The 55173-nt window shown below is 69.7% G+C and carries 53 protein-coding genes (2 of these 53 only partly in view); 24 read left to right on the forward strand and 29 right to left on the reverse strand.

Features of this window, described 5'->3' with window-relative positions; genetic code table 11:
* From AC0IYU_RS00830 to AC0IYU_RS00840, 3 genes are all read left to right on the forward strand, one after another.
* Positions 1–113, forward strand: the end of a protein-coding gene (locus AC0IYU_RS00830; protein WP_472111858.1) for a cation diffusion facilitator family transporter. 835 nt of this gene lie to the left of the window's left edge; only the last 113 of its 948 coding nucleotides appear in the window; the start codon falls outside the window, past its left edge; the stop codon is at positions 111–113.
* 212 nt (positions 114–325) lie between these two features.
* Positions 326–1567, forward strand: a complete 1242-nt coding sequence (locus AC0IYU_RS00835; protein WP_472111861.1) for a class I SAM-dependent methyltransferase — start codon at positions 326–328, stop codon at positions 1565–1567.
* Positions 1568–1646: 79 nt separating this feature from the next.
* On the forward strand, positions 1647–3143 hold the full coding sequence (locus tag AC0IYU_RS00840; protein WP_472111865.1) for an MFS transporter: 1497 nt from the start codon (positions 1647–1649) through the stop codon (positions 3141–3143).
* A 15-nt stretch (positions 3144–3158) separates the two neighbouring features.
* Here the strand turns inward: AC0IYU_RS00840 and AC0IYU_RS00845 are convergent, their stop codons facing one another.
* Positions 3159–3584 carry a GNAT family N-acetyltransferase gene (locus AC0IYU_RS00845; RefSeq protein ID WP_472111868.1) on the reverse strand — a complete coding sequence of 142 codons (426 nt, stop codon included), beginning with the start codon at positions 3582–3584 and terminating at the stop codon, positions 3159–3161.
* Positions 3585–3758: 174 nt separating this feature from the next.
* On the opposite strand from AC0IYU_RS00845, the gene AC0IYU_RS00850 reads away from it, so the two are divergent.
* The 6 genes from AC0IYU_RS00850 to AC0IYU_RS00875 all read left to right on the forward strand — a co-directional run bounded on the left by AC0IYU_RS00850 (position 3759) and on the right by AC0IYU_RS00875 (position 8788).
* Positions 3759–5372 (forward strand): FAD-dependent oxidoreductase, encoded by a 1614-nt coding sequence (locus AC0IYU_RS00850; protein ID WP_472111871.1) that lies wholly within the window; start codon positions 3759–3761, stop codon positions 5370–5372.
* A complete protein-coding gene (locus AC0IYU_RS00855; RefSeq protein WP_472111873.1) occupies positions 5369–5698 on the forward strand; it encodes a 4Fe-4S binding protein in 330 nt (109 codons plus the stop codon). The genes AC0IYU_RS00850 and AC0IYU_RS00855 overlap by 4 nt, the downstream gene beginning before the upstream one ends.
* Positions 5699–5729: 31 nt before the next feature.
* Positions 5730–6701, forward strand: a complete 972-nt coding sequence (locus AC0IYU_RS00860) for an ABC transporter substrate-binding protein (protein ID WP_472111875.1) — start codon at positions 5730–5732, stop codon at positions 6699–6701.
* 153 nt (positions 6702–6854) lie between these two features.
* Entirely contained in the window at positions 6855–7895 is a 1041-nt protein-coding gene (gene mgrA, locus AC0IYU_RS00865) for an L-glyceraldehyde 3-phosphate reductase (protein ID WP_472111878.1), read from the forward strand.
* Positions 7896–7996: 101 nt separating this feature from the next.
* Positions 7997–8194: a hypothetical protein gene (locus tag AC0IYU_RS00870; RefSeq protein WP_472111881.1), complete on the forward strand. Its 198-nt coding sequence runs from the start codon at positions 7997–7999 to the stop codon at positions 8192–8194.
* A 45-nt stretch (positions 8195–8239) separates the two neighbouring features.
* Positions 8240–8788, forward strand: a complete 549-nt coding sequence (locus tag AC0IYU_RS00875; protein WP_472111884.1) for a P-loop nucleotide/nucleoside kinase family protein — start codon at positions 8240–8242, stop codon at positions 8786–8788.
* On the opposite strand, the gene AC0IYU_RS00880 is transcribed toward AC0IYU_RS00875, so the two are convergent.
* Positions 8785–9213 (reverse strand): DUF1801 domain-containing protein, encoded by a 429-nt coding sequence (locus AC0IYU_RS00880; protein WP_472112709.1) that lies wholly within the window; start codon positions 9211–9213, stop codon positions 8785–8787. The genes AC0IYU_RS00875 and AC0IYU_RS00880 overlap by 4 nt on opposite strands.
* An 83-nt stretch (positions 9214–9296) precedes the next feature.
* On the reverse strand, positions 9297–10178 hold the full coding sequence (locus AC0IYU_RS00885) for an alpha/beta hydrolase (protein WP_472111887.1): 882 nt from the start codon (positions 10176–10178) through the stop codon (positions 9297–9299).
* 328 nt (positions 10179–10506) lie between these two features.
* On the opposite strand from AC0IYU_RS00885, the gene AC0IYU_RS00890 reads away from it, so the two are divergent.
* Both AC0IYU_RS00890 and AC0IYU_RS00895 read left to right on the forward strand, forming a co-directional pair.
* Positions 10507–12036, forward strand: coding sequence for an O-linked N-acetylglucosamine transferase, SPINDLY family protein (locus AC0IYU_RS00890; RefSeq protein ID WP_472111889.1), 1530 nt, complete (start codon positions 10507–10509; stop codon positions 12034–12036).
* Complete coding sequence (locus AC0IYU_RS00895) at positions 11985–12599, forward strand: O-linked N-acetylglucosamine transferase family protein (protein ID WP_472111892.1); 615 nt, start codon at positions 11985–11987, stop codon at positions 12597–12599. The genes AC0IYU_RS00890 and AC0IYU_RS00895 overlap by 52 nt, the downstream gene beginning before the upstream one ends.
* A gap of 44 nt (positions 12600–12643) precedes the next feature.
* On the opposite strand, the gene AC0IYU_RS00900 is transcribed toward AC0IYU_RS00895, so the two are convergent.
* The 6 genes from AC0IYU_RS00900 to AC0IYU_RS00925 form a co-directional block, all read right to left on the reverse strand.
* Positions 12644–13153, reverse strand: a complete 510-nt coding sequence (locus tag AC0IYU_RS00900) for a GNAT family N-acetyltransferase (RefSeq protein WP_472112712.1) — start codon at positions 13151–13153, stop codon at positions 12644–12646.
* A gap of 63 nt (positions 13154–13216) precedes the next feature.
* A complete protein-coding gene (locus tag AC0IYU_RS00905) occupies positions 13217–13627 on the reverse strand; it encodes a hypothetical protein (RefSeq protein WP_472111895.1) in 411 nt (136 codons plus the stop codon).
* Positions 13628–13954: 327 nt separating this feature from the next.
* Entirely contained in the window at positions 13955–15610 is a 1656-nt protein-coding gene (locus tag AC0IYU_RS00910; protein ID WP_472111898.1) for an ankyrin repeat domain-containing protein, read from the reverse strand.
* Between the two features lie 162 nt (positions 15611–15772).
* A complete protein-coding gene (locus AC0IYU_RS00915; protein ID WP_472111901.1) occupies positions 15773–17755 on the reverse strand; it encodes an esterase/lipase family protein in 1983 nt (660 codons plus the stop codon).
* Positions 17752–18783, reverse strand: a complete 1032-nt coding sequence (locus AC0IYU_RS00920; RefSeq protein WP_472111903.1) for an Lnb N-terminal periplasmic domain-containing protein — start codon at positions 18781–18783, stop codon at positions 17752–17754. Before AC0IYU_RS00920 ends, AC0IYU_RS00915 begins: the two co-directional genes overlap by 4 nt.
* 76 nt (positions 18784–18859) lie before the next feature.
* On the reverse strand, positions 18860–21580 hold the full coding sequence (locus tag AC0IYU_RS00925) for a bifunctional acetate--CoA ligase family protein/GNAT family N-acetyltransferase (RefSeq protein ID WP_472111905.1): 2721 nt from the start codon (positions 21578–21580) through the stop codon (positions 18860–18862).
* Positions 21581–21689: 109 nt separating this feature from the next.
* Between AC0IYU_RS00925 and AC0IYU_RS00930 the strand changes: the two genes are divergently transcribed.
* Entirely contained in the window at positions 21690–22184 is a 495-nt protein-coding gene (locus AC0IYU_RS00930) for an arsenate-mycothiol transferase ArsC (protein WP_435486871.1), read from the forward strand.
* 28 nt (positions 22185–22212) lie between these two features.
* Here AC0IYU_RS00930 and AC0IYU_RS00935 read toward each other — a convergent pair whose 3' ends face one another.
* Genes AC0IYU_RS00935 through AC0IYU_RS00950 form a run of 4 tightly spaced genes read right to left on the reverse strand, consistent with a single transcriptional unit; the run spans position 22213 to position 26083 of the window.
* On the reverse strand, positions 22213–23328 hold the full coding sequence (locus AC0IYU_RS00935) for an alginate O-acetyltransferase AlgX-related protein (protein ID WP_472111908.1): 1116 nt from the start codon (positions 23326–23328) through the stop codon (positions 22213–22215).
* A gap of 2 nt (positions 23329–23330) precedes the next feature.
* Positions 23331–24725, reverse strand: a complete 1395-nt coding sequence (locus AC0IYU_RS00940) for an MBOAT family O-acyltransferase (protein WP_472111910.1) — start codon at positions 24723–24725, stop codon at positions 23331–23333.
* 6 nt (positions 24726–24731) lie between these two features.
* The gene (locus tag AC0IYU_RS00945; RefSeq protein WP_472111912.1) at positions 24732–25412 is read right to left on the reverse strand and encodes a cell division protein FtsQ; all 681 of its coding nucleotides are present in this window, start codon (positions 25410–25412) and stop codon (positions 24732–24734) included.
* Positions 25409–26083 (reverse strand): SGNH/GDSL hydrolase family protein, encoded by a 675-nt coding sequence (locus tag AC0IYU_RS00950; RefSeq protein ID WP_472111914.1) that lies wholly within the window; start codon positions 26081–26083, stop codon positions 25409–25411. Before AC0IYU_RS00950 ends, AC0IYU_RS00945 begins: the two co-directional genes overlap by 4 nt.
* A 201-nt stretch (positions 26084–26284) precedes the next feature.
* On the opposite strand from AC0IYU_RS00950, the gene AC0IYU_RS00955 reads away from it, so the two are divergent.
* The 6 genes from AC0IYU_RS00955 (at position 26285) to AC0IYU_RS00980 (ending at position 32973) form a co-directional block, all read left to right on the forward strand.
* The gene (locus tag AC0IYU_RS00955) at positions 26285–27364 is read left to right on the forward strand and encodes a putative FMN-dependent luciferase-like monooxygenase (protein ID WP_472111916.1); all 1080 of its coding nucleotides are present in this window, start codon (positions 26285–26287) and stop codon (positions 27362–27364) included.
* Complete coding sequence (locus tag AC0IYU_RS00960; protein ID WP_472111919.1) at positions 27361–27996, forward strand: CMD domain protein; 636 nt, start codon at positions 27361–27363, stop codon at positions 27994–27996. The genes AC0IYU_RS00955 and AC0IYU_RS00960 overlap by 4 nt, the downstream gene beginning before the upstream one ends.
* Positions 27997–28001: 5 nt before the next feature.
* Positions 28002–28634, forward strand: coding sequence for an alkylhydroperoxidase domain protein (locus AC0IYU_RS00965; protein ID WP_472111922.1), 633 nt, complete (start codon positions 28002–28004; stop codon positions 28632–28634).
* Between the two features lie 265 nt (positions 28635–28899).
* Positions 28900–30057, forward strand: coding sequence for an ABC transporter ATP-binding protein (locus tag AC0IYU_RS00970; RefSeq protein ID WP_472111924.1), 1158 nt, complete (start codon positions 28900–28902; stop codon positions 30055–30057).
* Positions 30054–31826: an ABC transporter permease subunit gene (locus AC0IYU_RS00975; protein WP_472111926.1), complete on the forward strand. Its 1773-nt coding sequence runs from the start codon at positions 30054–30056 to the stop codon at positions 31824–31826. Before AC0IYU_RS00970 ends, AC0IYU_RS00975 begins: the two co-directional genes overlap by 4 nt.
* A gap of 52 nt (positions 31827–31878) precedes the next feature.
* Positions 31879–32973, forward strand: coding sequence for an ABC transporter substrate-binding protein (locus AC0IYU_RS00980; protein ID WP_472111929.1), 1095 nt, complete (start codon positions 31879–31881; stop codon positions 32971–32973).
* A gap of 56 nt (positions 32974–33029) precedes the next feature.
* On the opposite strand, the gene AC0IYU_RS00985 is transcribed toward AC0IYU_RS00980, so the two are convergent.
* The 6 genes from AC0IYU_RS00985 to AC0IYU_RS01010 all read right to left on the reverse strand — a co-directional run bounded on the left by AC0IYU_RS00985 (position 33030) and on the right by AC0IYU_RS01010 (position 38459).
* Positions 33030–33236: a dodecin gene (locus AC0IYU_RS00985; protein ID WP_339090707.1), complete on the reverse strand. Its 207-nt coding sequence runs from the start codon at positions 33234–33236 to the stop codon at positions 33030–33032.
* Between the two features lie 75 nt (positions 33237–33311).
* The gene (locus tag AC0IYU_RS00990) at positions 33312–34490 is read right to left on the reverse strand and encodes a c-type cytochrome (protein ID WP_472111932.1); all 1179 of its coding nucleotides are present in this window, start codon (positions 34488–34490) and stop codon (positions 33312–33314) included.
* Between the two features lies 1 nt (position 34491).
* Positions 34492–35307, reverse strand: a complete 816-nt coding sequence (locus AC0IYU_RS00995; protein ID WP_472111934.1) for an ABC transporter ATP-binding protein — start codon at positions 35305–35307, stop codon at positions 34492–34494.
* Complete coding sequence (locus AC0IYU_RS01000) at positions 35301–36398, reverse strand: ABC transporter permease (protein ID WP_472111937.1); 1098 nt, start codon at positions 36396–36398, stop codon at positions 35301–35303. Before AC0IYU_RS01000 ends, AC0IYU_RS00995 begins: the two co-directional genes overlap by 7 nt.
* On the reverse strand, positions 36395–37411 hold the full coding sequence (locus tag AC0IYU_RS01005; RefSeq protein ID WP_472111940.1) for an ABC transporter substrate-binding protein: 1017 nt from the start codon (positions 37409–37411) through the stop codon (positions 36395–36397). The genes AC0IYU_RS01000 and AC0IYU_RS01005 overlap by 4 nt, the downstream gene beginning before the upstream one ends.
* A 94-nt stretch (positions 37412–37505) precedes the next feature.
* Complete coding sequence (locus AC0IYU_RS01010; protein WP_472111943.1) at positions 37506–38459, reverse strand: LysR family transcriptional regulator; 954 nt, start codon at positions 38457–38459, stop codon at positions 37506–37508.
* Between the two features lie 72 nt (positions 38460–38531).
* On the opposite strand from AC0IYU_RS01010, the gene AC0IYU_RS01015 reads away from it, so the two are divergent.
* The 3 genes from AC0IYU_RS01015 to AC0IYU_RS01025 are packed head-to-tail and all read left to right on the forward strand — an operon-like array spanning position 38532 to position 41352.
* Positions 38532–39212, forward strand: a complete 681-nt coding sequence (locus tag AC0IYU_RS01015; RefSeq protein WP_435486887.1) for an HAD family hydrolase — start codon at positions 38532–38534, stop codon at positions 39210–39212.
* Positions 39182–40198, forward strand: coding sequence for a tripartite tricarboxylate transporter substrate-binding protein (locus AC0IYU_RS01020; RefSeq protein ID WP_472111946.1), 1017 nt, complete (start codon positions 39182–39184; stop codon positions 40196–40198). Before AC0IYU_RS01015 ends, AC0IYU_RS01020 begins: the two co-directional genes overlap by 31 nt.
* 11 nt (positions 40199–40209) lie before the next feature.
* A complete protein-coding gene (locus tag AC0IYU_RS01025) occupies positions 40210–41352 on the forward strand; it encodes a DSD1 family PLP-dependent enzyme (RefSeq protein ID WP_472111949.1) in 1143 nt (380 codons plus the stop codon).
* A gap of 24 nt (positions 41353–41376) precedes the next feature.
* On the opposite strand, the gene AC0IYU_RS01030 is transcribed toward AC0IYU_RS01025, so the two are convergent.
* Entirely contained in the window at positions 41377–42615 is a 1239-nt protein-coding gene (locus AC0IYU_RS01030; RefSeq protein WP_472111952.1) for an MFS transporter, read from the reverse strand.
* A gap of 96 nt (positions 42616–42711) precedes the next feature.
* Here AC0IYU_RS01030 and AC0IYU_RS01035 point away from each other — a divergent pair, with 96 nt between their 5' ends.
* The 3 genes from AC0IYU_RS01035 (at position 42712) to AC0IYU_RS01045 (ending at position 45533) form a co-directional block, all read left to right on the forward strand.
* Positions 42712–43623 carry a LysR family transcriptional regulator gene (locus tag AC0IYU_RS01035; RefSeq protein WP_472111955.1) on the forward strand — a complete coding sequence of 304 codons (912 nt, stop codon included), beginning with the start codon at positions 42712–42714 and terminating at the stop codon, positions 43621–43623.
* Positions 43624–43755: 132 nt separating this feature from the next.
* Positions 43756–44136: a helix-turn-helix domain-containing protein gene (locus AC0IYU_RS01040; protein WP_472111958.1), complete on the forward strand. Its 381-nt coding sequence runs from the start codon at positions 43756–43758 to the stop codon at positions 44134–44136.
* Complete coding sequence (locus AC0IYU_RS01045; protein WP_472111961.1) at positions 44133–45533, forward strand: type II toxin-antitoxin system HipA family toxin; 1401 nt, start codon at positions 44133–44135, stop codon at positions 45531–45533. Before AC0IYU_RS01040 ends, AC0IYU_RS01045 begins: the two co-directional genes overlap by 4 nt.
* A 23-nt stretch (positions 45534–45556) precedes the next feature.
* On the opposite strand, the gene AC0IYU_RS01050 is transcribed toward AC0IYU_RS01045, so the two are convergent.
* The 9 genes in view from AC0IYU_RS01050 to AC0IYU_RS01090 are tightly spaced (at most 55 nt apart) and all read right to left on the reverse strand, a layout consistent with a single transcriptional unit that may run on beyond the window.
* A complete protein-coding gene (locus tag AC0IYU_RS01050) occupies positions 45557–47083 on the reverse strand; it encodes a mannose-1-phosphate guanylyltransferase/mannose-6-phosphate isomerase (protein ID WP_472111964.1) in 1527 nt (508 codons plus the stop codon).
* A 48-nt stretch (positions 47084–47131) separates the two neighbouring features.
* Positions 47132–47908: a LuxR C-terminal-related transcriptional regulator gene (locus tag AC0IYU_RS01055; RefSeq protein ID WP_472111966.1), complete on the reverse strand. Its 777-nt coding sequence runs from the start codon at positions 47906–47908 to the stop codon at positions 47132–47134.
* Entirely contained in the window at positions 47901–49037 is a 1137-nt protein-coding gene (gene galE / locus AC0IYU_RS01060; protein ID WP_472111969.1) for a UDP-glucose 4-epimerase GalE, read from the reverse strand. The genes AC0IYU_RS01055 and galE overlap by 8 nt, the downstream gene beginning before the upstream one ends.
* 26 nt (positions 49038–49063) lie before the next feature.
* On the reverse strand, positions 49064–50299 hold the full coding sequence (locus tag AC0IYU_RS01065; RefSeq protein WP_472111972.1) for a WcaI family glycosyltransferase: 1236 nt from the start codon (positions 50297–50299) through the stop codon (positions 49064–49066).
* A complete protein-coding gene (locus tag AC0IYU_RS01070; protein ID WP_472111974.1) occupies positions 50296–51573 on the reverse strand; it encodes a polysaccharide biosynthesis protein in 1278 nt (425 codons plus the stop codon). Before AC0IYU_RS01070 ends, AC0IYU_RS01065 begins: the two co-directional genes overlap by 4 nt.
* A 17-nt stretch (positions 51574–51590) precedes the next feature.
* Positions 51591–52523: a hypothetical protein gene (locus AC0IYU_RS01075; protein WP_472111977.1), complete on the reverse strand. Its 933-nt coding sequence runs from the start codon at positions 52521–52523 to the stop codon at positions 51591–51593.
* 55 nt (positions 52524–52578) lie between these two features.
* Positions 52579–53598, reverse strand: a complete 1020-nt coding sequence (locus AC0IYU_RS01080; RefSeq protein WP_472111979.1) for a hypothetical protein — start codon at positions 53596–53598, stop codon at positions 52579–52581.
* Complete coding sequence (locus AC0IYU_RS01085; RefSeq protein ID WP_472111982.1) at positions 53595–54671, reverse strand: glycosyltransferase; 1077 nt, start codon at positions 54669–54671, stop codon at positions 53595–53597. Before AC0IYU_RS01085 ends, AC0IYU_RS01080 begins: the two co-directional genes overlap by 4 nt.
* 10 nt (positions 54672–54681) lie before the next feature.
* Positions 54682–55173, reverse strand: partial view of a hypothetical protein gene (locus AC0IYU_RS01090; protein ID WP_472111984.1) — the 3' end only. It continues 834 nt past the right edge of the window; 492 of the gene's 1326 nt are visible here — the last part of the coding sequence; its start codon lies off the right edge, out of view; the stop codon is at positions 54682–54684.

The raw sequence follows: 55173 nt of genomic DNA on the forward strand, positions 1-55173 counted from the left end.
AAAAGCAGGTGCGCGCGCGTTTCCCGATGATCAAGCGCCTGTTCATCGAGGCCAGCGACGCGCCCGCCGTCGAAGCGGCGGCGCACGGCGCGACGCAAGGCGCTACGACATGAGCGACATGAGTGGCACGAGTGACGCGAGTGACGCGAGGGACGCGAGGGACGCGAGGGACATCGGCACGCGCGCGCACTAGCACTTCCGGCGATTTCTTGCGTCGACTCGACCATGCAGGTTTTACAGAATTTCGCTATTGTTTCTTCCGCTGCAGCACGCCCGCCTCACGAGAGGCGGAACCCGAAAAACACGGAAAACATACGGAGTAAGCATGCTTTGGGAAAACAAGCTGGCGCAATGGAGTGCCGGGGTGCGCGCTCGTGCGAACCTGCCGGCGCGGCTCACCTTGTGGGATGGCAAGTCCTATGACTTCGGCGAATTCAGCGGCCCTTCTGCCCCCGCGGTCACGCTGCACGTGAAGACGCCCGCGGCGCTGTCGCTGATGCTGCAGCCCACGCTCGACAACCTCGGCGAGGCCTACGTCAAGAGCAAGATCGACATCGAAGGCAAGCTCAGCGACGTGATCGACATCGCCTACGGGCTGGCCAGGACCTCGATCGACAAGCCCGGCGGCGCGCTGCAGAACATGGCGCGCTACTTCGCGCACACCAAGGCGTCGGACAGGAAGTCCATCGAGTACCACTACGACGTGTCCAACGAGTTCTACCAACTGTGGCTCGACACGAACATGGTGTATTCGTGCGCCTACTTCGAGAACGGCGACGAAGACCTGGCCACCGCGCAGCTGAAGAAGATCGACCACATCCTCACCAAGATCGAACTCAGGCCGGGCCAGACCCTGCTGGACATCGGCTGCGGCTGGGGCGCGCTGGTGATCCGCGCGGCGCAGAAGTTCGGCGCGCGCTGCGTGGGCGTGACGCTGTCGCAGAACCAGTTCGACCTGGCGACCGAGCGCGTGCGCGCCGCCGGCCTGCAGGACCGCATCGAGATCCGGCTGCAGGACTACCGCGACGTGACGGGCCAGTTCGACCGCATCACCAGCGTCGGCATGTTCGAGCACGTGGGGCGCAAGAACCTGCCCGAGTACTTCAGGCGCGTGCAGCAGCTGCTGGCCGACGACGGCGTGGTGATGAACCACGGCATCACCTCGTCCGACCCCGAGGGCGGCGGCGTGTCGTACGGCGGCGGCGACTTCATCGACCGCTACGTGTTCCCCAACGGCGAGCTGCCGCACATCAGCCTGGCGCTGCAGGCCATGCAGCAGGGTGGCCTGGAGGCCTTCGACGTGGAGAACCTGCGCCGCCACTACGCGCAGACACTGCGCTGCTGGAGCGATGCCTACGAAGCCAACGCGCAGAAGCTGCACGCGCTGGTCGACGAGGAGAAGTTCCGCATCTGGCGCGTGTACCTGGCCGGCTGCGCCTACGCCTTCGAGAACGACGACGTGGCGATCTACCAGATCGTCGGGCGCAAGGCGGGCAGGGCGGCGAAGACGCTGCCGTGGTCGCGCCGGTACATCTACGAAGGCACCTCGGCGCTGAGCGCGTCTTGAGCGCGGCCCGGTGGCGGCGAGAGCTCCGAGAGCTTGAGCGGCAGACAAGGACTCGCGCCTTGGATAGCATGGCCCGCTCATGAGCTCCACAACCAAAACAACAAGACGCCCCCTGGTCATCGCCGCGATCATGGCTTCCATGGCCATGGTGGCCATCGAGGCGACCATCGTCTCCACCGTGATGCCGCAGATCGCCTCCGAGCTGGGCGGGCTGCACCTGTACAGCTGGGTTTTCGCGTCCTTCCTGCTCGCGCAGACCGCCATGACGGTGGTGTTCGGCAAGCTCTGCGACCTGTACGGGCGCAAGCCCATCATGTTCGTGGGCATCGCGATCTTTCTCATCGGCTCGGTGCTGGCGGGCTTCGCGTGGTCGATGCCGGCCATGATCTGCTTCCGGCTGATCCAGGGCATCGGCGCGGGCGCCATCCAGCCGGTATCGCTCACCATCGTGGGCGACCTGTACCCGGCGCGCGAACGCGGCAAGGTGCAGGGCTACCTGGCCAGCGTGTGGGCCGTCTCGGCGGTGGTGGGGCCGATGATCGGCGCGCTCATCGTGCAGAAGCTGGCGTGGGGCTGGATCTTCTGGATGAACGTGCCCATCGGCCTGGCCGCGGCGGCGCTGTTCTGGCGCTACCTGCACGAGGCGCCGACCGTGCGCCGCTCGTCCATCGACATCGCGGGCGCGGTGCTGTTCACGGTCGGCATCGCGGCGCTGATGATCGCGCTCACCGACTTCGGCATCGGCGACCTGGGCAGTGCGGGCCTGTGGACGGCGGTGTTCGCCGTCACGCTGGTGCTGTTCGTGCTGCAGGAGCGCCGCGCCGCCGACCCGATGGTGTCGCTCAAGCTCTGGGGTGCGCCCATCATCGCCACCGTGAACGGCGCGGCCATGCTGGGCGGCATGGTGCTGATCGGCATCACCACCTTCCTGCCGATGTACGTGCAGGTGGTGCTGCAGCGCTCGTCGGTCACGGCAGGCCTCACGCTCACCATGGTGATGCTGGGCTGGCCCATCGGCGCGACGCTGACGTCGCGCACCTGGCACCGCATCGGCCTGTGGCGCATGGTGGTGGTCGGCGCGGCGCTGATTCCGGTGGGCACGGCGGCGTTCGCGCTGCTGTCGTCCGACAGCACGCCGGCGCTGGCGGCGGTCGGCTCCTTCATCATGGGCCTGGGCATGGGCGTGATGAGCCTGGCCTCGCTCATCCTCATCCAGGAAGCGGTCGACGTGGCGCAGCGCGGCGTGGCCACTGCGTCGAACGTGTTCTCGCGCAACCTCGGCAGCGCGCTGGGCGCGACCTTCTTCGGCGCGGTCTTCAACTTCGGGCTGACGCGCGGCGACGGCGCCATGGCCTTCACCGACGACCAGCTGCGCCTGCTGCTGCAGGGCTCGCACTCCTCGGCGGCCACCGACGCGGGCATTCGCCTGGCGCTGGGCGGCTCGCTGCATCTCACCTTCGTGACGATGCTGGTCGTGAGCCTGGGGGTGGTGGTGCTGGCGCTGCTGCTGCCCAAGGAAGGGCTGGAGAGCCACGCGGTCGGGGCCGCGAACGCGGGGACGGCGGCGCCGAAGTAAGCCTTTGGCGCAGCTTCAGCCTGCCAGCGATTTCTTCATGTACGCCAGGTAGAAGCCGGGCGCGTAGTCGTCGATGCGGGCGTACTCCTCGTAGCCGTGCTTCACGTAGAAGCCGCGCGCCTGCCATTCGAAGGTGTCGAGCCTGGCGTGCTTCGCGCCCAGCGCGATGGCCTGGCGCTCGGCCTCGGCGAGCAGGCGGCTGCCCAGGCGCGCGCCGCGCACGTCTTCCTCGACGAACAGCACTTCCACGTTCAGCCAGTACAGAAACACGAAGCCGCGGATGCCGCCCAGCAGGCGGCCGTTCTCGTCGCGGGCATCGACGCGGATGTATTGCTGCTCCGGGTACTCGCCGACCGCGCCGTAGTTGAAGTGGCGCAGCTTGCGGCCGAGTTCGCCGGAGCGCAGCTGTTCGGGCGTCGGGGTCGAGAAGGTGAGGTTCATGACAGTCGGGGCCAGGCGTGTTCAGAGGCGGCATTCTGCCCATGCCCATGCCCATGCCCATGCCCATGCCCATGCCCATGCCCACGCGCCGCATAACGTTGCGCACTTTCCTTCTTTGTGCCCCGCGCCCTCCATTGATACGGTCGCTCTCTTTGCATCACGAGGCAACCGACCATGGGCGCGAGAGATTTCGAGGGGCAGCTTCTGTCGGGGGCCGACGGCACCGTCCGGCACCAGGCCGATGTGCTGGTGATCGGCGGCGGTCCGGCGGGGGCCTGGGCCGCGGTGAGCGCGGCGGCGCAGGGCGCGCGCGTGGTGCTCGCCGACAAGGGCTTCTGCGGCACCTCGGGCGCGACCGCGCCTTCGGGCACCGGCTTGTGGCATGTGTCGCCCGATGGCAACGCACGTGAAGAGGCCAAGGCCAGCCGCTACGCCATGGGCGGCCAGCTGGCCGAGCACGCGTGGATGGACCGGGTGCTCGCGCAGACCTGGGACAACGTCGAGCGGCTGAAGGACTGGGGCTACCCCTTTCCGGCCGACGACCAGGGCGCACTGCGCTGCACCTCGCTGCAGGGCCCCGAATACATGCGGCTGATGCGCAAGCGGGTGAAGGAATCGGGCGCGCGCATCCTCGACCACAGCCCCGCGCTGGAGCTGCTGGTGGACGAACACGGCACCGTCTGCGGGGCCACCGGCGTGAACCGCCAGCGCGGCGACACCTGGGTGGTGCGCGCCGGCGCGGTGGTCATCGCCACGGGCGGCTGCGCCTTCCTGAGCCGCGCGCTCGGCTGCAACGTGCTTACCGGCGACGGCCAGCTGATGGCGGCCGAGGCGGGCGCGGCGCTCTCGGGCATGGAGTTTTCCAATGCCTACGGGCTGGGGCCGGCGTTCTCTTCGGTCACCAAGTCGCTGTTCTACAACTGGGCCACGTTCTACACGGCCGAGGGCGTGGCGATCGAGGGCGCGGGCTCGTCGAAGGGGCGCGGCGTGATTGCGCAGACCCTGCAGTCGCAGCCCGTGTTCGCCTGCCTGGACCGCGCCGACGCGCAGATCCGCGCCTGGATGCGCACGGCGCAGCCCAACTTCTTCGTCTCGTTCGACCGGCAGGGCATCGACCCGTTCACCCAGCATTTCCCGGTGACGCTTCGGCTCGAAGGCACGGTGCGCGGCACCGGCGGGCTGCACCTGGTCGACGACACCTGCGCAAGCTCGGTGCCCGGCCTGTACGCGGCGGGCGACGCGGCCACGCGCGAGCTGATTTGCGGCGGCTTCACCGGCGGCGGCAGCCACAACGCGGCGTGGGCGCTGTCGTCCGGTTTCTGGGCCGGCGCGGGTGCGGCGGCGTTCGGGCGCGATGCACGCGCCAGCAGCAACCGCACGGCATTGCGCGCAGGCGGCGTGGCGCTGTCCACGCGCGGAGCGACACCGTTCGACGCGCAGGAGGTGATCCGCGCCGTGCAGGCGGAGGTCTTCCCCTGCGAGCGCAACTGGTTCCGCGAAGGCGACGTGTTGCGCGATTCGCTCGGGCGGCTCGATGCGCTGTGGGCGCGCCTGCGCACCAGCGCGCCCGCCGCCACGCCCACCGAGGCCGTGCGCGCACGCGAGGCCGCGGCCATGCTCGCCACCTCGCGCTGGATGTACCGCAGCGCCTTGCAGCGCACCGAAACCCGCGGCATGCACCGCCGCCGCGAACACGTCGTGCTCGACCCCGCGCAACGCCACCGCCTGCTCAGCGGCGGGCTGGACGAGGTGTGGGTGCGGCAGCAGGCCGTGAAGGAGCTCGCATGATCGAAGTCATCAGCGCCGAACGCTGCACCGCCTGCAACATCTGCGTGAACGCCTGCCCGACCAATGTGTTCGAGGCGGTGGCCGGCGGCCCGCCGCGCATCGCCCGCCAGGACGACTGCCAGACCTGCTTCATGTGCGAGCTGTATTGCCCCGAAGACGCGCTCTATGTCGCGCCCATCGCCGACCGCAGCGCCACCGCCGAAGAGCGTGACGCCGCCGCGCAGGCGCTGATGGGCAGCTACCGCAGCGCCATCGGCTGGGGCAAGGGGCGGCAGTCGACGGCGTCCGCCGATGCGAGCTTCGAATTGCTGCGCCGCGCGCACTGACTCTTTTCTTTTTCTTCCTGTGAGTTCATCAATGTCCGATCTTTCCGGTCGCCGCCGGTTGCTACGTGGCGCAATGGCCGCGGCCGCCGCCAGCGCATTGCCCGCTTTCTCCATCGCCCAGGGCGCCGGCCAGGTGCTGCGCCTGGGCTACATCGGCCCGGGCAAGAAGCCCGCGAACGCCACCGGCTGGGCCTTGCGCCAGGGCCACCTGCAGCGCGAGCTGGCGGCGCTCGGCTTCAAGGACGTGACCACGCGCAATTTTCCGAACGGGCCCGACCTGAACGAAGCCTTCGTGGCGGGCGCGCTGGACGTGGGCATCTACGGCGACACGCCGGCCATCGTCGCGCGTTCGCGCGGCCTGGAAACCCAGCTCGTCGGCTTCGACGCCGTGGGCATGAACGTGTGGCTGCTCACGCCGCGCAACGGCGTGCGCAGCGTGAAGGCGCTGGAGGGCCAGACCATCGGCGTGGCGCGCGGCTCGTACATGCACCGCTACGTGCTGGGCCTGCTGAAGGAGCACGGCCTGCAGAAGTCGGTCAAGGTCATCCACATGTTCCCGCGCGACGGTGAAGCGGCGCTCGACCAAGGCTCCATCGCCGCCTTCGCCGCGCAGATCGACGTCGGTCCGCTGCTGGCCTCGCGCGGCTACCCGGTGATCGACGAGGCCGACAGGCATCCGACGCTGCGCGGCACCTCGGTGATCGTGGCGTCGAACAAGCTGCTTGCGGCGGCGCCCGGGCTTCCCGCCGCATGGACGCGCGCGCGCCGCACCGCGCTGCAGGAGATCCGCCGCGACAGCGATGCGTACTACGCCTTCCATGCGGAGGTCAGCGGATTTCCGCTGGACGTGGTGAAGGTGTCGCACCCGCTGTCGCAGTTGCCCGAGGCGGCGTACCCGGCCGAAGGGCTGGCGCTGCTCGACGAGGTCAAGAAGTTCCTGCTGGCCGAGAACCTCGTGAGCCGCGACTTCGCGCTCGCGCAATGGCGCGCACCCGAAGCCTGAACATCGGCCAGCCTGCATCCCGGCGCCGCCAAGCACGCGCTCGCGGCGTGGGCATGCTTGCAGCCCCGCGCAGGCGCGGGCATCCTCGAATGTCCCGTGCCGCCCAGGCATGCGGCCTTTCTCATTCACCCATCGTCAAGACAAGACACACCCATGACCTACCACGCCGACTCCAAGCGCTACGACGCCATTCCCTACCGCCGCGTCGGGCGCAGCGGGCTCGTGCTGCCTGCGATTTCGCTCGGGCTCTGGCACAACTTCGGTGACACCACCTCCATCGCCACGCAGCGCCAGCTGCTGCGCACGGCCTTCGACCTGGGCATCAACCACTTCGACCTGGCCAACAACTACGGCCCGCCCTACGGCAGCGCCGAGACCAACTTCGGCCGCCTGCTGCGCGAAGATTTCAAGGCCTACCGCGACGAGCTCATCATCTCTAGCAAGGCCGGCTGGGACATGTGGCCCGGCCCCTACGGCAAGGGCGGCGGCTCGCGCAAATACGTGCTCGCCAGCCTCGACCAGAGCCTGCAGCGCCTGGGCCTGGACTATGTCGACATCTTCTATTCGCACCGCTTCGACCCCGACACCCCGCTGGAGGAAACCGCCTCCGCGCTGGCCCAGGCCGTGCAGCAGGGCAAGGCGCTGTACATCGGCATCTCGTCGTACTCGGCCGGCAAGACGCGCGAAATCGCCGCGTTGCTGCGCGAGTGGAAGGTGCCGCTCTTGATTCACCAGCCGGCCTACAACCTGTTCAACCGCTGGATCGAGAAAGACCTGCTGGCCGCCACCGACGACCTGGGCGCGGGCGTGATCGCCTTCACGCCGCTGGCGCAAGGCCTGCTGACGGACAAGTACCTGAACGGCATTCCCGACGATGCACGCATCAACCGGCCCGGCGGCGGCTCGCTCAAGCAGGAGCACCTGTCCGAGGCCAACGTGGAGCGTGCCCGCGCGCTCAACAAGATCGCGCAACGCCGCGGCCAGACGCTGGCGCAGCTCGCGCTGACGTGGACGCTGCGCGACCCGCGCGTGAGCTCCGCGCTGATCGGTGCCAGCCGGCCCGAGCAGATCGTCGACAACGTGGCGGCGCTGTCGCACGCGCCCTTGAGCGCCGAGGAACTGGCCGAGATCGACATGTACGCGGTGGAAGGCGGCGTCAACCTGTGGGAGAAGCCGTCCACCGATTTCGCGTGAAGCGGTCAGCGCATTGAGCGCATCAGGAAACTTGGAATCCGTCTTTGGCAAAGAGGGCGGTGCTGCGCAGAATCGGCAGAAGCGTTCATTCGATCACTGCCATGTTATTTCGCACCCTTCAAGTTTCCCCGGCCGCGCAGGCGCGCCAAGTTCTCGCGCTGACGGCCAAGGCCTGGCGCATTCCGCAAAGCTCGCCGCGCGCGGTGGCCCGCCGTGCGCCGCACGGCTACGTGCCGGCGCGCGCGATGCGCAGGCTGCACGCGGCTGCCGTGCTGGCCTTGTTGCCGCATTCATGGTGAACTCGTCTCCAGGTGGTTGAACACCGAACCTGGAGATACCAACTGATGCTGATTGTTCTTGGCGGCTTGCCCGGCACCGGCAAGACCACCATCGCGCGCGAAATCGTCGCGCTGCTGCCTGCCACTTTCCTGCGCATCGACACCATCGAGCAGTCGCTGCGCTCGGCCGGCGTGTTGGCCGGTGAGGTGGGGCCTGCGGGCTATGTGGTGGCGTATGCACTGGCTCGCTCGAACCTCGCGTTGGGGCACCACGTGGTGGCCGACTGCGTCAATCCGTTGCCGGTAACGCGGCAGGCCTGGCGGGCCGTGGCGGTGGAGGCTGCTTCGCAGATCCTGGAGATCGAAGTCGTGTGCTCGGATGCCGATGCGCATCGGCGTCGCGTCGAGCAGAGAGTTGTCGATGTACCGGGCCTTGTACCGCCGACCTGGGCGTGCGTGCAGCAGCATGACTACTTGCCGTGGACCACGCAGCGCCTTGTGATCGACACGGCTGCGGTCAGCGCGCGCGAGGCGGCGCACGCCATCGTCGTCCGGGTGCGGAACGACACGTCCGCAACCACGGCGTCGTGCCCGTTCAGCGGCGATGCCGCTTAGGACGAGGCCTTCTTCGACGGCTTGGACGGCTTCGACTTGCCGGATCTGTTGAGCGCAATCGCCTCGCGGACCAGCGCCTTGAACGCGGCCGCATTCACTGCTTCCCCTTCATGGATGTCGATCGCGCGGCGGGTGTTTCCGTCGAGACTCGAATTGAAGAGGCCGGCCGGGTCCTTCAGGGAAGCGCCCTTGGCGAAGGTGAGCTTCACGACCTTCTTGTAAGTCTCGCCCGTGCAGAGGATGCCGTCGCGCGACCAAACCGGCGTGCCCATCCACTTCCACTCCTCGACAACGTCCGGGTCCGCCTCGTGCACGAGCTCGCGCATTCGGGCAAGCGTGTCGCCGCGCCAGTCGCCGAGGTCGGCGATTTTTTTCGAGATGAGTTCCGATGCGGGCGGGTCCTGGATCGCTTGCGACTTTGTCATGGTCTTGGTGATGGTCATGATCATGGTCGTGATCGTGGTCCTGGAAGCCAGGCAGGGATTCGGCGCCGTTCGATGGCGCGCGCCTACTTGAAGATCAACGCCATCGCGTCTTCGAAAGCCGGGATGTCCGTGGCCACGTGACCGGTCGAATAGGTGTTCTCCACGAGCGTGAACCCCGGGTATGCGCGCTGCAGGAGCTTCTGATAGATGTGGTCTACCTGCGCGTAGTTGCAAGTCGCGGTGACGTCGCACCGCGCGAGGATCAGGGTCGCAGGCAATGTCTTGTTCTTCCGGGCGTCGTACATCTTCTGTTCGAGGTCGTCGATCTGCGCTTCCTGAAAGCCGTACGACCCCTCGAACGACAGGAAGTACGAAAAGGTGAGCGAATTGCTTCCACCTTCGAGGAACAGCGCAATCCCCGTCATGCTTCCACTGAGCGAATGCCCGGTGAGCATGCGCCTGGACACGTCGGCGCGGTACTTGGTTTCGATGTAAGGCACCAGCTCGGTCGTCAGGAAGTCGTGGTACGCAAGGGCGCCGGGGAAGGTGTAGTCGGTGTTCCTGCGTGCCGTGTTGCCGATGCCCACCAGGATCGCCTCCACGCCGCGCCGCTCGAGGATGGCTTTCAAGTTCGCGAACCGTCCGTTGGGTGCATTCGCAGCGTCACCGTCCATCGCATAGATGATCGGGAACTGCGCAGAGGAGCCGTCGTAAGAGGGGGGCACGTAGATGTTGAGCGGGTACGTCGCGCCGGTGCGCGCCGACTGGATGCTGTCGGCTGCCGTGCGGCCTGCCGGGGCCTGCGTTGGCGCAGCGGGCGTCGTGGTGACGGGTGCGGCGGGAGGAATGAAAACGCCGCCACCACCGCCACCGCCGCCTCCACCACCCCCACCTCCGCACGCTGCCAATGCGCCGAGGAGCGCACAACTGACAACCAAGATGAGTAGCCGCTGTGTGAGTCGCATGAAGATGTCCTGTTCCGAAAAAAAGTAGGCGTTGCAGTGGATCGCGGACGCAGCGTAGCGCGGCGCACCACGCGGTCAATGCAAATGCAGCGTGCGCAACAAACTTTCGACGCCGGCAAGGCGTGCGCCTGGGGTGTTCATAAGCCAAAGCAATTAATTACACGAAAACTAGATACCAAAGTCCGCATGCGTTTGCATCGCTGTGCCACCTGCGCATTGACGAGCTCGCGCGCCTCGGGTTTCGAAGCAGAGGATCCGTCGCTTTTCGGACTTTCCTGACGAGCCAAGTCAGGTTCTAATGCGCCCCGTCTTCGACTTTCACTCCGCCATGACATCGATGCCGTCGGCGTGTGCGCAACTGTCGCTCGCACAGCAGTTTTTCCGGGCGGGCCAGCACCACCAGGCGGAGGCGTTGTTGCGTCAACTGGCCGCCGTCGACCAGCACAACCCGACGGTCCACGAACTGCTGGGCTACGTGTGCGGCAACCAACGCCGTATCGAGGAATGCGAGGCGCATCTGCTCGACGCCTCACGCTCGCCGATCTGCTCGGCGGAGGCGCTTTACTACCTCGGCAAGGTCCAGATCGAGCGGGGTCGGTGCCGCGCCGCCATCAGCTCGCTGCAACGGGCGCTGCACAAGGCGGGGGAGTTCTTCGAAGGGCTGCACGAGCTGGGCGTGGCACACAGCGCCATCGGCGACCACGAGCGCGCGCGCGACTTCTTCACCCGCGCCGATCGCAAGAGGCCGGGCTCGCACGAGCTGCACACCAACTTGGCGAGCACCTTGCGCGAGCTGAACCGCAACGCCGAGGCGCTCGGCTACTACGACCGCGCAACCTCGCTGTATGCCGGGTCGTTCAGGGCATGGGCCGGTCGGGCGCAGGTGCTCTGCACCCTGGGACGCCACGCCGAAGCGGTGGACAGCTACGACCGCGCACTGAAGCTGTTTCCCGGTGACGTCGCCGCGCTGATGAACCGCGCGAAATCGCTGATCGCCCTGGGCCGAAACGACGATGCGCTCGCGAGCTACCGGCGCATGGCGGCGCTGCCACCTTCCGACGACTACGCCCGGGGCCACCTGCTGCTGGCCGCCTTGCATGCGTGCCGCTGGGACGGCTGGCGCGAACTCGTTGCAGACACCGTCAGGCGGGTCGATGCCGGTGAGAAAGCTGCGCCACCTTATGTTCTTCTGGCTGTGCCGGCCGGTCCGGCCACGCAGTTGCGCGGCGCACGCGCCTGTGCGCGCGCGCTGTACCCGCCCAAGGCTCCGGCGGCGCCCGCTGTGGCGCGCGAGCCGGGACGCAAGCTTCGCGTGGGCTATTTCTCGAGCGACTTCTACGACCACGCGACCGCGCAGTTGATCGTCGGAATGCTCGAGCATGCAGACCGAGAGCAATTCGAGTGGTACGGGTTCGCCATCGGGCCGGCGGTGGCCGACGCGATGACTCGGCGCATTGCCGGCGCCTTCGACCGCTTCATGACGGTGGAAGGCGAGAGCGACCTGCGAATCGCCCGAATGGCGCAAGACCTCGGGCTCGACATCGCGGTGGACCTGAACGGGTTCAGCGAGGGCGCCAGGCCCAACATCTTTGCCGCGCGTGCCGCCCCGGTGCAGGTCAACTACCTGGGCTACCCCGGGACCATGGGCTGCGACTACATCGACTACATCGTCGCGGACGCGCACCTGATCGGGCCGGAGGACTGCCCGCACTACACGGAGAAGGTCGTGCTGATGCCCGGCTGCTACCAGCCGAACGACGACCGCAAGCAGATTGCGGCGGTCGACGCGGACCGCAAGCATTCGGCTTGCCGAGAGATGGCTTCGTCTTCGCCTGCTTCAACAGCCTCTTCAAGGTGACGCCGGACGCCTTCGACGTCTGGATGCGGATACTCGGCAACACGCCCGGCAGCGTTCTGTGGCTGCTGCAGGGCAGCGAGAGCGCGTCGGCCGCGCTGCGGGCAGAGGCCGCCAGCCGCGGTGTCGGTCCCGATCGAATCGTCTTCGCCAGGCGCGCGCCATTGGCCGAGCATCTTGGCCGGCATGTGCACGCCGACCTCTTCCTGGACACCTTCCACTACAACGCCCACACCACGTGCAGCGACGCGCTGTGGGCGGGCCTGCCGGTGCTGACTTTGCGGGGTCAGACGTTCGCGTCGCGCGTGGCGTCCAGCCTGCTGCGCACCATCGGGCTGGAGGAGCTGGTGACCGACAGCGTGCAGGCTTACGAAGCGGCCGCGCTGGCGCTTTCAGCCGACCCGCAACGCTTGCGCGGGTTGCGTGAGCGACTCGGCCGCAACCGGAGCGCTTCGCCGCTGTTCAAGCCTAAGGCGTACGCCCGGCACATGGAGGCGGCGCTTGCAGCCATGTGGGAGCGGCATCGGAGCAACCTGCCGCCCGAGCACATCACGATAAGAGATTGAAACCAAACAGCAGGTTGGTGGAGGCGCGAACGACGTCGCGAAATTCAGCCTGTCGATGCGCCAGGACCCAAGGCCAGGCTCATCGGCTGCACCATGAGACCCGAGTCTTCACGCAGCGGCTCCAGCACACCGACGGGGCGGAAGCCGCAAGCCACGTACAAGCGCATCGCCGGCGTTTCCGCAGCAGTGACACCCAGACGAACACGGTTCGCTCCGACGCGTTCGGCCCAGGCAATGGCCTCTTCGAGCAAGGCACGGCCGGCGCCCGCGCCGCGCGACACAGGATCGACCCACATCTGAAACAGGTCGGCCACGGCCGGCTCATCGGACGACAGCTTGCACCACACCAGGCCGCAGGCGTCCTGGCGATCGAACGCAAGAAGCACGCGGTCCTTGCCGGAGGAGGTTGCCGCGGCAATCCGGTCGGCCCACATCGCATCGGTTCTTTGCGCTTCCGCCGCATAGGTGCTGCCAAAGGCATCGGGAGTGTCACGCAGCGCCCGCAGGCGCAGGTCGCGATAGGTCATCCATTGGTCGGGTTGCGCTGGCTGCACTGAAATCAAGGAACCGTCCTCTGTCGGAAAAATCAAGGGTTTGAACTGGCGGTCCAGGCAACGCTATGGCGCATGAACGCGGAACGCCAGATAGAAGACCAAGGCCAGCACCGCGCCGATGACGGCCAGCGCCGTCTTCCACGACATGTCCATGTCACTGGAGGCGCGATGCGGTGCGGCACCGATGCGGTCCAGCCTCGATCGCCGCTCTGCGGGGGTGGCGAGGAGGAGACTGAAGATCCCTGCCACGCCGAGCAGCACGAGGGCTGCCCCGATGATCATGAACCCCCAGACCTCTGTGGCGAACGTGAGGGGGAATTCCCCATCGACGGTTGCGACAAAAGGCTGGGCTCCCTTTCGCCGGACGGTCACTTGTCCGGCGCGCCATGCCGTCAAGCCATGCAGGAAGGTGAAAGCACCCAGGGCGAACATCGCCACGATCACGAAGAACAGCTTGAGGATTCGCAAGAACATGCTTTGGTACTCGCCTCAGGAAATGGAACTGCAGGTGCGGGGCGCGGCTGCCGTGCGCCGAATGTAGCGCGCCGAAGCGCGCCCCGAGCCGACCCGCAATCCCCAACTATCGATAGAGGAATTCAGCGCAACCGCTGCGCGCGATGCCCAAGAGAATTCGCAGCAATTCTTCTCTGGGGCGTTTTCGGGCGCTTTGAACCGAGGAGCAAGAGAAAAGAACGAGGGGGAAAAGAGCAGGTTGAGTTCGAGGTGGGTCGGTATCGCGCGGCGTTCGCGCCGCGCGATGGGCGATCTTTGGCGGGCCCGCTGGGGCCCGTTTTTTTTGGATCAGCCCTGCACCGGGGACACGCCGAGCAGGAAGTCCGTGACCTCTTCGGAGAACCAGTAGCGCTGGCTGCCGACGAGCACGCTGTCGGGCGCCTGCGGGTCCGGCCGCGCCCCCGGCATGCCATGCGCCACGAGCGCCTGCGCGCAGCCGAGCCAGTCGCCCCCGGGCTCGGGCTCGTTCAGCGACGCCCACGACAGCGTGCCGCGGGCGTCGTCGCCAAAGCCGTGCAGCGTGCGCCAGTCCGCGCCGTGCTCGAGCAGGAAGCGCGCGAGCGCCACGTCGCCGCGAAACACGGCCTGGTTCAGCGCCGAGCCGTCGATGTCGCCGCCGCGCACTTCGAGCGGCCAGCCGAGCGCAACCATCGTCTTCACCGCGTCGCCGCAGCCCTGGGCCGCCAGCTCGGGCAGCAGCTTCAGGCGGGCGTCGCCGAGCGTGGCGATAAGGCCGGGGTGTTGGGCCTGGATTTGCCGCGCCGCCGCTTCGTCAGCGCGCGCGCAGGCGGCGACGAAGGCCTCGTCCGGCGGCAGCGGCGTGCTGTCGCCGACCGCGGCCTCCAGCAGCCGCGCCACTTCGGTCAGGCCGAAGCGCAGGGCCACCAGGCGGGCGGGCGTGCCGTCTGGCAGGGTGGCGGCCGGATCGGCGCCCGCGGCCAGCAAGGCCTCGATGTGGGCCGGCGAGCGGCGGCGGCGAATCGCCCACAACAGCGGCGTGCCCCAATCCGAAGACGGTGGACCCGGCGCCGGCTCGTTCGCGTCGCCGCCGTGCGCGAGCAGCAGCCGCAACGTGGCTGCATCGTCGAAGTCGAGTTCGCGGTACAGCGCGTTGGAGCCGGTGACACGCGCGCCGGCCTGCAGCAGCAACAGCGTGCATGCAGGCTGCGCCAGCGAGTGATAGAGCGACTCGCCGTCGTTCGGGTCGGCGCCCGCGCCGAGCAGCTGCTGCGTGAGCACGGGGTCGTGGTTCTGGCCGGCCGCACCGTACAACGCGCTGAGGCGTTCGGTGTCGGAGGGCGCAGCCAGCGAGGCCGGCGGCCAGCGGCTGCCGGCCGACTGGTTGGCATCGGCGCCGGCCTCGAGCAGGTAACTGGCACACGCACGCAGGCGATCGCGAAAGGCCGGCAGGCGCAGCAGGCCCGAGTGCGTCACGGCCACGAGCGGCGACAGGTTCAGCGGTCCGCCCGCGCGGTGTATCCAGCCGGGGTCCTGCGCGGTGGCCCGGCGCAGCGCGGCCTCGTCGCCGATTGCGCAGGCCAGCCAGGGATCGCTGCCGGGCAGGGCCGGGTCGTCTTCGAGCATGCGCGCCGCCACTGCAGGCCGCGCGCGGTAGTTGCCGCCGGCGATGTCGCCCGCATACACGAGGCGCAGCCAGTGCAGCACCGCGCGGGCCGGGTCGTCTGCCTGCGCCCTGCGCGCGAGCACGAAGCCCTGCAGGTCGGCCCACGACGCGAAGCCGTGTTCGCGCGCCACGCAGGACTGTGCGTCGTGCAGGCGAAGGCCGAGGGCTGCGATGGTGATGGGGTTCTTGGCCGCCGCTGCCGGCAGGGCATCGCGAAAGCGGGCGAGGGCCGCGGGGTCGTGGCTGCGGTAGAGCGCCAGCAGTTCCTTGGCTTGTTTCTTCAGGTGGCCGATGTCGGGCCGGGCGGGAATGCGCTTCATGAAAACCTCCGTGCATCAGACGCCGATGACCCGCAAATCCGGCTGCACAAAAGGCGGTGGATCGTCACAAGGAAGCCAAGTGGGTTCAACCCTTCCCGCGGGCCCGGACGCGGCTTGGACCGCGGGCAGGATGTTAGTCGATGTCGTCTGGCGCGTTCGCGCTCAGCGCACCGGCGCGGCCTGCGAGCCCAGCTGCTCGCGCAGGATGCGGCGGATCTCCAGGATCGCCAGCGGGTTCTCCTGCACGCTGTGCGGCGACGCGATCACCAGCTCCGACGCGGCGCCGTCCAGGTGCGCGCTTTCGTAGGGAACGATGCCGTCGCTCGAGAGCGCCTGCGCCAGGCCCGGCGTGTCGTTGCCGATGATCGAATGAAAGCGCACGCGCGGGTTCATCGGCAGCCCCGACGACAGCCGCACGAAGGGGTCGCGGTCGCTCAGGTTGTCGATGCTGTTGGGAATGCGCAGCGGCCCCGTTTCCTGCTTGCCGGGCGCGATGCGGATCAGCTCGCGCGAGATGTCGCCCAGCTGGCCCAGCATGGTGACGGGCAGCGTGATGAGGTTGGCCACCCAGCGCGCGATGCGGTTGTTGGCGAACGGCGTGCCGCGGTGCGGCGCGGCGATGAAGATGGCGTCGCTCACCTGCGGCAAGGGCTCGAAGCGCAGGTAGGGCGACAGCCGCGTCTCCACGCGCTCCTGCTGCGCCGCCTTCATGGGGTAGCGGTCGAGCAGGGCGTCCCACAGCTTGTCCTCCGACGAGGACACCATGAGCCGCGACAGCACGCCGCCCATGCTGTGGCCGATCAGCGTGATGCGGTTCGAGGCCACGGCCTTGCCCGTGGGGTCGAAGTGCGCGAGCGTCTGCTCCAGCGCCTGGCGGATCGCCAGGTTGTTCAGCGGCAGCGGCGCGTTGGTCGGGTAGTACACCTGCCAGACCTGGTAGTGGCGGCGCAGCGTCTCGTCGCCCAGCACCTCGTTGGCCACGTTGATCCACGCCTCGGGGCTGCTGGCCAGGCCGTGCAGCATGACGATGGTGCGGCGGTCGGGGTCGTAGGGCTGCATCAGGTAGATGCGCGGCTGCGTGAGCCCGTCGGGGCTGCCCAACAGGCTGCGCAGCGCCTGCAGCGCGAAGTCGGAGCGGGCCAGCCACAGCCCGTAGCCCGAGGTGAAGTTGGCCGCCAGCGGCACCTCCTGCCCGGCCAGCTGCAGGGTGGCGGTGCGGTACGGGTCGTAGGCCGCGATGCGCAGCGTTCGCGTGTGCAGGATCTCGTCCAGGGTGTTGCCGTCGAACAGCAGCAGCGCGGTAACGGCGGGGAACGGGGTTTCGCGGTAGGGCGGCGGGGGCGGGCGCCTGTCGTTCGCGTCGGCCGGCGCCTTCGGCTCTTCGTACGTCCGCTTGCTGGCGGCCGCCACCAGCTCGGCCCCGAAACCGTCGCGCCGGTAGGTGTTGCGCAGGCCCGAGAAGGTCAGCGATGCGGCGGGGATCAGCTCGTCGGGCAGGGCCGCGTCGGCGGGCAGGCGCATGGCCGTCATGTCGGTGCCGATGCGCCAGCTGCCGACCTGCGGCACCTGCGGCTGCGTGGGGTCGTTGGAGCCCGGAGAGCCCGCAGGGCCGGGAGCGCCGGCACGCTGGTAGCTGCGGTACAGCCCGGTGATCGCCTGCTGCACCGCGTAGTTGTAGTAGTCGCGCACCTGCGTCTGGCGGTCTTCGAAGGCACGGTCGCGCGGCTTGCGGGCCGTGAAGAACAGGTAGGCGTAGGCGTGGCGGGCGGTTTCGAGCCAGGCCTCGATGGCGGCGTCGGCCGATGCGGGCGCGGCCGCGGTGCCGCCCTTGTCCGCGGCCAGCGCCACCTGCAGCCACACTTCCGACAGGGCCGACAGCCGTTGCTCGTCGCTCAGGCCGGGCGAGCCGGCCAGCGCGTTGCGGCAGGCGGGGCCGTCCTTGCGGCAGAGGTCGGCGTCGGTGCCGATCACGCGCAGCACCTCCTGCGCCGAGGTGCTGAGCGTGCCGGTGGTGAGCACGTCGCCGCGGCGCTGCGCGAGGTACTCGGCCGGCGAGATGGAGCCCACCTTCACGCCCGCGCAGCCGGCCAGCAGCACGGCGGCGCACAGCAGCGCTGGCAGCGAGAAGGCGCGCACGGGGTTCATTGCGCGGCCTTGGCGTCGGCGGCCGCGCCGGGCAACCCCTGGCGGATCGCCTGCGAGAAGCTCGCGGCCGGTGCCCTGTCGGCGGCGATGGCACGGTCGGTGATGCGGCCGGCCGCGCGCAGCGCTTCCAGGCTCTGGCCCGGCGTGAGGCCGCCCACGTCGTAGAGGTAGTCGGGCAGGTAGCCCGACGCCAGCAGGCGGTAGTCCATCGGCAGGCCGGGCACGATGCGCTTGGCCAGGGCGTACACGATGGTGGTGCAGTTGGCGGTGAGCGTGTTGTAGAAGCTGGGCGCGCGCACCAGCGACGCGCCTTCGTCCAGGTAGGCCAGGAACAGCGAGCGCATTTCCGCCTGCGGCAGGCGCACGCGGTACATGTAGACGTCTTCGCCGCGTACGTTGGTGCGCACGCGAACGATGTCGTGCTCGTCGGCCGCCACCAGGCTGGTCTCGAACTGCTTGAAGAAGCCGCCGATGGACGAGAAGCTCTCGCCGCGCTCCTTGCGGATCTCGATGGAAAAGGTCAGGAACCGGCCGTCGTCGAAGCCGAAGGACACCAGCGTGTGGGCGATGGCGGGGCCGGTCCAGTAGGACAGCGCCACGTCCACCGAGCGCAGGCGATCGAGGTCGTAGCGGCGCGTTTCCCAGCGTGCGGTGTAGTCGGTGTCGCTGCGCCAGTCGAAGTTGCGCACGTTGTCCAGGGTGACCACGCTGCCGTCGACGCGCGAACTCACCTGCCGCGCCACGTCGTCGGCCCACACGCGGTTCTGCGACGGCAGGATGGTGCCCCACCAGCCCAGCAGCAGCGCAAAGCCGACGGCGTAGGAGAGCAGGGCGCGCGGGGCCCGGCCGCGCCACAGCAGCGCGATGGCGGCCAGGCCGAAGGCAGCCCACAGCACGCCTGCGCCGACCTTCACGGCGGCGGGGCCGGGCAATTGGTACCAGAGCGCAAGGCAGGCCCACAGCGAGGTCAGCAGGACGGCGAGCGAGACCGCAAGGCGGCCGGTGACACGCAGGAGCGTTCGGATCATGGAAGGTGCAGAGGGTCTGCGAAGCGGGAGACCCGTGAGCTTACGTCGCCGTCGCGATGCCCTTGCCGCCCCGGGGTCAGAGCATGTAGGTCACGAGCTTGAAGTCCGGGTCTTCCGCAAAGGACTTCACGGTGAACCCCAGCCTGCGCACCAGCTTCAGCATGTCGGGGTTGGTGGCCAGCACCAGGCCGTCCATCTCGGCCAGGCCCTTGTCGCGCGCCACGTCGATGATGCTTTCCATCAGCCGCGAGCCGATGCCCTTGCCGCTGAACTCGTCGGCCACCACCAGCGAGAACTCGCAGCTGGTCTGGTCGGGGTTGGTGATGTAGCGCGACACGCCCACGATGCGTTCGCTTTCCAGCACCGTGCCCTCGGGCGAGACGCTGCGCTCCAGCACCACGGCCACCAGCGCCATCTCGCGGTCGTAGTCGATCAGCGTGAAGCGCGACAGCATCGACGGCGGCAGCTCGTGGAAGCGCGAGACGAAGCGAAACCACCGGCTCTCGGGCGACAGGCCCTGCACCAGCGCCTGCAGCATCTGCGCGTCGTTCGGATGCACCGGCCGCACGATGTAGGTGCCGCCGCCCGACATCGGCCACTCGCGCCGGTAGCGCGCCGGGTACGGCATGATGGCCAGGTGCTGGTAACCGTGGGCCGAGCTCCCGGAGCCGCCCGCATAGCCCGTATTGCCCGCCACCGCCTGCGTGCTGCTGGCCACCACGATGCGCGCATCGACCGACACGGCGCCGTTCTCGTCCACGATGATGGGGTTGATGTCCATCTCGCGCAGCTCGGGCAGCTCGCACACCATTTCCGACACGCGCAGCAGCACGTCCTCGAGCGCCTCCATGTCCACTGCGTTGGCGCCGCGCCATTCGCCCAGCGTCTGCGCCACGCGCGAACGCTCGATGAGCCGGCGCGCCAGGAACTGGTTGAGCGGCGGCAGCTCCATGGCGCGGTCGTTCAGCAGCTCGATCATGGTGCCGCCCGCGCCGAACACGATGACCGGGCCGAAGGGTTCGTCGGTCACCATGCCCACGTAGATTTCGCGGCCGCGCCGGGCGCGCACCATCTTCTGCACGGTCACGCCATTGATGCGGGCATCGGGCGCGAGCCGTGCCACGCGCTCCATCATCTCGATGAAGGTGTCGCGCGCACCGGTGCCGTTCAGCACGTTGAGCGCCACGCCTTCCACGTCGGACTTGTGCGCGATGTCGGGCGAATCGATCTTCAGCGCCACCGGAAAGCCCAGCTGCGTGGCGATCATCATGGCCTCGTTGGCGCTGCGCGCGAGCAGCGTGCGCGTGATGGGAATGTGGAACGACGACAGCAGCGTCTTCGACTCCATCTCCGTGAGCACATTGCGCCGTTCGGCCAGCACGCTTTCGATCAGCAGGCGCGCGCCTTCGATGTCGGGCTTGGCCAGCGCCGACAGCGGCGGGGGCGTCTGCTGCAGCAACTGCTGGTTCTGGTAGAAGGCCGCGATGTTGCCGAAGGCGCCCACCGCGGCCTCCGGCGTGCGAAAGCTCGGGATGGTCGCGTCGGCCAGCACCGCGCGCGCCTGGCCCACCGACGAGTCGCCCATCCAGCAGGCCAGCAGCGGCTTGTTCATGGGCCGCGGAATGTCGGCCAGCGCCTTGGCCACCGCGCCGGCATCGGCGCCGGGCTTGGGCGAGAAGATGGCGAGCACGCCGTCGACCTGGCTGTCGGCCGAAGCCGCGTCGATGGCGGCGCGGTAGTGCGCGGGCAGGGCGTCTTCCGACAGGTCGATCAGGTCGGCCAGCGACGCCAGCGGCGGCAGGGTGGGCAGCAGCAGCTTCTGCGCGGGCGCGGAGAGCTTGCCCAGGTCGAGCCCGATCTCGTTGATCCAGTCGGCCGCCAGCACGCCCGGCCCGCCACCGTTGGTGACCACGGCCAGCCGCTTGCCCACCGGCCGGTAGCGCGAGGCCAGGCACTTGGCGGCGGAGAACAGCTCGACGAAGGAGCGCACCCGTACCGCGCCCGCGCGGCGCAGGGCCGAGTCGAACACGTCGTCGCTGCCCACGATGGCGGCGCTGTGCGTCTGCGCGGCCTCGTTGCCCGCGGGCTTGCGCCCGGCCTTGAGCACCACCACCGGCTTGGCATGCGAGGCCGAGCGCAGTGCGCTCATGAAGCGGCGCGCGTCGTCGATGCCTTCCAGGTACAGGATGATGCTGTGCGTGTCCCGGTCGTTGGCCAGGAAGTCGAGCACCTGCGCAATGTCGACCGAGGTGTGCGGCCCCAGCGACACCACGCTCGAGAAGCCCACGCCGTTCTGGCGTGCCCAGTCGAGCATCGATGCGGTGAGCGCGCCCGATTGCGACACCAGCGCCAGCGGGCCGGACCTGGCCAGCGGTCCGGCCACGCTGGCGTTCAGGTGCAGCAGAGGACGCTGAAACCCCAGCGAGTTGGGCCCCAGAAGATGAACGCCTTCGCGCCGCGCGATCTTGCGCCACTGTGCCGCCTGGTCGGCGCCGATGCCGCTGGAGATGACCACCGCTGCCGTGCAGCCGATGCGGCCTGCAATTTCCAGCGCGGCCGCCACGTCGCGCGGTGCCAGCGCGATCAGCGCCAGGTCGGCATGGGTCTGCGAGAGTTCTTCGAGCGTGCCCTTGGTGCGCACGTCCAGGAAGCGAAGGGTGCCGTCGAAACGGTCGGCGCGAAAGGCCTCGCGCAGGGTGCGGCCCGCGGGCGTCTGGCCGGCCGGATCGTCGGCATGGCCGACGAAGGCCACCACGGAAGCGGGCGCGAAAAGCGGATTCAGAAAATGCTTGTCCATCCCCCAAGTCTGCACCGTTCGGCCGGCGCTGTGCAGGCTGGCGCGTCCCCTGGCGAGCGGTGGCGGCTGTCATGACGAACTCACCGGGCTTGGCTATAGTGAAGCTTCCATGCAAAAACGTATAGGCGTGATCTTCGTCTCCCGGCGAAATTCATTGCGCAGCATCCTTGCCGAAGCGTGCCTCTCGCACCTCGACCCGAAGCGGTTCTCGGCATCTTCCTGCGGGCAGCCCGGCCATGTGAGGCAGGAGTTTCATCCGGCAGCCCTCGGCGCCTTGCACAGCGCGGGCATTCCGGTTCCCGTTCATGCACCCCGCAGCTGGGATGAGCTGGCGCGTTCGAGCAGCCCCAAGGCGGACTTCATCATCACGCTGGACGCGGCCACCGAGGCGCGCCAGCCCCCGTGGCCCGGCCAGCCCGACGCCGCGCTGTGGGCCTACCCGGACGTGGCCGCCGGCGACGATCCCGGCAAGCTCGCGCACGACGCGGTCCAGCTGCTGTATTCGCTGCGGCGCCGGCTCGAACTGCTGGTGAGCCTGCCGCTGCACGGCGGCGACCGGGCAGCGGTGCGCTCCGACGTGCGGGACCTGGGCTACCTGCGGTAGCCGGCTTCAGCGCGGCTTTTGCACGGCATCACCGCGGTGTGAAAGGCCGGCGCAGCCAGCGCGCTTCGGTGTCGCCGACGGGCGCTTCGATGGCGCGCTCGGGTACTTCCCAGACGACGGTGCGCGGCGGGTTGTTCACGAAGGCCTCACTCGCGAAGTAGCGCTGCGCGGCGCCCGCGAAGTCGCCGCCGTCCACCGCAAAGTCGGCCACCAGCGCGCGGCTGGCCAGCTGCAGGAACGGCAGAAAGTTGCCTCGCCGCGAGAACGACGTGCCGATCAGCACTGTGGAAGGCACGGCCGCCGCGCCGAACAGGTCGGTGCTGTCGTTGCGTGTTTCCACCACCGACTGCGTGTCGGTGTCGGGCGCGGGCCGCAGCGACGCGGGCAGGCCGTCGATGCCGGCCAGGTGCACCAGGTCGCCCCACACCGCATGGCGCTGGCGCGACACGACGACCGAGGGAACGGGGTCGCCTTCGAGGGCATGCATGCCTTGCAGGCGCTGTGCCACGGCATGCGCGGCGAGCCAGCTGCCGTGCTCGCTCCAGTGCGTGTCGGTGTGCAGGAAAGGCGAGGGCGACGCACCCGCCAGCACGGGCGACAGGTCGAGCGCTTCGACGCCCGAGGCCTGCAGCTTCGCGGTCCAGCCGCGCACCCGGGCGTCCAGCTCGCTCGGGCGGCGCAGCGCGCCGAGGTGCGCGCTTTCGATGCGGCTCTTGTCCGGCACAACGACCACGAGCAGCGCGATGTGCCTGTGGTCGAGGGCGCGGGCGATGTCCGACACCGCCTTGGCACGCACCGCCGCGTGGGCCGCGCGATCGCGGTGAACCCGCAGTTCCTCGTCGAGGAACAGCCAGTTGTCGTCGCCCCGTTTCACCTCCGGCCCCAGGTCGCGCAGCACCAGCCAGTTGGCCTGGCGCTGCCAGCGTGCGAGGGCGTCGGTGAGCGGCGTGGTCACGAGCGTGCGGGTCAGTTCGCGGCGGGCGGCGGCGTCGTCGAGCAGCGAGGCGTTCACGCGGTGCAGCACGCCGCCCATGTTCGGCGAGGTTGCGACGAAGGCCGCGCCCAGGGCCGCGAGCAGCACCGCTGCGCTGGTCCAGCGCAGGAAGGCTCGCAGCCGTCTGGAGGGTCGGGAAGGACGCGCCATCGTCAGAACTGGAAATAAAGGAAGGGCACCGTGCCGCGGCTCGCCACCAGCGCCAGCGACAACAGGAACCCGGCGACGGGCAAGAAAGTGGCCGCCACGGCGCGCACCCCGCCCGCAGGGCAGCGACGCGTGACGAGTGCCGGGGCCACGACCCACGCCATGCCCAGCACATAGGCCAGCACCACCGGTGCGCGCAGCATGTTCGACAGCGCCGCGCCCAGCGCCATGCCGTGCAGCCCGAACTGCCCGCCCAGCATGGCGCCCGCCGTCGCGAGGTCGGGCGAGCGGAACAGCGTCCAGCCGAGCATCACGAACAGCAGCGTGGCGGCATGCGCCAGCGGCGCGGGCAGGCGTGGCCCGCGGCCGCGCCACAGGTGCACCACGCTCAGCGCCGCGCCATGGGCCAGCCCCCAGTACAGGAAGTTCCAGCTGTCCGCGCCGTGCCAGAGCCCGCCGATGCCCATGGTGAGCATCAGGTTCGCCACCGTGCGGCCGTTGCCGCGCCGGCTGCCGCCCAGCGGCACATAGAGGTAGTCGCGCAACCACGACGACAGCGAGATGTGCCAGCGGCGCCAGAAGTCGGCGACGTTGCGCGCGAGGTACGGCGCGTGGAAGTTCTCCGGAAAGCGAAACCCCAGCATCGCCCCGATGCCGATCGCCATGGCGCTGTAGCCCGCAAAGTCGAAGAACAGTTGCAGCGTGTAGGCCAGGCAGCCCAGCCATGCATCGACGAAGCTGGGGTCGGCCGACGCGAACACCTGCTCCACCACCGGCGCGAGCGTGTCCGCCACCAGCACCTTCATCGCCATGCCGATCATGAAGCGGCGCGCGCCCTTGGCAAAGCCCGACCACCGCATGGACCGGTGCGCGAGCCGCTGGCGGATCCAGTCGTAGCGAATGATCGGCCCTGCGACCAGGTGGCCGAACATCGCCAGGTAGGTCGCGAAATCGATGGGGCGGCGCTCGGCCGGAAACTTGCCGCGGTAGATGTCGACGAAGTACGAAATCGCCTGCAGCACGGTGAACGACAGCCCGATGGGCAGGGCGATGCGCTGCCATTCGATGGGCATGGCGCCTGTGTGCACGAGGCCCGCGCTGAAGGTCTCGACCACGATGTTGGCGTACTTGAACCACGCGAGCACGCCCAGGTTGAGGGCAATCAGCCCGGCCGTCACCGCCTTGCGATGCGGCCCGGCCCGCTCCACGAGCAGCCCGCCCGCCCAGGCCAGCGCCGTCAGGCCGATGAAGAGCAGCAGGAACAGCGGGCTCCACCAGCCGTAGAACAGCCAGCTGGCCAGCAGCAGCAGCGTGTTCTTCGCGCGCGCCGGCGTCAGCGCATACAGCAGCAGGAACGCCGGAAAGAAGACCGAGAGGAACTCGAGCGACGCAAAGACCACGGCCGGTCAGCGCGCCACGCGGTCCTGCAGGCCCATCAGCCGGCTGCCCTTGCCGGCGGGAACAAGAAAGACGCTGTAGCGCTGGCCGGCCTGCAGCGAGCCCAGGTCCACCGTGCCGTCCACCGCGCGGCCGTTGCAGGTGGCCTGCACCACCAGCTTTACCGGGTTGACGGCGCGGCGCGCGCTGGCGAGCGCGGCCTGGTTCTCGAAGATGGCCGCGCCCGCCTGGCTCGCGGCCAGCAGGCCCGCGGTGCAGCGCGCGTCGGCGTTGTAGAAGGCCAGGGAGGCGCGCAGCGGGTCGAACTGCGGGGGCGCCTCCGTGAAGCTGGCACCGGCCAGGGTGCCGTCGGCCTCGGGCCATGCCACCGCCGATGCAGAACCACCGGCAGTCACGCGCAGCGAGATGGCAAGTTTCTTGCCGCCGAGCTGCCATTGGCCGGTGACGGGCGCGTCGGAGCGCGCGGGCAGGTAGTCGGTGACGGGGGCCGTGGGCGGCACCGCGAGGCTGGCCTTGCCGGCGCCGCCGCTCTGCACCGTGAGCGGCTGCGTGCCCGCGTTGACGAAGCGCACCAGCGCAAGGTCTTGCGAGGGGCCTGTGTCGTACAGCCGGGGCGCTGCCGCGCCGGACGCGAAGGGCAGCAAGGCGCACAAGGCCGCCAGCAGCGGCAGGCCGGGTCCGCGGCTCATGGGCGCGCAGCGCCGGCCGCGTTGGCGCTCGGCAGCGGCAGCCGCATCACCGCCTTGGCGATGCCGTTGCCCCAGGCGCGGTAGCCGTTCGAGCTGAAGTGCTGCCCGTCGACGGTCGGCCACTGGCCGCGCGTGGACATCTCCAGCGAATCGATGTAGGTGCAGGGGCCCACGTTGGTTGCCAGGAAGCGGCTCATGAGCTCGGCGCGCGCATAGGTCTTGCCATACTTGCCGCCTTCCTGTCCCCAGGCCGGCCCGACCCACGCGCAGCGGGTGCCCGTTGCGGCGATGGCGCCGGTGAGCGTGCTCACCTGCTGCCACACCCAGTTCATCGGAAAGTCCGGCTGCTTGTAGGCGGCCATGGTGTCGCCCAGCACGACCAGCACCAGGTCGGGGTGCTCCGCCTTCACGAGCTGCGCCACCGCCGTGGTACGGCCGGTGCTGCTGGTGGTGGGCGCGCGGTTGCCGATGCGCTCGGCGCCGCCGCAGGTGCCGGGCTTGGACACGGTCCAGTCGTAGGGCAGCACGCCGCACACGCCGATCGAATGCACCTGCGCACCCTGGCGCTGCAGTTCGTCATGCAGCGACGACATCAGGTAGCTGGGTTGTGCGAGGTGGCTGTCCCCGATGACGAGGATGGAAAGACCGGCCAAGGCCGCTGCGAGTGACACCGATATCCCTTTGGTTTCTGAGGCCGGGGAAATGTACCAGTACCCGCAAACGCCAGGCGGCCGGGTCGCCACGCACCGGCCGGCGTACCGGCACCCCGAGGCCGGGGCAACGAAAAACGGATAAGCAAACGCGAAATCCGGCGTTCCGCATGCGCGGCGTTGCGCGCCCAATCGGCGCTTTCCTTCGCTTTGCGCCGCACCTTGTCCGCCATCCAACGACCTCCCTTGCGCCTCGGCTTCTTCAGCCGCCTGCTCGACGACACCAGCGCGGCCGAGCGCTACCGCCTCGTGGCCGCGCAGATCGCCCATGCCGAGGCCTTCGGCTTCGATTCCGCCTGGGTCGCGCAGCATCATTTCCATGAACACGAAGGCGGCCTGCCGTCGCCGTTCGTGTTTCTTTCGTACGTGGCCTCGCGCACGCGGCGCATCCGCCTGGGCACCGGCATCGTCACGCTGCCGCTGGAGAACGCGCTGCGCGTGGCCGAGGACGCCGTCGTGCTCGACCTGCTCTCGGGCGGCCGGCTCGACGTGGGCGTGGGCACGGGCGGCACGCCCGAGTCGTTCGCGGCCTTCGGGCTCGACGGCAACGACCGCCCGGCGCTCTTCGCGCGGCAACTCGACGCGGTGCGCGCCGCCTGGGCCGGCCAGCCGCTCGCCGGCGGCGACACGCTGTACCCCGCGGGCGCGCAGCTGCTCGACCGCATCTGGCAAGCCACCTTCTCGGTGAGCGGCGGCACGCGAGCGGGGCAGGCGGGCGACGGGCTGATGCTGTCGCGCACCCAACCGCGCCCGGTCGATGCGCTCGACGCCACGCTCGCCGACATCCAGAACCCGATCGTCGATGCCTACCTGGCCGCGCTGCCGGCCGGCAGGGCGCCGCGCATCGTGGGCTCGCGCAGCGTGTTCGTGGCCGACACCCGCCAGGAGGCGCTGCGCCTGGCCGACATCGGCCTGCGCCGCTCGGCCGCGCGCTTCGCCGCGTCCGGACAGGCCGGCCTCGCGGACCGCGCCGGACCCGACGCCACGCTCGAGCAACTGATTGCCGCATACGACGTGCACGTCGGCTCCCCCGACGACGTGATCGCCTCGCTGCGCGCCGACAGCACGCTCGCGCGCGTGACCGACCTGGCGTGCCAGGTGCACTCGGTCGATCCGCCGCACGCCGCGATCCTGCGCTCCATCGAACTGACCGCCACCGTGGTCGCGCCGGCCCTGGGCTGGGCGCCCGAGGCTGCAAAGGCGCCAGACCCCCAACCCGTTTCACTCCTCGAGGCCGCATGACCGCCGTTGCATCTTCCCCCGCTCCCGACGTGATCGACCAGCTGGTCGGCATCGCGCCCGGCGATTCCATCGACCGGCTTCGCGTGCAGCGCGAGCAGGCGCGCATCAACGCCCAGCAGAGCTACCTGTCGCTGTTCGCGCCCACGCCGCCGGTGTTCGGTCATTTCGACATTGCGGACCGGTTCGCGGTGGCTGCCTTCGTGACCGGCCTGCATGGCCAGGCCGACGTGGCGCGTTTCTATGCCGATCAACTGGACGGGCAGGGCGCACGCGCCGGCGTGGCCGATGCCATTGCGGCCGAGGTGAAGCTCGGTGCCACGCAAGGCCCGTACGGCCGCTACCCGGCCGGCCGACTCAGCGCCGAAGACACGACCGGGCCTTTGTACGCAGTGAGCGATGCGCACCGTGAAGTGCTCGGCGCCCGGCTCTCGGCGGCCTTGGTGCATGCGCACCTGCTGGTCTTTCATCCGCGCGATGCGAGCCCTGCCGCGTTGCAGACCCTGCTCGATGCCGGCTGGCGCAGCACCGAGATCGTGACCCTGTCGCAGCTCGTCGCCTTCCTCGCGTTCCAGATCCGTGTCGTCACCGGTTTGAAGGCGCTGTCACAACGTCCCGCAGTCCACATCGATTGAACCCCATGACGACCGAATCGACCCTGACCCACGCCGGCAATACGCACCCCACGGCCTTCACGCAGGCGCAGCTCGAATGGCTGCCCTGGCTGGCGCCGCTGCCCGAGGCCGAGCTGACAGAACGCCACTTCGCGGGCCTGGTGGACGCCGCGCGTGCCAAGTCGCCGTACTTCCGCCTGCTGGCGCGCGACCCCGACATCCTGGGCGCGCGCACGCGCACCGACAAGGACATCTTCTACAACCCCGAGGCCGGCCTGCCGCGCGCCGAGCGCGAGCTGTCGGCCGCCGCGGCCTCGCGCTACAACGGGTGCATCTACTGCGCGTCGGTGCATGCGCGCTTCGCCTCGCATTTCTCGCACCGCACCGACGACGTGCAGCGGCTGCTCGATGAAGGCGTGAATGGCGTGAACGGCGAGCTGGCCGGGCTGGGCGAGCGCTGGAACGCGATCGTCGCCGCGTCGGTCGCGCTGTCGTCCACGCCTTCGACCTTCGACGGCACGCACATCGACAGCCTGCGCGCGCAGGGCCTGGACGACCTGGCGATTGCCGACGTGATCCATGGCGCGGCGTTCTTCAACTGGGCCAACCGCTTGATGCTGTCGCTGGGCGAGCCGCAGGAAAACGTGCCCGCGACCTGAGCGCATCCCAAGCCGGGCGGCCGGGCGCGCCCGGCCGCAACGAAGGTCGCATTTGTTCATGCGGTTTTCTTCGTTCCGGGTGAGCACTTCCGTTTCTAGACTTCGTGGCTTCATCGTCGAGCGGCTTCCTCGCTCGCTCTCCGGATCGCCGCATGACCTCCTCGAATTCCCTCGACCGCCGCCAGGTCGGCCTCGGTCTGGCCGCGCTCGCCCTGGACGGCGGCCGCGTGGTGCGCGGCCAGTCCCTTGCAGAACCTGTTCTTCCATGAGTTCCATCGGCACCGACATTCCCCTGGGCGCGCACGCCCTGCGCGCCCCAGCCGGCGTGCGCAGCGCCCCGGCGTCTTCATCCATCGGCAGCCGCATCGCCATTCGCGGCCTGAGCCGCCGCTTCGGCCGCTTCACCGCGGTGGACAACGTCGACCTGCAGATCGAGCCCGGCGAATTCGTCACGCTGCTCGGCCCAAGCGGCAGCGGCAAGACCACGCTGCTGGGCGCCATCGCGGGCTTTGCGGCGGTGGACGAGGGCGACATCCTGGTGGACGGCCGCTCGGTGCGCGGCGTGCCGCCGTACAAGCGCGGCTTCGGCATGGTGTTCCAGCACTACGCGCTGTTTCCGCACATGACGGTGGCGCAGAACGTCGGCTTTCCGCTGCGCATGGCGGGCCTGGACCGCGACCAGAGCGCGCGCCGCGTCGGCGAAACATTGGAGCTGCTGCACCTGGGCGAGTACGCCGGGCGGTTGCCCGCGCAGCTCAGCGGCGGACAGCAGCAGCGCGTGGCCATTGCGCGCGCCATCGTGCGCCGCCCGCGCGTGGTGCTGATGGACGAGCCGCTGAGCGCGCTCGACCGGCGGCTGCGCGAGGCCATCCAGATCGAGATTCGCGCGCTGCACCGCACGCTGGGCACCACCATCGTCTTCGTCACGCACGACCAGGGCGAGGCGCTGGCGCTGAGCGATCGCATCGCCGTGCTGGACAAGGGGCGCATCGTGCAGGTCGGCACGCCGGGTGCGCTGTACCGCGAGCCCGGCAACGAGTTCGTGGCGCGCTTCGTGGGCGAGTCGAACGTGCTCGATGCACGGGTGCTGCGAGTGGAAGGCGGTGCGGCTGTGCTGCAGGCCGGCGAAGCCCCCAGCTTCGAGGCAAGGCATGGCGGCACGCCTTTGGCCGCGGGTCAGCAGGTGAAGGTGCTGGTGCGGCCCGAGCGCGTGTCGCTGGTGGCCCCGGGCACTGCGGGCGCATTGGCGGCCACGGTGGAATCGACCGTGTTCCTCGGCGAGATCCTGCGCATCGACGCCGCCTTGCCCGGTGGCGGCAAGGTGCAGGTGCGTTGCCTCGACCCGCGCAACGCCCGCCCGCCCGCCATCGGAGAAACCGTGCACCTGGCCTGGCAGGCCGGCGATGCATGGGTGCTGGCGTGAGCACTGCAGCCGTGAGCGCGGGCCCGCGCGGGGCGGCCCGCGTCAACCTGCGCAACCCCGCGTGGCTGCTCGCGCCCGCGCTGCTGTTCTTCGCCTTCTTCTACGTGCTGCCGCTGGCCGACCTGCTGCACCTGAGCGTGGCGGGCGAGGCCGGACTCTCGTACTACGCCCGGGTGTTCGAGGTGCCGCTGTACCGGGAGTCGCTGGTGCGCAGCTTCGGCATCGCGGCGGCGGTGGCGGCGCTGTGCGCGCTGTTCGGCTACCCGACCGCGCTGCTCATCCACCGCGCGCGCGGCACCTGGAAGCTGGTGCTGACGGCCGCCGTGGTGCTGCCGTATTTCATCTCGGTGCTGATCCGCACCTACTCGTGGATGGTGCTGCTCGGGCGCAACGGCCCCCTCAACAAGCTGCTGGTCGGGCTCGGCATCGTCGATGCGCCGCTGCCGCTCATCTTCAACCGCGCGTCGGTGCTCATCTCCATCGGCGCGGTGCTGCTGCCGCTGATGGTGCTCACCGTGGGCGGCAGCCTGGCGCGCATCGACCCGCTGGTGCAGCGCGCGGCCACGGCCAGCGGGGCAGGGCCGCTGGCGGTGTTCTGGCGCGTGCTGTTCCCGCAGACGCTGCCGGGGCTGCTGGCGGGCGTGCTGCTGGTGTTCATCTCGGCGCTGGGCTTCTTCATCACGCCGTCGCTGCTGGGCGGTCCGGCCGACCAGATGTTCGCGATGCACATCACGCAGCAGGCGGACTTTCTGGCGAGCGGCGGTTTTTTGCAATCGCTGGCCGCCGTGCTGCTGGCGGTGACCTTGCTGGTGGTCGCGGTGGCGGCGCGCTTTCTGGGGCTGGAGTTCATCTGGGGCGGGCAGCGGGCGAGCAGGCCCAGCCGTGGAGCAACGCAAGGCGCCGTCGCTTCATGGCGGCGCGCCGTGCTCGACCGCGCCGCCGACCTGTTCGGCTGGCCGCTGCTGCGCGCGCTCGGCGCGGTGCCGGCGTGGCTCGGGCGGGGAGTGTCGGGCGCGCTGGCGGCCGTGGCCTTCCTGACCTTGCTGCTGCCCATCGCCATGGCCGCGCTCATCTCGTTCAGCGACTCGGCCTACATGCGCTTTCCGCCGCCCGCGTACTCGCTGCGCTGGTACCAGAAGTTCCTGTCCGACCCGGTGTGGATGTCCTCGCTGGGCACCTCGGTCGCGGTCGGGCTGCTGGCCACCGCTATCTCGGTGGTGCTCGGCACGGCGGCCGCGTTCGGCCTGGTGCGCTCGTCGCTGCCGGGCAAGACGGCATGGATGACCTTCCTCGTCAGCCCGCTGATCGTGCCGGGCGTGGTGCTCGGCCTGTCGCTGTACAGCCTGTTCCTTCGCGCCGGGCTGGCGGGCAGCATTCCCGGGCTGGCCGCGGCGCACGCCATTGGCGGCATTCCGCTGGTGCTGGTGATCGTCGCGGCCAGCCTGCAGGCGGTGGACCTGCGCCAGGAGCAGGCCGCGGCCGTGCACGGCGCGTCGCCGCTGCGCGTGTTCTGGTTCGTCACGCTGCCGGCCATTCGACCGGGCGTGCTGGCGGCGTCGTTCTTCGCGTTCCTGCATTCGTTCGACGACCTGGTGCTGTCCATGTTCCTGAGCGGCGCGCGCATGACCACGCTGCCGCTGCGGCTGTGGGGCAACGTCAACTACAAGCTCGACCCCGTGCCGGCGGTGGTGGCCACCTTCGAGGTGGCGCTGATCGTCGTCGGCCTGTTCCTCGCGCGCTCGGCCTGGGGGGCGCGCAAGCGCAGTTGAGGCGCCGAGCCACGCCATGTCCTTTTGTCATCCGAAGAAAGAAAGCATCCGCATGAAGCCATCGAATCCCCGTCCGCTGCAGACCCTGCTTGCCCTGGCCATCGCGCTCGGCAGCGCCTGCGGCGTCGGCCCGGCCTGGAGCCAGTCCAAGGAAGTCGTCACGCAGGACCCGGGCGGCACCTACGGCGAGAACCTGCGCCGCCTGGTGTACGACCCCTTCACCAAGGACACCGGCATCAAGGTACTGACCGTGCAGGAGGCACGCGGCGGCCCGCGCGTCAAGGCGCAGGTGGAGGCCAGGCGGACCGAGTGGGACCTGAGCTTCATCTTCGACCAGGAGGTGCGCCAGCTCGACCCCTACCTGGCCGAGATCGACTACAAGAAGCTCTCGCCCGAAGCGCAGAAGACCGTGGCGTCGCTGCCCAAGGAGGCCGTGCGTCCCAAGGGCGTGGCGCTGCAGGTCATCGGCGTGGCGCTGGTCTACAACAAGGAAGCGTTCCCGTCGAAGAAGTACCCCAGGACCTGGGCCGACTTCTGGAACGTGAAGGACTTTCCGGGCAAGCGCTGCCTGCCGCAGTGGTCGCGCTTCGTGTTCGAGTCGGCGCTGCTGGCCGACGGCGTGCCGGCCGACAAGATCTACCCGGTGGACTTCGAACGCGCGCTGCGCAAGATCGCCGAGATCAAGCCGCACGTGGTCAAGTGGTGGCTGACCAATTCGCAGGCGCCGCAACTGCTGCTCGACGGTGAAGCTTCTGCCTGCCTGTCGTACACCGGCCCGGTGGCGCGCCTGAAGAAGGAAGACGCCAACGCGCCGCTGGAACTGACCTGGGACCAGGCCTTCACCTACTACGACTTCTTCTCGATCCCGAAAGACGCGCCGCACCACGACGCCGCGCTCAAGCTGCTGTCGTACCGCCTGGACGCCGAGCGCGCCGCCCGCGTGGCCGAAGCCACCAGCGTGGCGCTGCCGTCGCCGCGCGTGTACGCCGCGGCCGACCCCAAGCTGCGCGACTACTGGACCAACAGCCCTGAAGTGGAGAAGAAGGCCATCAAGTGGAACGCCGACTTCTGGGGCGCCAAGGCACCGGACGGCACCACCAACGAGGAATACGCGCAGCAGAAGCTCAACCAGTTGCTGGCGCGCTGACCACCGGCGTTGTCAAGGAAAGGCGCGCGGCCGAAACGGCGACGCGCCTTTCTTGTTCACTCCAGCGTGAACCCGATCTTCAGCGACACCTGCCAGTGCGCCACCTTGCCCTCGACCACATGCCCGCGCGTCTCGGTGACGGTGAACCACTGGATGTTGCGCACCGTTTCGTGCGCCTTGGCGATGGCGGTCTGCACGGCGTCTTCGATGCCGGTGGGCGACGAGCCGGTGAGTTCGAGGGTCTTGTAGACGTGGTTGGACATGAGCGGGGTCTCCTTCAGGGTTGATGGGCCAGGGGCCCGGAAAACATCGTAGTCCTGCCGCTGCCTTTGCGCGCCTCAGTGCACGAACCCGCCCTTGACGAAGCGCACCGGCTCGGCGTCCATGCGGGCGATGAGCGCGCCGAGTCCGTCGGGCGGCAGGGGCAGGGGCAGGGGTTTTGAATCGGCGCGCGCCGGCGAGTCGGTGCGGCACAGCAGGTCGTCGTCGCTCCATTCGCCCTTGCCGCGTGTTCCGGGCTGGCCGCGCGCGCGCAGCCAGCCGTCGCGGTCGACGATGAGCTGCGTGCCGGCCAGCCTGTCGGTGGCCGCGACGAGCGAGAAGGCCGACCACGCGGCCGGCGCGTCGGCCACGCAATCGCCGGCTTGCGCATCGCCGGCTTGCGCGTTCGGCTGCAGGAACACGGTGACCATGCGCGGGTCTTCGAGCGGCCGCTCGCCCCCGGCCGCCACGATGCGCAGGCGCTGCCCGCGCCAGCTGCTCAGCATGCGCTGCGGCTTGCCCTTGCACTGCACGGCCATGTCGGGCGGCGCGATGGGCCGGGTCCAGAGGCCGGCGGCGCGCAGGCTTTCGCCGGCGCCCTGGGCCTTCATGAAATCGATCAGCGCCCAGGCGTCCGCGTCGCGCAAGGTGGCGCCGAAGCCGGGCATGGTGAGGGCGCCGTGCCGGCCGCGCACGCCGTTCAGCACGTGCCACAGCACGTCGCCGTCGGCGCGCCGCCACAGCAGCGGGCCGGCCAGGTTGGGCGGCCACACGGGCTGCGCGGCCGCCAGCGGCCCCTGGCCCTTGCCGTCGGTGCCGTGGCAGGCCGCGCACTGCGCGGCATACAGCGTGCGGCCCCGTTCGATGCTGGCGGCGGTGAAGCCCGTGGGCGAGTGCTGGAAGCTGGTCGGGTATGCGTTCACCAGCACCACGTTGGCCTCGGGCCAGGGCGCCAGCACCACGAGCAGCGTGGTGAGCGCCACCAGCCACGGCCGGCGGCGGCGCCAGAACAGCGCCAGCAGCAGCACGAGGCCAGCGGCGGCGAGCACCACCACCGTCAGGCCCAGGCGCCTCGCCTGGCCCAGGTCGATCAGCAGGTTCTCGCCCGACAGCCGGTGCGCCCAAGGCCAGGCCGGCTGGCCGTGGGCTTGCACGACCAGGCCCAGCGCATCGAGCACGCGCAGCAGTTGCAGTTGCGTCCCCTGCAGCAGGCCGATCAGCAGGTTGAGCCAATCGGCCTCGGGAACGCTGCTCATCTCACCAGGTGGCGTCGAGCCCGAGGTGCTTCAGCGCCTCGTGCCGAAGCGCAGCCAGCCGCGCGTCGCCGCGGTGGCGCGGGTAGGGCAGGTCGACCACGATCTCCGCCGCGATGCGTGCCGGCCGGTCGCTCAGCACGATCACGCGGTTGGCCAGGAACAGCGCCTCCTCCACGTCGTGCGTCACCAGCAGCGCCGAGAAGCCCGCGCGCTGCCACAGGTTGACCAGCTCGCTCTGCATGGCGATGCGCGTGAGCGAGTCGAGCTTGCCCAGCGGCTCGTCGAGCACCAGCAGCTGCGGGTCGTTGACCAGCGCGCGTGCCAGCGCCACGCGCTGCGCCATGCCGCCCGACAGGTGGTGCGGGAATGCCTTGGCGAAATCGGTCAGGCCCACGAGCTTGAGCGCCTCGTCGACACGGCCGCGCTGCGCCTTGAGCACGCCGCGCGCCTGCAGGCCCAGCGCCACGTTGTCCCACACGCTGCGCCAGGGGTAGAGCGTCGGGTCCTGGAACACGACGATGCGCGACGGGTCGGGGCGGGTGATGGCCTGGCCGTCCTGCGTGATGGTGCCGGTGGTGGCGGGCTCCAGCCCGGCCACCAGGCGCAGCAGCGTCGACTTGCCGCAGCCGCTGGGCCCCAGCAGCGCCACGAACTCGCCGGGCTGCACCTGCAGGTCGATGCCGTCGAGCACCTGCAGCACGCCGCCGGACACCTCGAACCAGTGGCTGACGCCGCGGATGTCGATGTGCGCGCCCTTGGACCTCGTTGTCGCGGCGTCGGTCGGCGCAGGCGCGGGGGGAAGCACGGCGTTCACCATTTGACGGTACCTTTCTGCCACGACAGCACGCGGTCGCGCACCTTGAACAGCAGCGTGATCAGGCCCGAGCACAGCGCGGCCATGACGAACAGCGCCGCATACATGTTGGCGTAGGCGGCCCAGCCCTGGGCCCACTGCAGGTACCAGCCCAGGCCGGCCTTCACGCCCATCATCTCGGCCGTGATGAGCACCGAGAACGACGCGCCCAGGCCCATGAACAGGCCCACGAACACCTGCGGCAAGGCCGCCGGAATGGCCACGCGCAGCACCAGGAAGCGCTCCGACGCGCCCAGCGTGCGCGCCACGTCGTAGTAGCTCTTGTGGACCGAGGCCACGCCCGACCAGGTGAGCACCGCCACCGGGAAGAAGGTGGCCAGCGCCACCAGGAACACGGCCGCCACGTAGCTCGAAGGCGCGAAGAAGAAGGCCAGCGGCAGCAGCGCCGACGCGGGCACCGGACCCAGGAAGCGCAGCAGCGGATGCACCCAGTACCCCGCGATGCGCGACCAGCCGATCAGCACGCCCGTGACGAAGCCGACCAGCGCGCCCAGCACGAAGCCGTTGGCCAGCAGGCGCAGCGAGTACGCGGTCGACAGGCCCAGGCGCTGCCAGTCTTCGTTGACCACGTCGATCAGGCTCTGCGGCGGCGCGAAGAAAGGCGAGGGCAGCACGCCGAGCTTGGCGGTGGTGGCTTCCCACACGGCGAACACCAGCGCCAGCGCCACCAGCCATTGGCCGGCCGGGCGCAGCGTCTGCGTGACCTTGCCCGCGCGCGAGCCGAGCACCGCGACCACCAGCAGCAAGGCGGCCACCACCAGCGTGGCAATGCCGAATTCTTCGGTGAAGGCCCAGTCGCTGAAACCCACCGCCTTGTTCGGCCACAGCAGCGTGAGCAGGCCCAGCGCGAGCCAGGCGGCAGAGGCGAGCAGGCCGGTGGCCCAGATGCCGGTGGGGGCGGCGGGGCGCAGCACGGCGGTGTCTGCGGCCTGGGGCGAGGCAGTGGGTGCGCGTTGCGGGCGTGGCGCGGTCGTGACAGGCGCATCGCCGTGCCGCCCCAGCGGCGCATCGAGGAGTTGTTCGGCGGTCGTCATGCGAGCACGTCCAGCGAAACCTGGTTGGCAAAGCGCGTCACGTCGGTGCTCTTCTTCAGGATGCCGGCGTTGCGGAAGTCGGTGGCGAAGGCCTCGACCTCGTTGCGCAGCGCCTTGCCCGCGGGATGGTGCTTGTAGGTGAGCTCGGCCAACAGCTTCTGCAGGTCTTCCAGCGGCACCTTGGGGGCGTACTTTGCATAGATCCTGGCGGCCTCGTTCGGGTTTTCCGACACGTAGTCCGAGGCCTGCGCCAGCGCGCGCACCACGGCGGCGGCGCGCGGCTTGTCGTTGCGCGCAAACTCGCCGCGCGCGCCCACGATGCAGCACAGCCGCTCGGCGTACTCGCCCTTGGCGCTGTTGGCCAGTTCGGTGAACACGCCCGGATTGCGCTTCTCGATGAGGAACACGTTCGGGTCGCCGTCGGCAATCACCTGGATCTCGCCCTTCTTGACGGCCACGTCGAGCAGGTCGGCGGGGTACACGCGCCAGTCGACGTCCTTGTCGATGTCGATGCCTTTCTTGGCGAGATGAATCGCATAGAACTGCCGCGCAGGGCTGTTCTGGTCGGACACGCCGATGGTCTTGCCCTTGAGGCTGGCCACGTTCGAGGTGACGCCCGCCGCCTTGGCGCCGATCAGCCGCAGGCAGCCGCCGTGCACGCTGCCCACCACCTTCACGTCGAAGCCCGCCTCCAGCGGCTTCACCCAGCGGTGGATCAGGCCCACGCCCACGTCGGCCTTGCCGGTGGCCAGCGCCTCGAGCATCTGGTCGGACGAGCCGGCCCAGTTCAGCAACTCGACGTCGAGCCCGTTCTTCTCGAAGAGGCCGCGCTCCAGCGCCACCGGCACGGGCGCGAGGCAGAAGCCGGCCTGGCTCCATGCGAAGGTGAGCTTGCGCGGCTGCGACCAGGCAGAGGCGCCGAGCAGGGCCGCGGAGCCGACCACGGCGGCTGCGGCACCGGCCTGCAGCACGCCGCGGCGCGAGGGCGGCAAGTGATCGGAGGGAACGTTCATCGGAGCTTCTCCACCGGGAATATTGGAAGCCCGCAGTGTTGGCGCGCCTCCCCGCGCCAACAACGAATGAATCCGGCTATGGATATGCGCGCAGCTACTTTCCGGCGGCGCCGAAGCTCTCGACCAGGAATGCGACCACGGCCTGCACGCGCGCCGTGCGGCCCTTGCGGCTGGGCACCAGCAGCGTGACCGGGGCACTGTCGAACTGCCAGTCGGCCAGCACGCGCACCAGCGTGCCGCGCGCCACCGCCTCGGCCGCGTCCCATTCGGAGCGCAGCACCAGGCCCATGCCTTGCTCGGCCCACTGGCGGGCCACGGCGCCGTCGTTGGTCACGTAGGCGGGCGCGATGCGCAGCGTCTCGCGGGCGGCCGCGCGTTTGGCCGTGGCCTGGCCGGTGCCCTTGCCCGAACGGGCAGACGCCCTGGCTTTCGCCGCACGCAGGTGCCACAGCGTCACGTCTTCGTCGTTCTCGCGGATGCAGATGCAGTCGTGCCCCATCACGTCGCGCGGGGCGCGGGGCGTGCCGTGCAACCGCAGGTACTCGGGGCTGGCGCACAGCCAGCGCTCGTTGGCGCTCAGCGTGCGTGCCACCCACGACGAGTCGCGCACCGCGCCGATGTGGATCACCGCATCGGCGTCGTGCCGGTCGGGCCAGGGTGTCTCGCGCAGGTCCAGCTGCATGTGCAGGCCGGGGTGCAGGCGGGCGAAGCGCACCAGCATCGGCGCGATGTACTGCCGGCCGTAGCCGAAGGGCGCGGCGATGCGCAGCGTGCCGGTCAGGCGCTGGTCGTCGCGCTGCATCGATTCGCGCAGGCCTTCGATCTGGCCGAGCAGCGCGGCGGCTTCGCGCGCGAAGCGTTCGCCCTCGGGCGTGAGGGCCAGGCGCCGCGAGGTGCGGCTGGCCAGCGAGAGGCCCAGCGTGGCCTCCAGCTTGCGCAGCCGCATCGACAGCGCGGGCGGCGTGACGTCGAGCGCACGGGCCGCGGCGCTGAGGGAAGGCTCGCGCAGCAGGGCCGCCGCAAGCTGCATGTCTTCGATCTGGATCATTAACTTGTGCTTAACGATTGATGAGCGCGCATTGAAGCACAACCAGGGTCTTGAAACGTACAGTCCGTGCTCATGCACACACCCACCGCCATGCAAGACCGCCCGCACAGCCACGCGTCATACCCCCGCGCCGTGCTGTTCGACCTGCTCACCGCGCTGCTCGATTCCTGGACCGTGTGGAACGCCGCCGCCGGCTCCGAAGAGAAAGGCCGCGCCTGGCGCGCCGAGTACCTGCGCCTGACCTACGGCTGCGGCGCCTACGTGCCCTACGAGCAGTTGGTGAAAGACGCCGCGCGCAACACCGGCATGGCCGATTCGGCGCCCGACGCGCTCGAAGCCCGGTGGCACACGCTGCCCGTGTGGGACGGCGCCCGCGCACTGCTGCTGGCGCTCAAGCCGCACTGCAAGCTGGCGGTGGTCACCAACTGCTCGAAGCGGCTCGGCCACCTGGCGGCGGCGCGGCTGGACATCGACTGGGACGTGGTCGTCACCTCCGAGGAGGCCGGCTTCTACAAGCCCGACCCGCGCCCCTACCAAATGGCGCTCGACCAACTGGGCGTGAAAGCCGCGGACGCGGCCTTCGTCGCCGGTTCGGGCTACGACATGTTCGGCACCTCGGCGGTCGGCCTGCGCACCTACTGGCACAACCGCGTGGGCCTGTCGCTGCCGCAGGGCGCGCCGTCGCCCGAGCTGCAAGGCGACACGCTCGCACCGGCGCTGCCGTGGCTGCAGTCGTTCGGGAGCAAGGCGTGAAGCGGGCCGCGCTTCTTCGCGGCCTGCTCGCGCTGACGGCCGCGCTTGCGTTGCACGCGCCGGTGCCGGCGCAGACGAATGCCTTCCCGCAGCGCCCCGTGACGTTGATCGTTCCCTTCCCGCCGGGCGGCCCGAGCGACGCGCTGGCGCGCGGCTTCGCGCTGCACATGGGCAAGCAGCTGGGGCAGGCCGTCATCATCGAGAACGTGGCGGGCGCGGGCGGCACCATCGGCCTCACCAAGGTGGTGAAGGCCGCGCCCGACGGCTACACGCTGGGCTTCGGCACCATCGGCACGCACGTGGCCAACGTGGCGCTGTACAAGAAGCTGCCCTACAACCCCGAGACCGACTTCGTGCCCGTGGGCCTCGCGGGTTCGGCGCCCATGCTGCTGCTGGCGCGCGCCGACCTGCCGGCCAGCAACCTGAAGGAATTCGTTGCCTGGCTGGGCACGAACAAGGCGAAGGCCTCGTTCGGCAGCGCGGGGGTGGGGTCGATCTCGCACTACGGCTGCGTGCTGCTGCTGTCGTCGCTGAAGCAGAACGTGGCCCACATTCCCTACAAGGGCGTGGCCCCGGCCATGAACGACCTGATGGGCGGGCAGACCGACTTCATGTGCGACCAGACCACCACCGCGCTGCCGCAGGTGGCCGGCGGCAAGATCAAGGCGCTGGCCGTGCTGTCTTCGACGCGGCTGCCGCAGCTGCCGAACGTGGGCACGGCCGCCGAGGCGGGCTTTGCGCTCGACGTGCGCGCCTGGAACGCCGTCTTCGCGCCGCGCGGCACGCCCGAGCCCGTGCTGCAGAAGCTGCGTGCCGCACTGGCCGGCGCCGCCGCCGACCCCGAATTCCGCAGGCAGATGCAGGCCGTGGGCGTGGACCTGCCCAGCGCCGATGCGCTGCAGCCCGCGGCCGTGTCGGCGCTCATCGCGCGCGGCTTGCGCGACGATGTGCCCGCGCTCAAGGCCAAGGGCGAGTACCTGGACTGATGGACGACTTCATGAACACCCTGGAGACCCTCGACACCCCCGCCGCGCTCATAGAGCGCACGCGCATGCAGCGCAACATCGAACGCATGCAGCAGCGCATGAACGCGCTGGGCGTGCGCTTTCGCCCGCATGTGAAGACCACCAAGTGCATCGACGTGGCCAAGGCGCAGCGAGAGGCGGGCGCGCAGGGGATCACCGTGTCCACGCTGAAGGAGGCCGAGCAGTTCTTTGCCGGCGGCTTCACCGACATCCTCTACGCCGTCGGCATGGCGCCGCACCGGCTGCCGCATGCGATGGAACTGCGCCGGCGCGGCTGCGCGCTGGTCATCATCACGGACGGCGTCGAGTCGGCCCGCGCCATCGCCGCGTTCGGCCGCGCGAACGGCGAGGTGTTCGAGGTGCTGATCGAGGTCGACACCGACGGCCACCGCTCCGGCATCCGGCCGGAAGAAGACGCGCTGCTCGACGTCGCGCGCGCCCTGCACGAGGGCGGCATGCGCCTGGGCGGCGTGATGACGCACGCCGGCTCCAGCTACGAGCTCGACACGCCCGAAGCCCTGCGCGCCATGGCCGAGCAGGAACGCGCGGGCTGCGTGCTCGCCGCGCAACGGCTGCGCGATGCGGGCCTGCCATGCCCCGTGGTCAGCGTGGGCTCCACGCCCACCGCGCTGATGGCCGAGGCGCTCGAAGGCGTGACGGAGGTGCGCGCGGGCGTGTACGTGTTCTTCGACCTCGTGATGCGCAACGTGGGCGTGTGCAGCGAAGAAGACGTGGCCCTGAGCGTGCTCACCACCGTGATCGGCCACCAGGCCGAGAAGGGCTGGGCCATCGTCGATGCCGGCTGGATGGCCATGAGCCGCGACCGGGGCACGCACAAGCAGAAGCGCGACTTCGGCTACGGGCAGGTGTGCACGCTCGACGGTGCGGTGCTGCCAGGCTATGTGCTCAGCGGTGCGAACCAGGAGCACGGCATCCTGTCGCACGAGGCTGCGGCGGCGGCGGCGGACAGGGACATTGCCGCGCGCTTCCCGATCGGCACGCGGCTGCGCATCTTGCCGAACCATGCGTGCGCGACGGGGGCGCAGTTTCCGGAGTACCACGCGCTGTCCGGGGACGGCGGGCTGCAGACCTGGGGGCGGTTCCACGGGTGGTGAAGCGGCCCGCCGCGGGCCATCGACTCAGCGCGCGGCTGGAGCCCGCTCCCGCCGCGCCATGCGCCCCATCGCCAGCGCCATGAGCACGGCCACTGCGGCAATGCCCGCCGCCGCGTAGCCCAGGCTGGCCAGCCCCAGGTGCCGGATCGCCAGGCCGCCGACGACCGCGCCCAGGCCGATGCCCGCGTTGGCGGCCGACACGTTCATGGTGCCCGCGAAGGCCTGCGCCTGGGGTGCGGCCTTCATCACGCGCACCTGGTTGACCGGAAACAGCGCGGTGTACGCAATGCCCCATGCCGCCAGGGCCACGACCAGCCAGACGAAGGTGCCGCCCGCCGCTGCGGCCGCACCCGCCATGCCCAGCCCCAGCAGCACGGTGAAGAAGACGGTCGCGCGCAAGGGCGAGCGGTCCATCATCTTTCCGGCCAGCGCATTGCCCACCAGGCCCACCGCGCCGAAAGCCATCAGCCACCAGCCCACCTGCGCCGGTGCGACGCCCGCGCTCTTTTCAAGGGTTTCGGCCAGGTAGGTGTAGGCGGTGAACATGGCCGTGAACACGACCACCGAAAGCGCCACATGCCACTGGAACGCAGGCTCCCGCAGGATGCGCATCTGCTGGCCGATGCGCATGCGCTCGGGCCGGGCCTGCGCCGGCATGCAGGCGGCCAGCAACACGGCCGTCAGCAGCGAGAGCAGCGCAAAGGCCCAGAACGCGCCGCGCCAGCCGATGGTGCCCGCGGCCAGCGTGCCGAGGGGAATGCCGAAGAGCAACGCCGCCGTGATGCCCAGGTAGACCCGGGCGACCGCCGTGCCGGCCATGGCCGGCTTCACCAGCCGCGTGGCCGTCTCGCTCGCCGTGCCCCAGAACACCGGCAACAGCAGCGCGGGAATGAAGCGCGCGACGCCGAGCACCCACAGGTTCGGCGCCGTCGCCGCCAGGGCGTTGGCGAAGGCGAAGACAACCATGATCGCGATGAACAGTCGCTTGCGGTCCAGGTGCGACAGCAGCAGGGTGAGCGGCGGGCCGAACAGCATCACGGTGAACGCGAACAGCGTGACCAGCTGGCCGGCCAACGGCACCGACACGCCGAGGTCGGCCGCCATGGCCGGCAGCAGCCCGACGATCAGGAATTCGGTGGACACGATCACGAAGGCCGCGATGGCCAGGATCACGATCGACAGCATGCCGCCCGCTTTCTGGGCGGCCGCGCCGGTGCGCTGGGGCGCTGAACCGAGGGAAGGGGAGGAGGGCTGTATCGGCATGCGGGTTCTGGTAAACCCTGAGCTTATTCGCGATAGGAAAGATCGTTGTAGATAAGATTTCCAGCTATTACTTCCCCAATTTCCCGAATAGAGCCCATGAACCCCACCGAACGCCTCAAGGGCATCGAAGCCTTTGTCTGCACCGCCGACGCGGGCAGTTTCGTGGGTGCGGCGCAGCGGCTGCACCTGACCGCCTCGGCCGTCAGCAAGGGCGTGGCGCGGCTGGAGCAGCGCCTGGGCGCGCGGCTGTTCGAGCGCACCACGCGCAGCCTCGCGCTCACCGAGGCCGGCAAGGTCTATTACCGGACCTGCGCGATGGTGCTCGGCGAGCTCGAGGCGGCCGAGATCGTGCTGGCGACCGAGCGCCAGAGCGAGCCCGCGGGCAAGGTCCGGCTCGAGCTGCCGGTCTCGTTCGGCCGGCTGCGGGTGCTTCCCTTGCTGCGCCCGATGGTGGAGCGCCATGCCCAGCTGCGCCCGCACCTGTCGTTCTCTGACCGGTTCGTGGACCTGGCGGAAGACAACGTCGACATTGCCGTGCGCATCGGCGGCCCGGTGCCCGCGGCGGCGACGCTGGGCTACAGGCAGCTCGGGCTGGAGCGGCTGATCTTCTGCGCGGCGCCTTCGTACCTGGCGGCGCGCGGCACGCCCACGAGCCTGGACGATCTGGCCGGGCACGACCTGGTCGTGTACGGCCGGGGCGACGGCCGCATCAGCCCGTGGCTGTTCTCCACGCCGGGCCAGCCGGTCGAGCAGCGCGCGGTCGACGCACGGCTGGTGGTGGGGCATGGCGAAGCATTGGCGTCGGCCGTGACGGCGGGCTGGGGCATCGGGCAACTGGCCACGTGGCTCATCACGGACGAACTCGCCAGCGGCGCGTTGGTCGAGCTGCTGCCCGAGGCGTCGACCGACGGACTTCCGCTCAGCCTGGTGTGGCTGCGCAGCCGGCAGTCGTTGGCGAAAGTGAGTGTGCTGGTCGAGCGGTTGAGCGCGGTGTTGAAGATCCGCTGACCGGCGCGCGCCACATTTTCTGGCCCGTTTGTATCGAATACGATAAATTTCTACAGACTTATCGAATACGCAACTTGCTTGATTGTTGTGAATACGATAAGTTATGCATTCAAACACCGAATACGCAACGCCATGAGCACCTCCCTCGAACTCGCGCAACGCCTGGAAGCCGCCCGGCTCGCCAGCGGGTTGACGCGCCAGCAGCTCACCGAGCAGGCCGGCGTCAGCCGCCAGGCCGTCTACCGGCTGTTCAAGGGCAACGACGTGCAGGTGTCGACCCTTCTGGCCGTGATGGAGGTGCTGCAGCTCGACCTGGCGACCGTGCCCAGGGCGCTCAAGCGCGGGCTCCCGGAACTCGACCTTTCCGATGCGGCTTCGCCTCCAGGCCGAACCGGCGCCGTGCCCGCGGCGCCCGCTGGCGCGTCGCCGCATGTGCTGTCGGCGGTGCAGCGGCGGCTGGCCAGCCTGAAGGAGGGCGCGGCTGCGCCCGCCGCGCGAAAGGCCCGCCCATGAACGTGCCCGTTCTCGTGATCAAGCTGTACGGCCGGCGCATCGGCTGCCTGTTCAAGTACGCGCAGCCCGCCTCGCCGCCCGTCATGCGTTTCGTCGCCGACGAGAGCTACGCCCGGCTTGCGTGGGACGACGCCGACGTGCTCTCGGAGTCCATGCGCGCGGCCGACCCCGCGCAGCAGCAGTCGTTCTGGCTCGACGTGACCCGGCCCGAATTCAACACGGTGCTGGGCGGCAAGGGCGACTACCAGCTGCCGCCGTTCTTCCAGAACCTGCTGCCCGAAGGCGTGTTCCGCCGCTTCGTGGCCGAGGAGGCCGACATCGATCCGCTGGACCACATGGGCATGATCGCGGCCTGCGGCAAGAACATGCCGGGCGCGGTGACCGCGGAGTGGGAAGACATCTCCCGTGCCACGCTGCAGCGCCTGGTCACGCAGAACCAGGACGCGCTGGAGGCCTCGGTGTGGGCCGAACCGTTCCAGGACGCGCTGTCGATCTCCGGCGTGCAGCCCAAGATCGGCGTCAACAAGAACGCCGAGGGCCGCTTCGTGGGCCGCACGTCGCAGGGTGACGCCGCCATCATCGCCAAGCTGCCGTCGTCCGAGTACGCACGCATGCCGCAGCTCGAGAACCTCGCCATGACGCTGGCGGGGCTGGCCGGGGTCGATGTGTGCAGCTTCGAGCTGGCGCCCATGTCGGCGCTGGCCGCGCCGCACCGCTACGACCTGGGCGACGAGGTGGACGGCCAGTTCCTGGCCGTGACCCGCTTCGACCGCGACGTGGCCGACCGGCGCGCCAAGGTCCACTTCGAAGACTTCGCACAGGTCTTCGGCGTGCCGCCGGAGCACAAGTACACCGAGTCCTACCTTGCGATTGCGGCGGTGCTGCTGAGCCTGCCCGAATGCGGCGAGGCGGCGGTGCACGAACTCTTGCGCCGCATCGAGGTCAACGAGCTGCTGGGCAATGCCGACATGCACCTGAAGAACATCGGGCTGCTCTACCGCGACCGGCACCACGCCGAGCTCGCGCCGGCCTACGACATCACCGCGACGGTGCTCTACAACGGGGCGCGCGGCCATGCGCTGCGGCTCGCGCCGAGCGCCGGGAAGCAGCATGAAGACGCCATCCTGAGCCCCGCGCGGCTGCAGGCGTTCTGCAACGAACTGGGCCTGCAGGTCGCGGGCGCGGCCAAGGTGGTCCGCGACACGGCGGCGGAGGCGGCCCGGCAGTGGCTGGCGCCGATCCTGGCCAGCGGCCTCACGCCCCGGCAGAAGCTGCAACTGCTCACGCGCCTGGCGAACCACCCGCACCTGCGGCAGGCGGCGAAGCGGCTTCGCCGCCCCGAGCTGCTCGAGGCCTGGGACGAGGCCGTGCGGTCGATGGGGCCGGGCGGCGCCTGATCTGGCCAGGGCGAACCCGAGGCTCAGTGCTCCAAGGGCGCATGCAGCACCGCATTCGCCCCTGAACCCGCCGACCCGGCGGGTGCCACCGCCGCCGCCAGTGGCGCCACAAGCGCCGCCACGTCCGCCAGCGTGTGCACCGGCGCGCAGCGCCCGTACGTGTCGTCGAAGCGCACGATGTCGTCCTCGCCGAGGTAGCCGCCGGTCTGCACCTCGATGACTTCCAGCATCGTCTTGCCCGGGTTCTCCAGCCGATGCACGGCGCCCGAGGGCAGGTAGATCGATTCGTTCTCGCGCACCAGCGTCACCACGCCGTCGCAGGTGGCCCTGGCCGTGCCCTGCACCACGATCCAGTGTTCGGCGCGGTGGTGGTGCATCTGCAGCGACAGCTTGGCGCCGGGCTTGACGGTCAGGCGCTTGACCTGGAAGCGCTCGCCGTTGTCCACGCTGTCGTACGCGCCCCAGGGCCGCACCACGCGGCGGTGCTCGGTGGCCTCGGCGCAGCCGTCCAGCGAGAGCTTGCGCACCACGTCGGCCACCTGCTCGGCGCAGCCCGCGCCGGCCACCAGCACGGCGTCGGGGGTGTCCACGATGATCAGGCCGTCGGTGCCCAGCGCCACCACCTGGCGGTGCGGCGCATGGATGAAGGTGTTGCGCGAGTTCAGCGCGCGGGCCTTGCCGCTCAGGCGGTTGCCCGACTCGTCGGCCGGGTGCAGCGTGGCCACCGCGTTCCAGCTGCCGACGTCGCTCCACATGCCTTCGAACTTCACCACGGCAATGTCCTTGTGCTTTTCGAGCACGGCGTAGTCGATGCTGTCGCTGCGGCAGGCCTGGAAGGCCGCGCTGTCCAGCCGGAGGAAGCTGCCGTCGGGGGCCACCGCCGCCGTGGCGCGCTCGCAGGCCAGCAGGATGTCGGGCGAATGCCCGCGCAGCGCCGCGATCAGCGTGCGCGCCTGCACCAGGAAAATGCCCGCGTTCCAGCTGTATCCGCCATGCAGCAGCAGGGTTTGCGCCACGTCGGCGGTGGGCTTTTCCACGAAGCGCACCACGGCCTGGCTGTGCCCGTCGCCCGACGGCTGGCCGGCCTCGATGTAGCCGTAGGCCGTGCTCGGAAAACTAGGCACCACGCCGAAGGTGACGATTTTTCCGGCCAGCGCCGCATCGACGCCGGCGCGCACGGTGCGCGCGAACAGCGCCGCATCGGGGATGTGGTGGTCCGACGGCGCGAACAGCAACAGGTCCTGCGGCGCGGCCAGCAGCGCGGCGCAGGCCATGGCCGCGGCGGTGTTGCGCGCCACCGGCTCCAGGATCTGCCGGCCCGTGGTGTGTGCGGCCTCGACCGTTTCCTTCACCATGAAGCGGTGGTCTTCGGCCGCAATGCAGGTGATGTCGGGGTTCAGCACGCTCAGGCGCTCCAGCGTCATGTGCAGCAGGCTCTTGCCGCCGATGAGCGGCGCGAACTGCTTGGGCAGCGCCTTGCGGGACAACGGCCACAGGCGCGTGCCGCTGCCGCCGCAAAGAACCACGGGGTGGATGAGGGTGTTGTTCATGGTCGCCTGCTGTGGAAGTACGGAGGTGTGGGTGTAGGGGGGGCGTGCTCAGATCAGCCCGGAGTACGCCGCGTAGCTCACGGCCTGCGCGCGCGAATGCACGTGCAATTTCTTGTAGATGTTCTTGATGTGGGCGTTGACGGTCTGCCCCGAAATGCCCAGCTGGGTGCCGATTTCCTCGGTGACATGGCCGCGTGCCACGAAGCGCAGCACCTCGCATTCGCGCGCCGTGAGCGTGGCTTCGCGCTGCGGCGCCTCCGCCGAGGGCGGCGCGCCGCCGGGCCGGTGGCTCAGCCGCGCGAGCAGCCGGCGCGCCAGCCGCGGCGTGATGGCCGCGCCGCCGTTCACCACCTGCAGCACGGCCTGCGCAAAGCTCTGCAGCCACGCGTCCTTCAGCAGGTAGCCGGTGGCGCCGAGCTCGAAGGCCTGCAGCACGTGGGCTTCGTCCTCCAGCGCGGTGATGACGATGACCTCGGCGGTGCTGTTGAGCTGGCGGGCTTCGCGGATCAGGTCGAAGCCGGTGCCGTCGCCCAGCCGCAGGTCGACCATGAGCACGTCGAACTCGTGGGTGGCGATCAGCCGGCGCCCGTCGCGCAGGGTGCCGGCCTGGCCTTCGAGCTGGATGCGCAGGTCCGACAGCAGTTCCTGCGCGATCACGCGGCGCATGAACTCGTCGTCGTCGACCAGCAGCACGCGCACGGGCGAGTCCTGCTGTCCGGTCAGGAAGCCGGGCCACAGGGGCGCCGCCGGCGGCAGGATGCCTGGCGGATACCCCGAACGACCGTCGGTCTGCTCACCAAAGGATTGCGATGCGTTGTCAGACATTGGAGTGCCCCAGGTTGGATGTATGGAAGCGCGGCATGTCCGCGGCGAAGACCGGGACGGCCCCGGCATCGGGTGCCCAGGCGGGCTGTATCTGCGGCGGCACCGGGTCGTCGAAGCCGTGCGGGTTGGTGGCCTGCCAGCGCCAGCTGTCGGCGCACATCTGGTCGAGGTCGCGCAGTGCGTGCCAGCCGAGCACCTCGCGCGCGCCCCGCGCGTCGGCCCAGTAGGCCGGTGCGTCGCCGGGGCGGCGCGGGCCCAGGCGCATGGCGATGCGCCGGCCGCTTGCGCGTTCGAACGCGGCGACCACCTCCAGCACGGAGGCGCCGCGGCCGGTGCCGAGGTTGCTCGTCAGCAGGCCCGGGCTGTGCGCGGCGTGGCGCAGCGCCGCCACATGGCCTTCGGCCACGTCCATCACGTGCACGTAGTCGCGCACACCGGTGCCGTCGACGGTGTCGTAGTCGGTGCCGTGCACCATCAGGTAGTCGCGCTCGCCCACGGCCACCTGCGAGATGTAGGGCATGAGGTTCGCGGGCGGGCCGTGCGGGCGCTCGCCGAGCAGGCCGCTTTCATGCGCGCCCACGGGGTTGAAGTAGCGCAGGCAGGCCACGCCCCAGCGCGGGTCGGCGTGGGCCAGGTCGGCCAGCACGCTTTCCACCATGGCCTTGGTGCGGCCGTAGGGGTTGACGGCAGCGCAAGGCGCGCTCTCTGGAATGGGGGAGTGCTGCGCGTCGCCGTAGACCGTGGCGGACGAAGAGAACACCAGCGTGCGCACGCCGGCGCGCGCCATGGCCTGCACCAGCGTCAGCGTGCCGGCCAGGTTGACGTCGTAGTAGCTCACCGGGTCGGCCACCGATTCGCCCACGGCCTTCAGGCCCGCGAGGTGCACCACCGCGCGGATCGCCGGGTCCGCGAGCACGCGGCCGAGCAGGGCCGTGTCGCGCACGTCGCCGCGCACCAGCACCGGCGCCACGCCGGTGATGCAGGCCACCCGCTGCAGCGAACGCGCGTCGCTGTTGACGAGCGAGTCGAGTACCACCGGCTGGTAGCCCGCCTCGATCAGCGCCACGCAGGTGTGGCTGCCGATGAAGCCGGCGCCGCCGGTTACCAGGATCTTGTCGTGAAGTCGCATGGTCGGTGCTCCAGGAGTGGGGTGGGTCAGCCGACGGCCACGCAGCGCTGCAGCTCGCGTTCGAGCCGCTGCAGGATGGCGTCCTGGTCGAGTGCGGACTCGGCGAAACGCCGGCCCGCCGCGCCCATTTCCTCGCGCGTCTGGCGCGACATGGCGAGCTGCTCGATGGCGTCGGCCAGCGCCGCCGCGTCGCCGGGCGGCACCACCATGCCGCGGCCCGACACCACGTTGCTCAGCTCGGTGCCCGCATGCGCGGTGACGATCACGGCGCGCCCGCTGGCCAGCATGCCGCCCAGCTTGGAGGGCATGACGAGGTCGGCGGCGTCGGCACGCTGCGGCAGCACGTGGATGTCGGCCATGCCCAGCAACTCGTTGAGCCGCTCGGCCGGCTGCAGGTCGAGGAAGTGCACGTTGGCCAGGCGCACGCACGCGTCCTTCAGCGACTCGCGGCTCGGGCCGTTGCCGCAGAACACGAAGTGGATGTCGTGCGAGCACGCCAGCAGCTGCGCCGCCTCGGCCAGCAGCTCGATGCCCTGCTTGCTGCCCAGGCTGCCCGAATACAGCACCACCACCGCGTCCTGCGCAATGCCCAGCGCGGCGCGGTAGCCGTCGGGCGAGGTGTTGGCCGGCGTGGGGTGGATGGACTTCACGTCCACCCAGTTGGGAAACAGCACCACGCGGCTGTCGGCCACGCCCTTGCCGCGGGCCTTGTCGACCATGGCGGCGGAAATGGTGGACACCCGGCTGAACTTGCCCAGCAGCCAGTGCTCGGCCGAGCGCGCGAAGCGCTGCACCCGCTCGCCGCTGAGCAGGCCCAGGCCGAAGGCGGCGTCCACCTCGTAGTCCTGGATGTGCAGCCACGACTTGATGCCCGCCATCTTGGAGAAGAACAGCACCGAGGGCGCGCAGAACAGCGGCGGCTCCACCACGAACACCACGTCGGGCTTCCAGCGCATCTGCGCGAACAGCAGCGGAATGCTCGACAGCATGAACGAGAACAGGTGCGCCATGCGCGCCAGCGTGCGCGGCTTCCTCGGCACCCAGGTGGGCGCGCGCCACACCGTGATGCCGTTCCACACCGTCTTGCGGTAGCGCCAGGCCGAGTAGCCGTCGAACACCGACCACTGCGGAAAGAAGGGCGGCGCGGCGATCACGCGCACGTCGTGCCCGCGCGCGTGCAGCCACTGCGCCATTTCTCCCGAGTACTTGCCGATGCCGGCCAGCTCGGGAGTGAAGTTCATCGAGTAGAGAAGAATTTTCACTTGAGCGACCTCGCGCGCAGCAGCCGTTGGATGGGAAAGAAGCCGAACACGAGGCGCATGCGCGTCTCGTACAGCACGAAGTCGGACACGCAGGCCAGCAGGAACACGTAGTGCGGCTTGCCGGGAAACAGCACGATCACCACGCCGTACGAGAGGAAGCGCAGCGCCACCTCCAGCAGCGCCCAGCGGCCGAGCGAGCCCATCGAGGTCTTCAGCGACAGCACCATCTCGTGGTGGATGGTGTAGGTGCGCAGCAGGAAGTACGGCGCGATGCAAAGGAAGATGCTGCGGGCCTCGTCGCCCAGCTTGAGCAGCGGCGCGGCCACCGCCATGACGCACCCGAGCCCGACGAACAGGCCGCAGCCGAGCAGGAACGAATGGCGCGCCAGCGCCAGCTGGGCGTCGCCGAAGTGCCGGGGGTCGGCCTCCAGCATCGCCCGGGTCTTGGTGAACAGGAAGGCCTGCACGAACTGCGACGGCGCTTCGGCCAGCAGGAAGGCGATCTTGAAGGCGCCCACATAGCCCAGCGGCATGAAGTACGCCACCACCAGCAGGTCCGACTTGCGCAGCAGGAACATGAGCAGCGAGTACACCGTGGCGCTGCCCTGCGACGCCAGGCCGATGGCAGCCCGCCCGGCCGGCGGCGCCGCGCCGTTGCCCGGCAGGCCGATGGCCGTGCACACGACCACCAGCGCGAACAGGTTGATGAGCAGCAGGTGCGCCACGCCCAGGTCGAACTTCAGCGCCGCGCACAGGCCCACGCCCGCCACCAGGATGGTCGAGCGAATGCCGGCCTCCAGGTTCAGCAGGCCCGCATGCCCGAGGCCGCGGCTGAACGACAGCCGCAGGCTGTTGAACGAGAAGATCGCCAGCGTGGCGACCACCAGCGCGAAAGGCGCGTCGCCCACCGGCAGGCGCTGCACCGCCAGGATCACCGTGACCAGCACGGCGGCCAGCGGCAGGCCGATGGCCAGCGTGCGCACCACGTCGCCGCGCGTCACACCCGGCGTACCGTGCGCGCCGGCCGGCCCGCTGGCCGCGTGGCGCGAGAACAGCAGCGAGCTGCCCAGCGTGCCCAGCACCAGCGCCACCTCGATGACCGACTGGTACACCGAGTACTCGCCGAAGCGCGCGGGCGGAATGGTCGCCGCCATCAGGAACACGGCCACGAAGCCCGACAGGTACACATACAGCCGCGAAGCCAGCGCGCCCAGGCCCGAGAGCCAGGCCATGCGGGCGCCGGGCAGGGCGAGGGAAGGGCTGAAGGGTTTCATGGCGTCGCTGCGGCGGCTCACTTGCCGGTCGATGCGTGGACCACGCGGCGCGTGTCGAACAGCCGGCGCGCGAACGCGGCAGCCCTGAACACGTAGTTCTTGCCGCGACGCGCCATCTGCAGCGCGTAGGTCACGGCCGCCACGGTGTGCATGTGGCCGCGCAGCGCATAGGGCATGGCCATCTTGGCGCTGCCCTGGAAGTGCAGCGCGACCACGCGCGTCATTTCCCCGGCTTCGGTGGTCAGCCAGGCCTTGCCGTCGCTGTAGGTGATGCGCTTGGCGCCGCCGCGAACCCTGAACTCCCGCGGCAGCAGGTTCTGCATGCCGTTGATGTTGTGGTCGATGACGGTGCCGCCCAGCACGCGGTTGATGGGCGCATCGTTGCCCGTGGTGCGCGCCCACAGGTACAGCAGCGTCATGTCGGACACACCGCCGCGCACGCCGCGCGCGGCGAAGCGCGCGGCAATCTCGCGCAGCTTGCGCCGACCCGACGGCGTGGCGTAGCTGTCGAGCACATAGGCCACGAAGCGGCGCAGGCCGTTGGCGGTCCAGTAGCTCACGTGCGGAGAGATCTGGCAGGGGTTCCAGCCGTCGGCCGACTGCATGGAGGAGCCCGAGAAATCGGCCTTGCCCACCAGGCTCGCAATGTGCGCGGCGGCGCCCTGGAACAGCAGCACGTCGCTGTCGATCAGCACGAACTCGCGCACGTCCGGGCTGGATTCCAGAAACTGCGCTAGGAGAAAGTAGCGCCGAAAGCAGATCTTTTCGAACTCGGCGGAGTTGCTCGACAGGTGCACGTACGACTTGCAGAAACGTTCGTAGCTCGCGCCGGCGTCGGTCTGCGACAGCACGAGCAGCTGTTCCTCGGCCAGCACCGCCGATTCACGGCACAGCGCGAGCGTCTTGTTCTGGCGGTCTTCCACGACGATGAAGGGCAGGGAGGGTTTCATGGCGTTTGAGGGGGTGGTTTCTTGAAATGGACGTGTGACAGGATTTCGTGGGTATTCAGGGCTTGCGCGAGGTCACGCTCTTCAGCAGCGCGACGTGCGCGGGCATGAAGCGGCCGGTGGCGTCCACGGGCATGTCCAGCGTGACGAGCCCGCGCGCGGCGGCGGCCTCGGAGATCCAGTTGCGCAACTGCCCGGCGGTGAAGCGCGCCGGCGCCTCGCGGCCCCAGGAGGCGGTGAGCGGCGTGAGCAGGTGGAACATCAGCTCCGAGGGCGGCGCCGCGGGGTGCGCCGGCGGCTCCATGTATTCGCCCGCCATCAGGTTCTGGCAGGGCACCGACTTCAGGCTGAAGCGCTGCGCGCCTTCGCCGGCGTTGAAGGCCAGCAGGCGGTTGGCCGCGCCGCTGCGCGCGGCACCGCACAGCTGCTCCCAGCCGGCCGTCGTCACGCCCGTGGTGTTGTAGGTGCCGTCGAACCACCAGCCGGCGGCCAGCGGACCGTAGTGCTCCGACCAGTCGCGGATCACGCTGGACCAGGCGGCGATGAACCTGGCCGGCGGCGGCTGCTGCTCGTTCACGTCACCCAGGCAGTCCATCAGGTAGCGGTCGGACTGCGGGGCGCGAAACGGCAGGTACAGGATCATCGCGATGCCGCGGCTGCGCAGCGCCTGGCCGATCTCCAGCGGCAGGTCGCGCGGCGAGCGGTTCTTCGCACTGGCGGGGCACAGCACCTCGAGCGCGGAGTTGGGCGCGATGTACTGGCCATTGTTCTGCCCGAGCGTCAGGATGAGGTGCGACACCCGCATCTCCGCGAGCTGGTTCGCGAAAGACTCGACGTCGAAGCGCATCACCTCGCGGATGCTTTGCTTGTCGGGCAGGTAATGCACCATCACGCCGAGGCCGGGCACGGGCGCGCCGGCGGGCTGGGCTTGCAGGGGTTGCTGCTGCGCTGTAGCCGTTCCTTTCGGCGGGGTCTGGGTGGCCTCCGGCGCTTTCGGCTGCGCGATCACCGCCACCAGCGCCGCGCCGAAGAGCAACGCCGCGACCACGCGAACCATCACGGCGGGAAAGGTCTTCATGGCAGCGCCCCGGTGAACGACAACGCGCCGCGCTTGAGCGTGAGGTAGCGCCCGGCCACCGCCGCGGGCGCGCAGGTGGCCGCATGCGGCCAGGCCGGGCGGGTGCGTTCGTGGCGCGCCAGGTACTTCGCGAGCTGGTAGGCGTCGCTGGACGCGCTGCCCACGAAGAAGCCGTAGCCCGCGAAAAGCTCGCGGTGCACGGGAATGTCCGACAGCAGCAGCGGCACGCCCAGCGTGGCCGCCTCGGCCGCCGAAAGGTTGAAGCCCTCGAAGGTCGACAACGAGATGAACGCCGTGGCGCCCAGGTACAGCCGCATCAGCTCGTCGCGCGACACCAGCCCCCGGTGCCGCACGGCGCCGCGCACCTCGGGCGCCAGCGCAGCCACCATGCGCTCGACGTCGGCCGCGCCGTTGCCGGTGATGTCCAGGTAGTCGACCAGGCCCGCGCGCTTCATGCGTTCGAACAGCGCCAGGATGCCGCCGAAGTTCTTGTGCGGGTAGTAGTGGTAGGCCGCGATCAGGTAGCGCTCAGCCGGTGCGGCAGGAGGCACCGCGACGGCGCGCAGCACGTCCACCGGATTGAAGATCACCGCCGGATGCGCGCAGCGCCCGAAGTGCCGCTCGAAGTCTTGCTGGCTGCTCTTGCTGATGAACACCACGTCCGCTTCGCTGCGCGCCGCGCGCCACAGGTTCCAGTCCAGGAACAGGCGCTTGGCGCGCCCGAAGTACTGCGGATAGGCCTTGTACTGGAGGTCGTGCACGATGGTGACCGAATCGCGATGGCGCCCCAGCAGCGTGAACGGCAGGAAGTAGTTCGGAAACACCGAGACCACGCGCTCGCCCGCGAGCAGCGCGCGCAGCCGGTGGAAGTTGTAGAGCAGCGTGTCCAGCACGAAGCGGCTGAGCTTCAGGCGCTGCGCCGCTGCATAGATGCGCGGGTGGCGTTCGCTGACCGCCTCGACCCGGTCGTCGCGCGACAGCCGCATGTTGCGCAGCAGCACTTCGGACACGTTCAGCACACCGCCGGCCGCCTTGTTCAGGCGGATGGTGTCGTAGTACAGGTAGGTGGCCATGTGTGCGCCCTCAGACGTTCCGGACATCGCGCCGCACCGCGCGCAGCGCGACGCGCCGCTGCTGCCGGCCGCGCGAACTCAGCACCCCGGCGATCAGCGCCGCGATCAGGCCCGAGGCCGCGAAGGGCCCCCAGCCGAGGATGGGGCCGCGCATGAATGGCACGTAGGCCGCCAGCAGCACCAGGGCCGCCAGGTAGGAGCCCGACAGCGGGCCGTTCGGATCGACGGCGCGGTCGGCCCAGCGAAAGCCCGCGGAAATCGCCAGGCCCAACAGCGCGGGCCCGGCCAGGCCGAAGTCGAAGTAGGCCGTGGTGAACGGCGGCAGCGACAGGTTGCTCTGCGAGAAGTTGCCCAGGATGGCCGACCAGCCGAGCGGGTCGAAGTCGGGGAACATCTTCAGGTCGCGCGGCAGGAAGAAGGACACGGCCGAGAGCAGGTAGCGGCCCCAGCCCAGGTCGGGAATGGGCGCGCGTTCCAGGATGCCGGCCACCACATACTGGGC

It is taken from the genome of Variovorax sp. AC103, from assembly GCF_979254005.1.

Coding starts and splice junctions, on each gene's coding strand:
- AC0IYU_RS00835 (WP_472111861.1), top strand. CDS start 326: ATGCTTTGGGAAAACAAGCTGGCGCAATGGAGTGCCGGGGTGCGCGCT.
- AC0IYU_RS00840 (WP_472111865.1), top strand. CDS start 1,647: ATGAGCTCCACAACCAAAACAACAAGACGCCCCCTGGTCATCGCCGCG.
- AC0IYU_RS00845 (WP_472111868.1), bottom strand. CDS start 3,584: ATGAACCTCACCTTCTCGACCCCGACGCCCGAACAGCTGCGCTCCGGC.
- AC0IYU_RS00850 (WP_472111871.1), top strand. CDS start 3,759: ATGGGCGCGAGAGATTTCGAGGGGCAGCTTCTGTCGGGGGCCGACGGC.
- AC0IYU_RS00855 (WP_472111873.1), top strand. CDS start 5,369: ATGATCGAAGTCATCAGCGCCGAACGCTGCACCGCCTGCAACATCTGC.
- AC0IYU_RS00860 (WP_472111875.1), top strand. CDS start 5,730: ATGTCCGATCTTTCCGGTCGCCGCCGGTTGCTACGTGGCGCAATGGCC.
- mgrA (WP_472111878.1), top strand. CDS start 6,855: ATGACCTACCACGCCGACTCCAAGCGCTACGACGCCATTCCCTACCGC.
- AC0IYU_RS00870 (WP_472111881.1), top strand. CDS start 7,997: ATGTTATTTCGCACCCTTCAAGTTTCCCCGGCCGCGCAGGCGCGCCAA.
- AC0IYU_RS00875 (WP_472111884.1), top strand. CDS start 8,240: ATGCTGATTGTTCTTGGCGGCTTGCCCGGCACCGGCAAGACCACCATC.
- AC0IYU_RS00880 (WP_472112709.1), bottom strand. CDS start 9,213: ATGACAAAGTCGCAAGCGATCCAGGACCCGCCCGCATCGGAACTCATC.
- AC0IYU_RS00885 (WP_472111887.1), bottom strand. CDS start 10,178: ATGCGACTCACACAGCGGCTACTCATCTTGGTTGTCAGTTGTGCGCTC.
- AC0IYU_RS00890 (WP_472111889.1), top strand. CDS start 10,507: ATGACATCGATGCCGTCGGCGTGTGCGCAACTGTCGCTCGCACAGCAG.
- AC0IYU_RS00905 (WP_472111895.1), bottom strand. CDS start 13,627: ATGTTCTTGCGAATCCTCAAGCTGTTCTTCGTGATCGTGGCGATGTTC.
- AC0IYU_RS00910 (WP_472111898.1), bottom strand. CDS start 15,610: ATGAAGCGCATTCCCGCCCGGCCCGACATCGGCCACCTGAAGAAACAA.
- AC0IYU_RS00915 (WP_472111901.1), bottom strand. CDS start 17,755: ATGAACCCCGTGCGCGCCTTCTCGCTGCCAGCGCTGCTGTGCGCCGCC.
- AC0IYU_RS00920 (WP_472111903.1), bottom strand. CDS start 18,783: ATGATCCGAACGCTCCTGCGTGTCACCGGCCGCCTTGCGGTCTCGCTC.
- AC0IYU_RS00925 (WP_472111905.1), bottom strand. CDS start 21,580: ATGGACAAGCATTTTCTGAATCCGCTTTTCGCGCCCGCTTCCGTGGTG.
- AC0IYU_RS00930 (WP_435486871.1), top strand. CDS start 21,690: ATGCAAAAACGTATAGGCGTGATCTTCGTCTCCCGGCGAAATTCATTG.
- AC0IYU_RS00935 (WP_472111908.1), bottom strand. CDS start 23,328: ATGGCGCGTCCTTCCCGACCCTCCAGACGGCTGCGAGCCTTCCTGCGC.
- AC0IYU_RS00945 (WP_472111912.1), bottom strand. CDS start 25,412: ATGAGCCGCGGACCCGGCCTGCCGCTGCTGGCGGCCTTGTGCGCCTTG.
- AC0IYU_RS00960 (WP_472111919.1), top strand. CDS start 27,361: ATGACCGCCGTTGCATCTTCCCCCGCTCCCGACGTGATCGACCAGCTG.
- AC0IYU_RS00965 (WP_472111922.1), top strand. CDS start 28,002: ATGACGACCGAATCGACCCTGACCCACGCCGGCAATACGCACCCCACG.
- AC0IYU_RS00970 (WP_472111924.1), top strand. CDS start 28,900: ATGAGTTCCATCGGCACCGACATTCCCCTGGGCGCGCACGCCCTGCGC.
- AC0IYU_RS00980 (WP_472111929.1), top strand. CDS start 31,879: ATGAAGCCATCGAATCCCCGTCCGCTGCAGACCCTGCTTGCCCTGGCC.
- AC0IYU_RS00985 (WP_339090707.1), bottom strand. CDS start 33,236: ATGTCCAACCACGTCTACAAGACCCTCGAACTCACCGGCTCGTCGCCC.
- AC0IYU_RS00990 (WP_472111932.1), bottom strand. CDS start 34,490: ATGAGCAGCGTTCCCGAGGCCGATTGGCTCAACCTGCTGATCGGCCTG.
- AC0IYU_RS00995 (WP_472111934.1), bottom strand. CDS start 35,307: ATGGTGAACGCCGTGCTTCCCCCCGCGCCTGCGCCGACCGACGCCGCG.
- AC0IYU_RS01000 (WP_472111937.1), bottom strand. CDS start 36,398: ATGACGACCGCCGAACAACTCCTCGATGCGCCGCTGGGGCGGCACGGC.
- AC0IYU_RS01005 (WP_472111940.1), bottom strand. CDS start 37,411: ATGAACGTTCCCTCCGATCACTTGCCGCCCTCGCGCCGCGGCGTGCTG.
- AC0IYU_RS01010 (WP_472111943.1), bottom strand. CDS start 38,459: ATGATCCAGATCGAAGACATGCAGCTTGCGGCGGCCCTGCTGCGCGAG.
- AC0IYU_RS01015 (WP_435486887.1), top strand. CDS start 38,532: ATGCACACACCCACCGCCATGCAAGACCGCCCGCACAGCCACGCGTCA.
- AC0IYU_RS01025 (WP_472111949.1), top strand. CDS start 40,210: ATGAACACCCTGGAGACCCTCGACACCCCCGCCGCGCTCATAGAGCGC.
- AC0IYU_RS01030 (WP_472111952.1), bottom strand. CDS start 42,615: ATGCCGATACAGCCCTCCTCCCCTTCCCTCGGTTCAGCGCCCCAGCGC.
- AC0IYU_RS01035 (WP_472111955.1), top strand. CDS start 42,712: ATGAACCCCACCGAACGCCTCAAGGGCATCGAAGCCTTTGTCTGCACC.
- AC0IYU_RS01040 (WP_472111958.1), top strand. CDS start 43,756: ATGAGCACCTCCCTCGAACTCGCGCAACGCCTGGAAGCCGCCCGGCTC.
- AC0IYU_RS01045 (WP_472111961.1), top strand. CDS start 44,133: ATGAACGTGCCCGTTCTCGTGATCAAGCTGTACGGCCGGCGCATCGGC.
- AC0IYU_RS01050 (WP_472111964.1), bottom strand. CDS start 47,083: ATGAACAACACCCTCATCCACCCCGTGGTTCTTTGCGGCGGCAGCGGC.
- AC0IYU_RS01055 (WP_472111966.1), bottom strand. CDS start 47,908: ATGTCTGACAACGCATCGCAATCCTTTGGTGAGCAGACCGACGGTCGT.
- galE (WP_472111969.1), bottom strand. CDS start 49,037: ATGCGACTTCACGACAAGATCCTGGTAACCGGCGGCGCCGGCTTCATC.
- AC0IYU_RS01070 (WP_472111974.1), bottom strand. CDS start 51,573: ATGAAACCCTTCAGCCCTTCCCTCGCCCTGCCCGGCGCCCGCATGGCC.
- AC0IYU_RS01075 (WP_472111977.1), bottom strand. CDS start 52,523: ATGAAACCCTCCCTGCCCTTCATCGTCGTGGAAGACCGCCAGAACAAG.
- AC0IYU_RS01080 (WP_472111979.1), bottom strand. CDS start 53,598: ATGAAGACCTTTCCCGCCGTGATGGTTCGCGTGGTCGCGGCGTTGCTC.
- AC0IYU_RS01085 (WP_472111982.1), bottom strand. CDS start 54,671: ATGGCCACCTACCTGTACTACGACACCATCCGCCTGAACAAGGCGGCC.